The following is a 47,101-nucleotide window of genomic DNA, read 5'->3' as shown; positions in this document are numbered from 1 at the left end:
CGCGTCCAGTTCACCCGCCATCAGCGGCCCGGCGCACGCGATGCGCGCGTATTTCGCGACGCCGTGCGTGGACGCTTCGGCGCGATGCGCCGCGCCAAATGCATCATTCACATAGAGATCGCACAACGCGGCCATGTGTTGCGCGAGCGCGCCTGAATCCGCTTTTTCGCCGATATTCACGCGGCAGTTTTCCAGCAACACGACCTGGCCTGGCGAAACTTCCACGCCTTGATCAATCCAGCGCTGAATCAACGGCACTTTGACGCCAAGCAGTTCGGAAAGACGCTGTGCAATCGGTGCAAGCGAATCTGCAGCTTTCAGTTGCCCTTCGGCGGGACGACCCAAATGCGAGGCCACCATCACTGCCGCGCCCGCGTTGCGCGCCAGATCAATCGCGGCGCGCGACGCGCGGATGCGCGTGTCATCGGTGATCTGGCCGTTTGCGGCGAGCGGCACATTTAAATCGGCGCGAATCAGCACGCGCCGGCCCGTGACAGCGCCGGCAGCGATTAAATCGGTGAAGCGTAGAAATGATATTCTTTGAATTTTCATTTTTCTACTCTTTCAAGAGGTTTTTCATGCTCGCGCTAGATTATGGTCTGAGCCGTATTTTTGCTGATCTTGGAACGGCAGCGCTTCGTGTCAATCCAGATAGCGATCATCCAATGGCAATGGCACGTAGAGGAGAGCAAGATTATGCAGAAAAAATTTTCGGAAGAGGGACGCTTCCTTTAGATACTGAAGCAAAGCGCGAGGTTACAACGATCATTGGCCGTATTAATGAAAAAATGCAAAGCATAACGCAGTTGTTCCCAGATCTTTTGAAAGAAGAGTTCCAATCGGCCTGCACTCAACTCGCAGGCGATATGAATCGAAAAAGCTGGATTGGTCCTGAAGGTATACATGTAAGAGAATGGATTGCGCCCGCAGATGTATTTATTACACCGTGCAATATTTTGGGGTTTCGCTCTGCTGAGCAGGCGCTAGATAGACTCTGCGCTCTTGCAACAAGCCTCGTTTCAGACAACAAGCCCAATATTGAACAGACTCAACAGGCGCTGTCGGCAGCCATCAGACTGCTTGAGCAAAGCCTGTCTGAAAAAGACCCAGAGGTTCTAATCACATGCAGACAAATTAAGGCTGTTATTTCTAAGTTCATTGATTTCATGTCATCGCAAGACAGTTTAGCAAACGCTGACAGTCTGTCAAATTCTACCGGTTCTGGTGGATCATGCCTTGCCAATTCAGCAGATAAGCGGCCTCCCCTCAATTTTGACTGTGTGATTGTGTAAACAGACATCCAGATGCTGGCGCTCACCGTTCAGCGCTTCTGCCCTCTTACAAATTGTGACCCAATATCCGGGTCACAATTTGTATAATTCTTCGGACAAATCAGGAACGCCAAGCCGATCAGAAAATCTTATCGAAATATTGTCTACTTCAAATTTTTGATCTTTTTAAATGCTGATTTTACTCAATCAAGGAGATATTTGTGTTCAGTAACAACACTCTTGCAAATATATTGCAAGCCTTGACTCAAAACTCTAATAATGATCTGGCAAGAGCAAATAACAACGATGAAGATTATCAGGCAAGACTCACCAGACTTTTGGTGCCGCCCGCGGAACGGCACGAAGTTCAAAGCATATCCAATGAAATCAATATAAAAATGCAAGAAATAAAACAGTTATTTTCAGGGAGGGCAGGGTATGCTCAAATTGAAACTGCATGCACCGAACTTGCAGATGATATGAGCAGGCAGAAGTGGATACCGCCTGGTGAAGATATGAAAGCAACCTACGGTATTTTCGGATTCACATCCGCCAAGAATGCTGTCAATGACTTGCATGAGTATGCGCAGACGATCATTGATATCCTGAATACTCCTAACTGTGATGTACAGACGAAGCGGGAAATGTTAAATGAAATCAAACTGACTGTAGAAACAACTGTCGAGACGCTCAAAAAAAGTCTGTCTGAAAAAGACAGAAAAGTGCCACACACATGCAATACGATTGAAGAGGCTTTTTTCGCCCTTATGGATTCTGTTGCACCGATTGAACAGAGGGATCCCATTTTTGCAGAAGATGTACATCGGCTCAGTTAACCACAATGGCAAAATCTAGCCAGCCGGCCAACTGACCGGCTGGCGCGCGAACAGGGCATTGAGTCTATGGAAGACAATAAAACCCCGCCATTGATTGAAGTCGGTGCTGAAGACCTTCCTGTGTATTGTCCAGGCCCGCGCACGCCGCGCTGGAGCGCGCACCCGCGCGTCTTTATCGATGTCACACACGGCGAGGCGCGCTGCGCGTATTGCGGTACACGTTACCGGTTGCGCGCGGACACAACGCCTTTGAAACTTTGAAAGACTGATGACAAAAATTGGATAAAAAATGTTTTCTACCCACTTCCACGTTTTTCCTTCTGGTGAGTTTCAAGATACCACACCAGATATCATAAATAGTTTTAAGGGGCTTACTTCGGACTCTGGGCTTAACTGGCAAGACCCACGTATTACTCAGCGCTTTCAAGACATGGAAATATTCGATAAAATCGTTGAAAATAAAAAAGAATTGTCCACTTTATTACATCCTATGGGTGCTCAATCTCTGACTAAATATCTAGATTACCAGTTCCAAACACTTCCTATTACAAAATGCGTTGATAAAATGCTATACAATGTAATTATAAATGAACTGCACACTGATCAGCTCGAGGAAAATATCAACAGATTGAGCAAAGCCGCCGAAAAAAGTTTAGAAATAACCTATTCGCAGTCACCCTATCAGTCCTCAGCGCTGGAGCTTGTGAAGACTGAAAATAAGCAACTATTTGACCAAATTCGCCGAATCTTTGAAGACTTGATACGCACGCTGAACCCCGGCTCTTATAGAGGCAAGAGCCGCGCGGATCTCACCTAATGCTGATCCATCCACAATTTAATCCTATTGCCGTACAGATAGGCTCATTTGCAGTGCACTGGTACGGACTGATGTATTTAGTCGCTTTTGCCGGCGCGGCAATGCTGGGACGCTGGCGGCTGCGCTTGCCGCATGTCGCCGCACAGGGCTGGAATGCAAAGGCGATTGATGATTTACTGTTCTATATCGTGCTGGGCGTTGTCCTGGGCGGACGGCTCGGATATGCGCTGTTTTACCAAGCCAGTTTTTACTTCAATCATCCTCTGGAGATTTTTAAAGTCTGGCAAGGCGGTATGTCCTTTCATGGCGGGCTGATGGGCGTGACGGCTGCAATGATTTTGTACGCGCGCCGCCGTCAGCGCGCTTTGCTGCAGGTCAGCGATTTTGTCGCGCCGCTGGTCCCGTTTGGCATCGCGGCGGGCCGATTTGGCAATTTCATCAATGGCGAACTCTGGGGGCGCGTGACCCGTCCGGATGCCTTCTGGGCCATGCTGTTTCCGCAAGCGAAATTGAGCGACCTGGCATGGCTTGCAATGCACGAAGCGGACGCCGCCGCGCACGGGCTACAGCACTTTTTCGAGCGCTACCACGCACTGCCGCGGCATCCGTCGCAGCTTTACGCGATTGCGCTTGAAGGGGCGGGGCTCTTTCTCATTCTCTGGTTATTTGCCCGCAAGCCCAGGCCAACCGGCGCGGTGACCGCCCTCTTTTTGGCGGGTTATGGATGCCTGCGTTTTATCGATGAGTTCGCGCGTGAACCGGATGATTTTCTCGGCTTGCTGGCGCTCGAATTATCGATGGGACAGTGGCTGTCGCTCCCGATGGTGGCTGCCGGCGCGCTCTTGCTCATTATTTCATTTGCACCGAACCGGACACGGTGACCGAAACCAGCGCCTTTCCTCCTTCCACCGGAACCTCAGCCTGGGAAGGCGCAGGCGCTGCATAGGCGCTCATCCTCATTGAGCGGGGCTCAAACCCCGCGCCGTTATATCCGATATTCACTTTCCGGATCGTATAGCCGCTAAAACCAAAGGCTTTCGCAGCAGCGAGCGCCTGCTGGCGAAAATCCGCAATCGCATCCAGCGCCAGCTTTTGTTGCGCTGCGCGGCTCGCCTTTGGAGACAAGGAGAAACGCACATCGCCGATTTGCAGAATGGAGGTCAATTTTCCAGCCAATTTCGCCGCTGCTTCAAAATGATTGGATTCCAATACCAACTCGGTGCGTCCGCGCCAGCCTGTAATACGGCCATCGCGATTGGTCGATGGATAAACCGCCAGCGTGCCAGTGTGCACCGCGACCTGTTTTTGCGCTCTTGCCTCGCGCAGCGCCTGATCGGTCTTTTGCTTGAGCGCCGCCGTCAAAGGCGCGGCCGTATTTGCCTGCTGCTCATGAAATAAGGTGATATGCACGACATCCTGAGGCACCTGTGCACTGGCCTGCGCGCTGAGCGACATCATGCCATCCGGCGCGGAATCCGGCGCTGCGCACAAGGTCAGCGGCGCGCCCAGAAATAGTGCAGACATCATCATCCGTTTAATCATCGCGGTGGATCCCGGAAAATAATTAAAAAAAAGCAGGCCCGATAGCTTGGGTGTTCCCCGCCTTGGCCGTCTGGCCGGCATCTTGAACCGGAACATTCAAGAGTATGCAGTCCGGCAATATTTCGGGTACATCAGACTCAAGTGATGCGCGCGCCCATATTGCACATTCCGCAATTTGCCTATGGGTATCGGTTTAAGAATGGTGACCTTCGCGAACCAGGCAGGGGAGTCAATCTTACTCCACAGCGATATTATCCGCATGATCTTCCGGCGACAAAAGATCATGTGGTTCAAGCGCTGTGCCGATCTGTTGATTCAAGCGCTGTACGATCGTCTGAATTTCCTGGGCCGGAACCGCCTCTCCACACTGCACGCTGCGCTGCAATAGCAGAAGCTCGGAGGCCAGAGAAATCGCGGCCATCACCGCAATCCGGTCTGTGCCGCGGATGGCGCTATGCGAGCGCACTTTATTCATTTCAGCGTCCACGCGCGCGGCCGCTTCAAGCAGGGCCGCCTGTTTTTCAGGCGCGCACGCCAGCCGGTAAGGCTGACCAAGAATGTGCACTTCGATCTGGGCGGCGCTCATGCGTGTTCTCCATATGTATGATCTTCGGCCCGCGCTGGCGTCTCAACAGGGATGGAGGATTGCGGGAGCCTCTCAAGCAGGGTGTGCAAATGCGCGCTCGCCTCGTCTATCGTGACTGCCAGAGCATCGCGTTCAGTACGCAGCGCGGCGCATTCATGGCGCGCCTGTTCAAGCGCATTCTGAATATCATCACATCTTGCGCGCATCTGCCTCAGTTGTTGCGTTAAATCGCTCTGCGTCTGCCGATATTGGCCATTGAGGTCGATTAACCGGCCAATTTTCTGCGCAAGCGCCTCTAATTCATTCAGCATGGATTCATTCCTCGACAAGAAGCTGCATTTTAACGGGTACAGAATGTGTTTAGCTTCCAAATGCTGCAAATCCGCCTTGGTGACCACATCTGAATTCATGCGCTTTGCGCACGGCAGCGATGCAGGAAACGGCTCAACCGCTCTCAATCCCTTATAATTCAAAATCTGCCAGCTTAGCTCATCAGGTAGAGCGAATGATTTGTAATCAGAATTACAATCTATTAGACCTCTGCAACCTTCAGCGTTTTCCTCAAACTTTTTGCCTGCACGTGATCGCACGGGCGAGCCGCCGCACTCATCGAAGCGATCAAGCCGTATTCATGCAGGGCAGCCGATTGTGATATCCGCAACCCAGATTTGGGCTGGCCGCTCTGGAATCCTGTGGCGCTCTTGTAGAGCGCGAGTCACACGGCGATAGCCATAGCCTGAGCGCTCGTTCTGAATGACATCTATCTACTCTACATGGACTGAACCCCGAAAGTTGGACACCAACCTCGAGGGTGATATGGGGAAATACACGGAGCAAACAAAACTAACCGCTACCGAAGACTATTGCGGTGGCCATTCGAGCCTGAAGACAGTGGCGAGGCGCCACAGCGTCGACATCTCCTCGCTGCGCAAGTGGGTTGCCGTATACAAGATGCACGGCGCAACGGCACTGAAAACGAAAGAGAAGAAGTGTCACAGCGTAGAATTCAAGCTGTCGGTCTTGAAACGCGTGCGGGACGAAGGACTCTCGCTACGGCAGGCAGCCGCATTGTTTGATATTCCGCGATTCGACATGATCGGCCACTGGGAACGTCAGTACAGAGAAGGCGGACTTGACGCATTGTCTTGGGGTTCCCACAGCTGTCACAACAGGATGAAGAAAAACCAGAGTCCAGAGGCTACTTTTCAGTCATCAAAGAACGATGCACGCTCCCGCGAGGAACTCCTAGAGGAGTTGAACTTTTTTCGCATGGAGAACGCTGACCTAAAAAAACTCGAGGCCTTGGCTCAAACGAAGAAGCAGGCAGCGCACGAGAGCGAGCGCAAGTCGTGTTTGAGCTGAGGCAGCAATATCCACTCGCTGGCTTGCTCAAGGTGGCCAGCCTCGCACGCAGCACCTTTTACTATCCGCAAAAGGCGCTGCAGATGCCGGACGAGTCTGCGGGTCTCAAACGGAGAATGGGCGGGATTTTCGAGGTTCATAAGGGCCAGTATGGCAACCGCCGTGTCACGGCTGTGATACGTCAGGAAAGCAAGCTGATCAATCACAAAACCGTGCAACGTCTCATGGGAACACTGCAGCTGAAGTCTCGCGTCCGAGAGAAGAAGTACCGCGCCTACAGGGGCGAAGTCGGTCGCGCCGCGCCGAATATCCTCGAGCGCCAGTTCCAAGCGCACAATCCGAACCAGAAATGGGTAACGGATGTGACGGAATTCAACGTTGGCGGCAAGAAACTCTACCTGTCGCCAGTGATGAACCTATACAACGGCGAGATCGTCTCGTACGAGATTGCCAAGGGCCCCCTGTTTGATAGGGTTGCTTCAATGTTGGGAAAAGCGTTTAATCGGCTGAAACCGCGAGAGTGCCCAATCCTGCATTCCGACCCAGGCTGGCAGTATCGGTTGCCCTTATATGGCAATCTTCTCAAGCAGCACACAGTCACACCGAGCATGTCTCGCAAGGGGAATGGCCTCGACAACGCGGCGATGGAAAGCTTCTTCGCAACGCTCAAGTCAGAGTTCTATCCTCCGAACGAATTCCGCGACATCAACGAACTCAGGGAAGGACTGCACGACTACATCCGCTACTATCACTACGACCGCATCAAGATGAAGTTGAATGGGTGGAGCCCGGTCGTCTACCGTGCTCGGTTCGCTTAAGCAGCATAGATCACCGTCCAACTTTTGGGGTTCAGTCCAATCCACGCGGTCGGCGGGATGCTCGGCGATGCGCGTGAGCACAGAGTATAAATAGGGGTAGGGGTCGAAGCCGTTGAGTTTGGCGGTGCCGATTAGAGTATAGAGTGCAGCGGCGCGGTGCCCGCCGGCGTCGGAACCGGCGAATCAATCATTCTTCTGGCCCAAGGCCACGGTGCGTAATGCGCGTTCCGCCGCGTTATTGTCGATTTCAAGCGCGCCGTGATCGCAATCGCGGGTGATCGCCTCCCATCGAGTCCATGCAGAGCGAATCGCGCCCGCGAGCGCCGATTTCTGAGAGATTTTCTCAAGCGTGTGCACGAGCCAGCCGTGCAACTGCGCCAGCACAGGCACCGCTTGGCGTTGCCGTGCGTCGCGCCGAATATCGGGCGGTTGCCCACGCACGCGGATTTCGATGCCATACAGTTTCTGGATGGACTCAAGCGCTTGAGCGGCCAGAGGGGACGATTGCGCCTGATAAAGGTCATAGCACTTGCGGCGCACGTGCGCCCAGCAGGCGACAGCCTGAATGGGTTTTGTTTCGTATAAGGCATCGAAGCCGGCATAGCCCTCGGCCTGAAGTGCACCCTGGAAAGCATTCAGGTGTACCTGCGGATGTTGCGCGCGGCGGTCGGGCGAATAGGCAAACCAAACCGCAGGCGGCGTCGCATCGCCTGCGGGACGGTCGTCGCGTACATCAGTCCAAAGCCATCCTGTTTTGGTTTTACCAGCGCCGGGTTCAAGCACCGGTACCGGGATGTCGTCCGCGTGAAGTGTGTCTGCCTTCAATACATAATGACGCAGTGCTTCGACCAATGGATACAGTAAATGGCGGGCCGCTCCCACCCAATCCGCCAGCGTTGAACGGGCCAGCAGCACGCCTTCACGCGCGTAAATCCCGGACTGACGGTAGAGCGGCAGATGATCGCTCTATTTAGAGACGAGCACGTGTGCGAGCAGGCCTGGCCCCGGCAGAGCACGCATGAAGGGCCGGCGAAAGGCCGGTGTCGTCGTGATCCGCACGCAGCGGCGGCAGATGTGCTTTGGCCGGATGTGCCGGATCACTTTGAATCGGCCCGGCACGTATTCAAGTTGCTCAGAGACTTCTTCGCCGATCACATGCAACGCACCCTGGCAGTTGGGACAAATGATTGACTCCGGTGGGTCAATGACCGTCTCGCGCGGCAAATGGTCGGGCAAGGGGGTACGGCGGGGCGACTCACGCGGGTTCGGATCGGAGACCGCCTGCAAACGGGACGGCGCTCGCTTAAGCGAATCTTTCTGGCCCCGTTCAGCGCGGCGGCCAAATATCATACGTTTGAGTTGCGCGATCTGAAGTTTGAGTCCTTTGATTTCTGCGCGTTGAGAGCCTGTCAGGAATTTTGTGTGTTGAGATCATGTGAAGATATGAAGAAAAGGAACTCACATGATCGACAAGATGAAGAAAGACACACCGCGAACTCAGAGCAGCAAAATATTTTCAGATGAACGGATAGACCCATTGCTGAGCCAGGTACAGAGCAAAGATGCGGAGTCGCTGTTAGGCGAAACGGGACTGGCAGGTCAACTGAAGAAACGGTTGGCGGAGCGGATGCTGGAGGCTGAACTGAACCACCCTCTTGCTGAACAGAGCGCGCAAGGAAAAACGGGTAACCATCGTAACGGCAGCAGCGCGAAGACCGTGATCACGCCTGCGGGTGATTGACCGTTGGATATTCCGCGAGACCGGCTTTCCACGTTTGAGCCTGCGCTCATTGCCAAAGATCAACGGCGCTTGCCTGGCTTTGAGGATCATGTGATCCGCATGGATGCACGTGGGATGAGCGTGCGTGAGATTCGCGGGCATTTGCTCGAGTTGTACGGACTTGAAGTCTCGCCTGATCTCATTTCGACCCTCACCGATGAAGTGTTGGCTGAAGTGGAACAATGGCAGACGCGCCCGCTTGAAGCGATGTCTCCCATTGTCTCTTGATGCGCTGCGGCTTCAGATTCGGGAGGAAGGGAGTGTCAAAAACAAGGCCGTATCTCTTGCGTTAGGCATGGGCGCGGATGATTGCTAAGAAGTGCTGGGCCTGTGGATCGAACAGACCGAGGGCGCCAAATGCTGGCTGAAGGTCTTTAATGAGTTGCGCAATCGGGGCTTAAGCGATCTTCTCATTGCCGTCGTCGATGGGCTGCATGGCTTTCCGGACGCTACCCAACCGTCTATCCGCAGACCCAGTCAAACCTGCCGTCCATTTGATCCGCAATTCACTGTCTTTTGCCCATTGAAAAGAACGCAAAACCTGAGCCGCCGCGCTCAGGCCCATTTACCAGGCCGCCCATAGCGACGCGGCTCAAGCCGCTTTGGATGATTTTGAAAAGGGTGAATGGGGCCGAAAATTCCCGATCATCAGCCAGATGTGGCGGCGGCAATGGGAGCAGGGGATTCCTTTCTGCTTATCCGCCTGAAGTTCGGAAAATGATTTACACGACCAATGCGATTGAAAGCCTGCATATGCAACTGCGTAAAATCGTTAAAAATCGGGGGCATTTCCCCAATGATGCAGCCGCTAAAAAATTGCGCTTTCTCACTTTGCGAAACATTGAACAAAATTGGAAAATGCCTCCCTGTACATGGAGACAGGCCGCCAATCAGTTTGCAATTTTATTCGGTGAACGTTTTACGAATGCCATGAAGTCATTTTGGTGACTTGGCCTCTCACACAAAATTCCGGACACTACCAATTCCGACCCTGGACTGACAGGCGCTTCCAGACGACCGTTGGGGGCGTGTCGTCCATCCCGTTCGCGCCCATTCCATCGAACAACTGGAAGGCTGGATCATGGGCCTCCCTCCGCATTTCCAACGGCTCGTTCCGATAGGCCACCCGGAAAAATAGACCGCTGTAGCACAGATGAAAATGGGCAACCTTGAGCTTGACCCACTCTCCAGCCCACTGGATGGCTTCTTCGCTCCCCTCCAATTGAAACGGATTCACCGGCGACATGTGCCTGCGGTACGAAGGCTTTTCGAGGCTTGCCTGAGTCTGACTCGTGCGTCCACTTCTGAACACAGGCGGGGACGGGCGTATCAGCGCCTGTAAAGCCCGCTTCACCTCGTTCCTACAACTTGCGGGCCGTCCGCCTGTAGGACACAGGCGCTTTCCTGTCCGCTTCCAGTGTGCTCAACAGCCAGCCCCGGTCCGCTTCCAGCACCGGATCAACCGCTTGGCGCCGCTTATAGCGCTGGCTTGTCTCTTTCCCACGTATGCGCTTCTTGACGCTCGCCTTCGATCTCTTCAATTCCCGCCAATCGTTTTAAATCCTTTGCCCTCAATCGTTTTAAATCCTTTGCCCTCTCTGGGATACAGACGCCGATTCTTTGCAAGGGTTTCCACGATATACATCTCTTCATCACCCCCTCGCGAATGTATCAAAATCGCGAGGGTAAATACGTGATTCAGAGGGGGCTTTTTTCCACTGAAATCAACATGATCGGAGCGCAATGCGGGATTGGGACCGCCAAAGAAGACGGCCAAATCGCGGCATTCGGCCCAGGTGCGGGGGCGGAGCGTGTCGCCTAGCCAGCCTTCGACGGCCAAGTCACCGGCTTCCAGATCGAAAAACAGCGTGGACTCGGCAGGCAGCGTCCATAACTGCAAGGTCTTGCCGATGCCGCTTTTGCCGATCAGCACTCCTTTGACACCGCGCGGCTCGGCCAGCCGTTCGTCGGCGGTGATGATGGGAAAACTCATGACGCGCCTCCTGTCGTCTCTTTTTCTTCAGGGACGCTGGGGCCCGCCTCGGTAGGCGCGCAATGGCGGGTCCTCAAGCACAGCACTTGGCGCTCAAAGGCCTCGATGCCTGCTTCCCGGTAGACCACCCGGCCCGGCAGCCGGAGATACCAGGAGCCTACGCCCTTCGTGCGCCAGCGCTCCAGCGTGTTTTCCGTCACGCACAGGCGCTGGGCGACCTGTCCGGGTTTGAGATGTCGAACTTGATCAAATGGCGTGTGCATCGGCTCCTCCTTTACGAGTTGTGGGTTTATGCGCGCAGTGTGAAAAGCCGAGGGGTGAGCGTCCACGGGGCCGCTGGGCGCAAACCCCGCAAACGGCCACATTCACCCGCAGGCGGCCGGCAAAGCCCGCCACCTTCTAGCGGCCAAAAAACAACAAAATGGCGAAAGGTTGCGGAAGTCGAGGACGGGATGCGCAAATGGCTGGGTGGCTACGGACGCGTGCGGCTTTAGGCCCGCGCCTCCGCTGTCGGTAGATATGCTGAGAAGTGCCGCGGCACAGGTAACGGCGCTCGTAAGCCTCGATGTCTTCGAGGCGGTAACGCACGCGGCGGGCAGGCGAAGATAGGGCGGACCGATCCCTAGGTTGCGCCAGCGTTCCAACGTGCGTTCCTTCATGCCCAGGCGCTGGGCCACCTGAGCGGGCGTTAGATGGATCACAGAACATGGACAGCACACAAGAACCTCCCTATGCAGCTTTGGGATCAATGTGTGAAATTTCAAAAGCCTATGCAGAAGCGTCTACAGCCCCGCTGCGCGTTGCGCCGACATGCGCCCGCAACTCCCCGCACGCGCTCGCAGAAACCAGCAACTTCCGCGGGTAAAAAGGAGACAAAATGGCGGGAAATGGAGGGAATGGGAGGCCAGTTGCGCATATTCACTGACGGGTTGCCGTGCGGCGCTGGCTTCGGTGTTCGTATTTCCACCTGTCTCCTCTGTGGCGTCTTCAGAAAGCGTTCTACGTGCACAGGATGCGCATAGATGCGTCTCTGATATGCGAGACCCAGCGTATTTAGTTTCCGAGGCGTGGACCCACCTTGAAACAGCACAAAACAGACCGTTTCGCGTTTGTTGTCTGCGCGCCGATCTGCTAGAGGCGGTGGGCTTGGCGCGAAAAAGGGGGGGGTCAGGATGGGCTGAGCGAGCGGTTGGAAGGCATTTCAGGGACAGCCATCCGATGTTGGCTTTTGGCTTATTTACGTTTTGTATTTATAATTGAGTATGCTGATCCGGTTTGAGTGGGACGAAGCCAAGAGCCAGTCCAACCAGCGAAAGCACGGCGTGAGCTTTGAAGAAGCCTGCCAGGTATTTCGAGACCCGCTGCACGTATCCGTACAAGACCGCATCGAAGGCAGCGAACAAAGGTGGCAGACGCTCGGCCTGGTTCAAGATCGCCCATTGCTTCTGGTTGCGCACACGCTGCGGGATCAGGAGGGTACCGAAATTGTGCGGATCATTTCCGCCCGAAAGGCGACGCCAATAGAGAGACGACGTTATGAGCAAGAAAACGGTTAGCTATACCTTAGACACATTGCCGCCTCTAACAGCGGCGCAGAAAGCCAATCTATCCAGTCTGGCTGCCCTGCCAGACGAAGAAATCGATACGCGTGACATTCCTGAGCTGAGCGATGAACAATGGCAATCGGCCGTTCGGGGCCAATTTTGCAAGCCGACCAAGGCGCTGGTCACCGCACGTCTGGATCGGGATGTACTCGAATGGCTGAAATCGCAAGGGAGCGGTTACCAATCCCGGATGAATGCGATTCTGCGGCGCGTGATGTTGGAGGCGCAGAAACGGGGCGCGCAATAGGAAGGGAGAGTCGTTGTGATTCTAGATTTTGCGCGGCGATCCAACTGCTGAAACAACACGCCGGTTTGCAGCCACGCTTATTACCGAGATTGGAAAAGTCGGATGTTTCCATGCCTCCTTTGATTGAAGGAGGTGTACAATGACCCAGGACGCTGAGCTGGATACAAGAGGCCATCGATGAGACCGTACTCGCACTGCTGTCTCTGACGCTGCATGAGAAGGATCGGGCTTGGAAGGGGCACGATTGGGATGCCCTCAACCGGCTACATGAAAAGGGATTCATTCATAATCCCCGAAGCAATTAGAGTGAGTGTTCAGTCAGTAAAATTATTTTATCGTCTGGAGGAACCGTATGAATGCTGCTCAGATGTTGCCTGATTTAAAAAGTATCAGTTGTGGCGGCGAATTTTTATCTGATTTCGTAGAAAACTGTTTTGACGCAAGTCATGTAAGAGACGCACAGACGAGAAAACATTTAGTGGCAAACTATCGTCAGGCTGTATCTAATGGAATGAAGTCCATGGACGATTTAATTGGCGTTACTCCTCGTGAGATTTATATAGACGATGTGCTTCACAGAAAGGAGAAGCTGAATTTAGATTCAGCCATAATAAGTTCTGAACACAATAATCTGGCACGGATGGAGAAATATGAAAATCGGTGCTGGCAACGAAAAGCTCTGTCAATTTTAAGAGTCTCCACATATTTGTTAATGGCTTGATTGGTCTTGAGCATGTAAACATAACTCCCATTTCAAGCAGAGACTACAAAAGAGTCATTGCATTTCTGACTATTTTTCAGGATTTGACCCCGCAACTGCCTTTACAAAGATTGTTTGATCTCTATCGACAGTTTTTTCCGTTCTCTAAACCAAAGGCCTTTCAGCATATGTTGCGGCATCTGCAACTGGATAGCCATTTCAATCCTCTTAGTTTACCCACTTCTAAAGAGATGCAGATTTTACTTGCTATGCGCGAATCTTCTCAATGTAAAGTGCTTGCTCAACAGTTTGAGGTTTCCGTTCCAACCATGAGTAACCACATCACCCATATTCGGAACAAAATAGTCAGCCCGTTCACCCTCCGTCATGTGCTATCCAAATTGCGCACACCGAATAAAAGCTCCATGACAGAGGCTGATTTTTTATGAAAAAACTACAAAGCAAAAAATATAGATCAAAAATTTTGTACGATGGATTCAAGGGTACTTTTCATAGGCGGAGCTGCGGGTAGCATTCCTATGCTGCGCTTATGAACCATCATACTGTCTGCGTCCGGCGTATTAGAGTAGCGGCTGTCATCCTGCTGATGGCCTATAGTGGCGCATATGCGCGTGACCTGACAAAGCGCGCTTTGCCTACGAAGCCCCTCGTGTACTGTTCCGAAATCAGTCCAAGAGGGTTTGATCCTGGTACAAGCGAGGCGGGTATAGAATCTACGGTGCAGCAACGATCTTCAATCGGCTGCTGGAATACAAACCTGAAAATCCGGCAAGCATCGAACCTGGTCTCGCCGAACGCTGGGAAATTTCAGAAGATGGACGGATAGTCACATTCCACCTGCGGCGCGGCGTGAAATTCCATACCACGCCGTGGTTCAAGCCCACGCGCGACTTCAACGCTGAGGATGTCATCTTTACCTTCGAGCGGCTGCACAATCCCGACATGCCGTTTCGTAAAGCGCATCCGACTGAATTTCCCCATTTTCAGGGCTTGGAGAGAATTATTTCTAAAATTGAAGCGCCCGATCTTTACACCGCGCGTTTCACGCTGAATTCAATTCATGCACCATTTCTCTCTGTGCTTGCCGTGGACGCTGCATCGATTGTATCCGCCGAATACGCGCAGCAATTGCTGAAAGAGGGTAAGCCATCAGAGTTCAATCAAAAGCCGGTCGGGACTGGTCCGTTTATTTTCCGAAAATATGATAAAGATTCGACCATTGTTTTCGACGGCAATCTAGAATATTGGAAGCCTGAGGATGTGCGCTTGTCCAGACTGATATTTGCTATCACGCCGGATGCCGCCGTGCGGGCGCAAAAACTGATCAAGAATGAATGTCAGGTTAGCGTTGTTCCGCGTCCCTCTGATATCGTGACGCTGCGGAAAGTGCCTCACCTCCAAGTATTAAGCCGGTCAGGTTTCAGTATGGGTTATCTGGCGTACAACATGGCGCATCAGCCGCTTGACGATGTGCGGGTACGCCGGGCATTGGATATGGCGATTGATAAAAAGGCGATTATTGATGTAGTGTTCGGAGGCCGCGCGCAAAGAGCCGTTTCGCTGATGCCGCCGATGCAATGGTCTTACGATAAAACGCTGCGGGATACGCCGCGCGACTTAAAACAAGCAAAGAAATTGTTAGCGCAGGCGGGTTATCCGAACGGGTTCACCCTTGCACTCTGGACGATGTCAGCACAGCGGCCCTATAACCCGGACCCCCGCTTGATGGCTCAAATGATCCAGGTAGATTGGAAAAAGATCGGCGTGAAAGCCAAGATTGTCACGTATGAATTGGCGGAATACCTTAGACGCGTACATAAAGGCGAGCATGACGCTGTACTGATTGGATGGGTTGGCGAACGTAATGATCCTGACGAATGGCTGGAAACAGTGCGTTTCTCGCACTGGCGCAACAAAGTGTTCGATGACTTATGCCGGAAAGCACGACGAACTATTGATACTGCGAAGCGCACTCAGCTCTATCTGGAAGCGCAGAAAGTGTTTAAACGCGAGCAGCCATTTACGCCCATTGCCTATCCAAATAAATATCAAATTATCAATCGGCGTGTAACAGGCTTCAAAATCAATTTTTTCGACCCAACGATTTTTTCTGGCGTCGGACTTGTCGAGTAGAGGCGCTAAGCTGCCCTCAGCGATGGCATGGATTGACCCGGTGGCTCGGATTTAAGCGCAGGGCGGCTGGCAGCGCCAGCAGGCTGTTAGCCAGGCGCAAATATGGTCAGCCACCTCTAGCGTGGGCTTTTTCAACGGTCTGCTAAAGCCGGTTGAGTTGTATGGAGTTTAAAATCCTTTAGAATGTCAAACAGGAAACTGCTTAACAACTGGCTTGGGAACAGGAATGGAAGGCATCCAAAAGGGTTTCTCAAAAAATCAGGTAATACAACATTTACTTGATCAGGAGCAGCTGGCAGGGATAGGGAGCTGTTTTTCTGATTTTATTCGGGAATTGGAATTCCCAGTCTACCTAAAAGATGCGCAGACAGGAAAATTTATTCTCAGCAATGCGCATCATGTGTATCTCCGTAAAAATATAGGAGCACTTCAATCACCTGACGATCTCATTGGCTTAACTGCAGACGATTTACAGAACACACAGAGTTTTGTCCCTTCGAGAATATATAAAATAGCAAATGCTTTGAAAAGCGCTTTGAAAATAGATGCTAAAAGCATTGGTCGTAGTTCTATGGAAATGATGAAAAACCTGGATTCCGATGTCTTGGAAAGCTCCATGCGCAAAATCAGTGTACCATACAGTTCCATTTTGGATTCAGGCCATATTTATATACGAAGGACGGTTAAGCAACCGATCTTAAGCCTGGACAAACGCAAAATAATTGCCGTTTTGGCTTATGACTTACCCCTTCATCACAGCTTATTCAATCTGTTTCGACTCTACCAAGAATATTATTCTGATCGATTGTCTGTTGTATTATTTCTAAATTATTTGAGCATAGAGCATTGCTTTTATAGGCCGCCGACTGCCAAAGAAATGCAGATTTTTCTTATGCTGTATCAGCAGCCTAACCGTAAAAAGGCGACACAGTTACTCAATATTTCCTACAACACGCTGACTTCCTATCTTCAACATATCAAAGAGGAAATATTAATCAAGCCTAATTTGAATGAGGTGCTGGATCAATTACGCAAAATAACGCTGCTCGAAGAGGGAAGGAGCCATTTCGATGTATCGGGATGCTGTCGTTGGAAAGATCGTTTAGGACCCTCATTACAGTTGCATTGACAACAGGCGTATTGAATGCCGTCTGTGCCGCATTGCCGAACAAGCAGCTGGTTTACTGTTCCGAAGCCAGTCCGATGGGATTTGATCCGAGTCAACTGTTCAACGGCGTTGACTATGCGGCGGCAGGACGAACCCTTTATGACACGTTAATCCGCTTTGACCGCAATACGCTTGCGCTTAAGCCCAGTCTTGCAACAGACTGGCGCGTTTCGGAGGATGGACGGGTCTATACCTTCCATCTGCGACATGGCGTGAAATTTCATAACACACCCTGGTTTAAACCCACGCGCGACTTTAACGCTGAAGATGTGGTATTCACCTTTGAGCGGATGCGCAATCCGAATATGTCCTTTCGGCGTGCGTATCCGACGGAATCACCATTCTGGACCATCAGCGGTTTTAACAAGACGGTTGAAAAAATTGAAGCGCTGGATCCCTATACGGTGCGTTTCACGCTGAACACAGCCTATGCACCTTTTCTACCCTATTTAACAGCCCCCTCTGCATCGATTTTATCCGCCGAATATTCGGCGCAACTACTGAAAGCAGGCAAGCCATCGGACATCAACCAGTATCCGGTCGGAACAGGGCCATTTATTTTTCGGAAATATATCCCAGATGCAACGATTGAATTTAATGGCAATCCCAACTATTGGAACCCCGCCGACGTAAAGCTCGCCAAGCTGATTTTTTCGATTACACCCGATGCAAAGGTGCAAGTGCAAAAGCTCAAAACCAATGAATGCCACGTTATTAGCGCCGCGCCGCTGGAAGATATCCCTGCACTTGAGCGCAATCCCGACTTCAACTATTTAGCTGCGCCGGAGTTCAGTATCGGCTATCTGGCCTATAATGTGACGCACAAGCCGCTGAACGATGTGCGTGTGCGCCGCGTCCTCGATAGGGTGATCGATAAAAAAGCCATCATTGATATCGTATTCAAAGGCCGCGCGCAAGTCGCCGTCTCGCCCATGCCGCCGTTGCAATGGGGGTATGACCATATGCTGAAAGACATGCCGCGTAATTTTGAAAGAGCAAGAATGCTGCTAGCGCAAGCGGGCTACCCTAACGGCTTCTCGATGGCGTTGTGGACGCTGCCTATGCCGCGGACTTATAATCCCAATCCTCGATTGATGGCGGAGATTATTCAATCGGATTGGAAAAAGATTGGCGTTAAGGCCAAGATTGTCACGTATGAATTTGGAGAGTATCTCAAACGTGGCATGAAAGGGGAGCATGACACGATGCTCATTGGCGTGGGCGGGATCCGATGCGGCGACCCGGTTAACTTTTTTAATCCTTGGATGTGTGACGCGCTGTCCGGCACCAACTTTTCAAAGTGGTGTTTTAAGCCATTTGAGCGCTTGCTTGGACAAGCCGCGCGCACGCTGGATAGGGGGGAGCGTACCGCGCTGTATCTGAGAGCGCAGAAAATCTTCAAGCGCCAGCAGCCGGCCACCCCCATTGCCTATCCGTTTTTCTACCATATCGTGAATAAAAAGGTCACAGGCTTTAGAGTCGATCCCTTTGGGACGGTGAGTTTTGCAGGGGTTGGGTTGCGGTAAGTCATGATTGTATTGGTTACAGGCGCTTCCAGCGGATTTGGGACTGCCATCGCAAGGATTTTTATAGACGCAGGACATCGCGTAATTGCCGCCGCGCGCCGGACAGATCGGCTGCAATCACTGAGCGATGAGTTAGGTCCTATGTTGTTGCCGATCATGCTTGACCTGCGCGAGCGTGCTGCCCTTTCAAAACTGCCTGAATCCCTACCGCGTGATTTTGTCGATGTCGATGTTCTGGTGAATAACGCGGGACTCGCACTGGGGCTTGAGCCTGCTCATCGTGCGCGTCTAGATGACTGGCAAACCATGATTGACACGAATATCAGCGGCTTGGTGCATATCACGCGTGCCTTTCTGCCAGGGATGATGCAGCGTAATCGAGGCCATATCATCAATATAGGATCAACTGCAGGCCGCTATCCGTATCCAGGCGCGAATGTCTATGGCGCGAGTAAAGCATTTGTTCGGCAGTTCAGCTTAAATCTGCGTGCTGATTTGGCAGGCACTGCATTACGGGTGACGAATATTGAGCCTGGTTTGTGCGGCGGCACAGAATTCTCAACAGTGCGTTTTAAGGGAGATACAACCAAAGCCGCGGCCCTCTATCAGGATACACAGCCGCTGACCGCAGAAGATGTGGCTGAGGCAGCCTACTGGGTAGCGACCCGGCCCGCACATGTCAATATCAATACCGTTGAATTGATGCCAGTTGCACAATCATTTAGTGCTTTGTACATTCATCGACAATGCCGGAAAGATTGATGTTTTAGGGCTGCTGGGACATTGACGCGCAGTATGTCAGCTATTTAAAGGAGGATTATCGGCAGAAGGCAGATATTGTGGAAAGAATTAATACCAGACAAATGCCCCACTTTAAGAAAGGTAATTCTTTCAGAGTGACAATATGAGCTCCAAATTTTCCTCCAAAAAAAGAACCGACGCCCATAAACACTGTGCCCATTAAATAAATCTTCCCAGAGAATAAGAATACCATTAATGAAATTGCGTTCCCAATGAAATTTAAGGGCTTCGTATACATCACGGATTCTTTCGGCGGTAAATGTATGATTTCCATGAATCCAATAGACCATAGGGACCCAGTTCCAGGCCCAAAAAATCCATTGTAGAACCCTATCAGTGGAGCCATTATTTTTAGCCTGTGGAATTTACTTTGGCTTTCTGTGCGCGACTTTTTGGGAAGTAAAAAACATATTAAAGAAAATAATAAGAGCCAGGGAACGATGCTTTCAACCAGCTCGGATCGAGTCACTTGCACAAGAAGCGCCCCTACGGTAGCGCCTACAGACGTATATACAATGTAAATCGCTATTTTTCTATAGTTTACGGTTTTTGAAAAATGCAGGGTGGCGGACAGCTCGCTGATTGCGGCTTGCAGCTTATTCGTACCAAGCGCTGCTATAGGGTTTAGCCCGGTTGCTAATAGTGCAGGCACTGTGATCAAGCCGCCTCCCCCAGTGATACTATCGATTGCGCCAGACAGAAAAGCCACCAGTGTCAGTATTATTAAGGTACTTAGGGAAAGAGATTCCATTTAGGATGCACAAGCAATTAAACGTTTTTCTGGATGATGGAAATATGGACTTTCAATAATACGTTCCCCTTCGTTTTTGGCAACGTCAAGGTGGAGTTTGGTCGGTCCTGAATAATTAAAATGTTGACGTGAAATCTCTATACTTGTTGCTCTCTTTTTATCGTAAGTGGAGTCGGTACCGATAAATCGCATAGAAAATATGATTCTGCTTTCAAGATTACCTTCACCAAGCGGGATACTTCTGTGAATGACATCTTTGTGTATCCCAAGAACGTCGCCTACATTAAAGTCATCTTCCTCTGCGAAGTACTCATAGAGCTTTATAAGCGCTGGAGAATTTAGAGGGCCGTCTCTTAATTCCATAAATTCTTCTATCGTGATAGGACTTCCACTGCTGATTCTGCCTTCAAGCAGTTCAAAAACAGCCGGGTCTATATAGGCATAGGCATGGTGGCCTGAAAGCTTATTTTTGGGAACATATGCCATCCCTCCGCGTTGTTTTTGGGTATCGATATTTTCCAAGGGGACCCAGACAGTCATCGCATAATCATCCGCATGTTGATACGCAAAACTCTGCGTCTCAATGTGCCAGGGGAAGCCCTTGTTTTGATTTTTTATCAGCTCTAGACCAATCCCTTGTGTATAGAATAAATCTCTTCCAGCAAGAGAAGTTAAAGTTTCGGAAAATTTTCTATTCTCAAATAATGAAAATAACATTTGATCATTTGAGAAAACATCGTATTTCAATCGACTAAACCCCTTTTGATATTGATCAGTAGGTTCATCAATACTTTCCTTAATCTTATTTTTCAGATAAGCAGTAAATTGAGTGGAGAGAAATCTTGGCATTTTGACATACCCTTTTTCCTGAAATTCAGAGACAATGCGGCTATCAAATACAAAACTGTTATTTAGGCAATTCATCAATTATTCTCCTTGCGTATTGAGATTTTCTCCGAGCAAGTCTCGATATGCGCCTGTTTCTTCAAGCGCTTCGATTTCGGCCACTTCCAGAAAACTGCGCTTGAATTGTTCGCGTACTGCTGTTCCAAATATTGCGTCATCTGCGCCCCATACTCGATAAAGTTCTGAGATGAAATCGTCTTGCTGCCTACGGTCTTGTATGCTGTATACAAAATTGAGTATGTCTTCCAGGCTCGGATGAGCGCACTTATTCTGATAAATTTCTTGTGGCAGGGCCTTTACAGGGCTACTCACGACTGAGTTCATGGTGATTTCCATTTGAAAATACTGTGTGGTTACTGCAATAGTCTTTTCAAATTTCACTATAGAAAATCACAAAATTTTTAGGGTTTAAATTGCGAGTTTTTAAGGGTAAGGGAGCAAGGCTGATTGGAAAGGCAACTGGACCGCTCATTCCAAAGAGGACGGCTTTAACTGCCGTGTTGATTCACAATTGCGCTTATGTGGAACCGAGGCAGCGTCAGGAAACAGCCCATAGGGCCTTCCCTGCAAGGCCAGAAATAGGGGATATATCGCTGCAAGCATAGCTAAAACGCTGACGACCATGAGTCGCCTGTATCCTATAAGATCAGCGAGATAACCAGAGGCCACACAGAACAGCGGCAAGGCACACAGCGTAAGGGTATTCGTCAGAGATGCTATTTTCTGGAGATAGTTTAGAAAATAAGTCAGATAAGCAGGCATCCAAACCCCCAGTATGTAAAAGCAAACGGTTGAAAAGGCAACCAGTGCGACCGCTTGGAACAGTTGCCCTTTCGTCGCAGTCAAAACAGTCCGCATGGGCTTTCGGGTTTTCAAAAAAGGCTTCTGGGCCACGGACGCTTCCAGAATTCCTGATCGGATGTGAAAAATGTAAAGTGTGATCGGAATGCCGAGCAGAAAAGGGAGCCGCCAGGCCCACGCGAGGATGGTGTCCTGGTCAAAGCACCACACGAGTAAGGTCGCTATTAAAGAACCGCACAGGATACCCACGCTGGCGCTGACAATGACGGTGCTATACAAAATACCTCTGCGACTGGGTTCTGCGTTTTCAAATATATAGCAGCCCGTTACGGGACTTTCACTGCCGGCGCCAAATCCCTGCACCAGCCTTGACATCAAGAGACACACGGTTGCCAATCCACCGATCTGGTCGTAGGTGGGCAGCATCCCAATCAGAATCGTAGGAACAGACATCACCATCAGGGATAATTGCAAAGAACGGCGGCGGCCCGCTCGATCCGCCAGCGAACCAAAGAACAAACTGCCTAAAGGGCGGGTGAAATAGCTGGCGGCAAAGAGGGCAAAGGCTTGAATCAGCGCCAGAGTAGGATGCGTGGACTTAAAGAATAACTGGTCTAGGGTGCCGGCCAGGAAACCGTAGACGGAAAACTCGTACCATTCAAACAGGTTGGCCAGTAAGCCAATCTTCAACAGAGCACGTATTCCTGTGTGCATTTCGGATTTTGTTTAATACGGCATAAAGATCGATACTGTTTTTCAATTTCGAAGGTTGACAAGCAGCCATGCCGCGTCGTTGGGTGCTGTCTGCAGCGGAACGCGAGAGTCTGTGAGCGCTGCCTGAACATCAGGATGCCCTGATTCGGCATGACACGTTCAGCGAGTCTGATCTGTCCATCATTCGCCAGCGTCGCAAGGCTGCCACTCAGCTGGGATTTGCAGTCCAGCTGTGTGACATGCGCTCCCCAGGCAGGATGTTGGAGATAGAAGAGCCCCCTTTTTCTCCGGTGCTGAGCTTCGTGGCAGCCCAGCTTAAATGACCGTTAGACATTTGGGCTGAGTACGGGCAACGGGCAGAGACGCGCCGAGCACATCTGGTTGAACTGCAGTCTGTGTTTGGCTTGAGGCCCTTTACAGTGCGATGTCACAAATCTTCTGTGCAGGCGTTGGCACCACTGGCACAGCAGACCGATAAAGGCATCATGCTAGCCAAGGNGCTGATTGNGGCACTCCGCAGCCGTTGAATCCTGCTGCCATCGATCCTAATGATCGATAGGATTTGCGCAGAAGCCATGACACGNGGCAATCGACCCCTTTATTCCGCGCTCACAGCAGGTTTGACCCAGGCTCATCGGCAGAAGCTAGAGCATCTGCTCAACCTACATGAACACAGCAAAATCAGCCTATGAGCCTGGCTACGTCAGTCGCCCAATGCGCCGAATGCCCAGCACCTGTGAGCACATCTGGATGGGCTTAAAACGCTGGAAGCGCTGAGATTGCCAGAGGGTCTTGAGCACCGGATACATCAGAATCGGCTTTTAAAGCGCGCTCGTGAAGGCGCTCAAATGACTGCCCAACATTTGCGTGATCTGGAAAGTACACGTCGGCACGCCACGCGGGTTGCTGTCGTGCTGGAAGTTCAATCGACAATCATCGAGAGATCATTGACCTGCATGACCGCATCATGGGCCGTCTTTTCAATTGGGCTAAACACAGTCACGCGCAGCAGTTCCAGGAATCCGGCAAGACAATCCACGAAAAGATGCGTTGATACGGGAAAATCGGCACGGTCCTGCTGGCCGCCAGGACAGAGGGTACAGACGCCTTTTCAGCGATTGAAGCGCTCATTTCATGGGAAACGTTTGCAAAAATCGTGACAGCAACACAAGACCTCACCCCAAGGGAGTTTGACGACCTGCATCGCATTGGAGACGGCGATGCGCAGGTCCGTCGATATGCCCCCGCGCTTCTGGATGCCCTGCAGATGAAAGTCGCGCCTGCAGCACAGGATGTGTTGTCTGCTGTAGAGACGCTCAAAACACTCAACGCGGAGAATGCCCGAAAAGTACCACAAGACGTGCCCACCCGCTTTGTGCGAAAACGCTGGGAAAGCCTGGTCTTCAAGGCAGAGGGTGTGGATCGGCGCTTTTACGAACTGTGCACACTGTCCGCACTGAAAAATGCACTGCGTTCAGGTGATCTTTGGGTGCAAGGCTCTCGCCAGTTCAAGGATTTCGGGGATGATCTATGACCGACGGATCCATTCTCTGCGCGCAGTCTATCTCATCATTTAGCCATTGAGACAGACTGCGATGCCTATCTTCACGAACGCCTCTCCAAACTGACGCAACAACTGAACATCGTCCGTCGCCTGGCAAAGGCAGAGGCATTGCCAGAGGCCGTCATGACCCCATCCGGTCTGAAAATCACGCCGCTGAACAACAGCGTACCTGACGCAGCTGATGTGTTGATCCAGCAAGCCTACAGCCTGCTGCCGCCTATCAAAATCACTGAATGGCGGGTGGAAGTAGACAAATGGACAGACTTCACCCGCCCCTTCACGCCCCTAAAAACAGGCGATTTGGCCAAGCAAAAATCCCTGCTGCTCACCCCCCTTCTGGCAGATGCCATCCACCTGGGTTTAAGCAAGATGGCCGAATCCTGCTCTGGAACCCCCTATGCCAAGCGGGCCTGGCTACAAGCATGGCATGTTCGAGATGAAACCTATTCGGCAGCTTTGGCAGCACTGGTGAATGCGCAGTTTCGACATCCTTTTGCAGGAGACTGGGGCGATGGGTCGACCGCTTCCTCAGACGGCCAGCGCTTCAGAGTGGGCGGGCACGCGGAACGGGGCGGCAATATCCACCCCAAATAGGGCAGTGAACCCGGCATCCAATTCTACACGCATGTCTCCGATCAGGATACGCCGTTTCATACCAAGGTGATCAATGTCGGCGTTCGAGATGCGACCTATGTATTGGATGGGTGGCTGTATCACGAATCAGACTTGCGAATTAAAGCGCATGACACGGATACCGCGGGCTTTACCGATCATGTGTTTGGCCTGATGCATCTCTTAGGCTTCCGGTTTGCGCCCCGTATCCGTGATCTCGCCGATAAACGGTGGTACGTGCCGGGTAAACCGGCGGATTTCCCTGATGTGGCTGCTTTGGTGGGTGGTTCGATCAATACCAAGCATATCCGAAGCCACTGGAACGAGATTCTTCGGCTGGCGGCATCCATTCGTCAGGGGACTGGGACGGCTTCTCTGATGCTGCGCAAGCTCAGCAGCTCTCCCAGACAAAACGGACGGGCGGTAGCCCTTAGAGAACTGGGCAGGGTCGAGCGTAGTGTGTTGACCTTCGATTGGCTGCACAACGTCGAGCTGCACCGCCGCGTCAACGCGCGGCTGAACAAAGGCGAAGCCAGAAATGCGCTCACCAGAGCCGTCTTCTTTCACCGGCCGGGCGAGATGCGAGACCGTAGCTTCGAGAACCAGCGTCATCGCGCCAGCGGCCTTACGCTGGTGACAGCAGCTATCGCGTTGTGGAACTCAGTCTATCTAGAACGGGCAATCCAGGCGCTCAGGGAGCATAGCCAGTCTATTGAGGCGTACCTTCTAGTATATCTGTCACCGTTGGGCTGGGAGCATATCAATTTGACGGGGAATGATGTTTGCAGCAGGGAAAAACGCCCAGGAAAGGAACATTCAGGCCCTTGCGACCCTTCCCTCAGGCTTAGCGTACTCTGTCCTCCGTTGCGTGACGCGACCCCAACTGGCATTACAACCTCGTGATCGAGCGCTTGATCTGGCCTGCGGCAACGGTGCGTTGACGCGGACGATAGCCCGGCATGTTTGACATGTCACCGGCGTTGATTTTTCCAACACGCTCCTCAGGCACGCACACTGTAGGACGGCAGCAGAATACATAATACGACATATACTTACTCCCTTTGTCGACAGGGCATTCAAAAGGATCAAACGTATTCACCGAATGCATTTCGATGAGGCGATACTATGGCAATGCTCACCGTGCGCAATCTGCCAGACGACATGCACCGCGCGTTGCGGGTGCGGGCCGCTCAACATGGGCACAGCACTGAGACCGGAGTCCGCGAGATTCTGGCAGATGCGTGTTCGCCTAGGTGAAGCTCTCGCTGCATTGGGCCGCAAGACCGGTCTCACACACAAGGATTTTGAGATCTTCGACCGGGTGAGAGACAAAACTCCGGCTGAGCCGACGAGGTTTGAATGATCGTGCTCGATACCCACCTCGTTTCCGAGGCGGTGTAGCCCGAACCGTATCCGGCTGTGCGCGCCTGGTGAAACGATCAAACGGTCGAAGCGCTGTACCTGTCCAGCGTGACGCTGGCAGAATGGCTGTTTGGCATCGCAGCGCTCCCGTCCGGCAAGCGCAAGGACAGGCTGACACAGGCCCTTAATGGCCTGATGGGGTTGTTCAGAGGGCGAGTGTTGCCAATTCGATATCGATGCGCACGGCGCTATGCCGAGTTGGCCGTGACGGCTAAGAGCGGTGGGCGAGGATTCCCAACACCGGACGGCTATATTGCCGCGATTGCGGCTTCGCGGGGTTTCATCGTGGCCTCACGCGACACCGCCCCCTATAGGCGGTTGGTGTGTCTGCCATCCATCCGTGGAAAGTAGGGCCGAGCAGTCCGTCGCTTTGACCGATCAAATACGTGATAATGGCTATTATTACGTATTTAGGAAACATGACCTAAACAGACACGCTCCAGACATTATGGCGGCTTTCATCCAAACTACCTCTCATGTATCCACAATCCGTTGCCGAAACCACTCCGCAAGCTGCTGTTCTGAGCACGCGCCAGCCGCCACATCTTCCATGACTCTGACAGCTTCTACTGGGTCAAAATGTAATACGTGATGGTTGTCTGCTAGAAACAATCGAGCGGCTACCCAGGCTGTGCGTTTGTTGCCATCGATAAAACCATGATTCTTGGCCAGTCCATAAGCATATGCAGCGGCTAAATCGGCGATATCAGGCTGTCCGTAGGCGGCTCTGTTTTGAGGCCGCGCCAAGGCAGATGCGATAGCACCCGCATCCCGCAGCCCATCTTGTCCGCCATGCTCAGCCAGTTGTCGATCGTGGATGGCGTATACCACTTCAGGGCTGAGCCAGCGCCAAGCGTTCACTGGGCCAAGGTATGCAGAAGATCACGGTCTTGACGCATGATGGCTTCGGCCAAGCGCAGTTGGCGCTCAAAATCAGGGTTATAAGCGGTCAGACGGTAGCTGCCGTCTGGCGCCTCGGTCAGATAGACTTTATCTCCCTTCTGGACTTTCAGGCGGGCCGTGGCTTCCTTCGGCAGGATGAAACCTACGGAAGCGCCTACTGTGGTGACTTTGAGTGCAAGCATAAGATTTCCTCCGTCTATATAATAAACATTATATAGATCAATAGAGTATAGAAGCAGCCTGCCGCTCGCGTGTTTATGAATCAACCCGTAAAACCCGGTCAGTCTGCTCTGTCTCCCCTCTTCGACAGCCTCAACTTCATCCCATCCCAAACGCTGATGCCTGTCTACCAGGACTTTCCCGAAACGCAGGCAGACTTTCAGCAGGCGCGCGCCTTTCTGCTCAGCTATCAGGCAATGCGGCGACCTTTCAGGCGTATCGTCGGGAGGTGGAACGGCTGCTGCAATGGGCCTGGTTAATCGCTCAAAAGTCGGTTCGATCATTAGGACGAGCAGAGATTGAAGCCTATGTCGCCTTTTGCCAGAACCCGCCGCGTAGTTGGACCGGAATCAAAAAGGCGCCGCGCTTTCTGGATAAAGGCGGTACGCGGGTGCCGAACTCTGATTGGCGGCCTTTTGTGGCGACGGTTGCTAAAGCAGCACATGGGCGGGGCCAGCGGCCCCAGCTAGAGGATTATGCCTTGTCTCCCAAAGCGCTGGCGGGGATTTTTGCGATTACCGGCAGTTTCTACCAGTTCCTGATTCAGGAAGGCTACACGGAAGTGAATCCCTTGCTGATGATCCGCCAGAAAAGCCGGTATTTCCAGCGCATCCAGGGCAAAGGCAAAATCCGGCGCTTGTCGGAACTGCAGTGGCACTATGTTATTGAGACGGCGGAAATTATGGCGCAAGAATCGCCACAGCATGAGCGCACGCTGTTCATCATGACGGCGCTTTATGCGCTGTATTTGCGCATCTCGGAACTGGCGGCGAGTACGCGCTGGATTCCCAAGATGGGCGATTTCTATTGCGACGCCGATGGCCTGTGGTGGTTCGTCACCGTCGGGAAAGGCAACAAGGAACGGCAAATCACGGTGAGCGACACGATGCTGGCGGCACTGCGCCGTTACCGCCGCTTCCTGGACCTGCCCGCCCTGCCTTCGCCAAGAGATCAACATCCCTTGATTCCCAAACGGCTTGGGAAAGGGCCGATTACTTCAACCAGCCAGATTCGGGTGATCGTTCAAGACTGTTTTGATCGGGCCAAAGCAAGGCTTGAAGCCGATGGCTTTCAGGACGAAGCGGAGGCGCTCTCGGAGGCGACGGTACATTGGCTCCGGCACACGGGTATCTCGGAGGATGTGAAACACCGTCCGAGAGAACATGTGCGGGACGATGCGGGGCACAGTTCGAGCGCGATTACAGATCAATACATCGACATCGAGCTGCGGGCGCGGCATGCGAGTGGGCGGGGGAAGCGGGTGAAGCCTGCATAGACACACGCACTCTAAATCTACCGCAATCAATAGAATTCCGAGAATTACCAGCCAGCTGGTCGATAAATAGCAGTGCCAGGTATTTTCTCAGGCAACTGAGCATTCGCAAGATGCGTAGGACTTAAGATTTTTGACCAGTCTACATACTGCAAGAGATCCCGTGCCACCTTCCTATAATCATTTCCTGACACAGGCGCAACCAAGCCTAATCGTAGTCTGGGACTGCATCGTTTAATTGTAGCAAGGGCGGGACCTAAATCCGTGTCATTGGTGCAAAGAACCGCCTGCTCAAATACTTGCAGGAAAGCGCCTGATACAAGGTCGGAAGCCAAGCTAACATCGGTTTTTTTTCAGATAGAGAATAGACCTGAACTTTTGTGGAGCCAGTGATAGGCGGTTTGACGAGTCGAAGGTAGGGGTAGACAGTTCTAAGCGCCCTTCGATAATTACTACCTTTCTCGGAGGCATTTTTCGCAATGCCTGTAAGTATAACCGCTGCCGCTGGGGTGAGGCGGGATGATCGCATAAACGGCCCAGAACAGGCGCTGTGTAGTAACGAACCTCTATAACCTCGGCCTCTGGATTCAGAACGTGATTTTGGAAAAGCGCAAAAAGGTCCAGCCATTTGTAAGGAGATCGACGTAGAAGGCCATAATACAGGTTGTACCCGTCAATATAGACAATTGTGCGCAAAGATATAGCCTCTAGAAATGACAAAGCCGCCCAGAGGCGGCCTGCCGCCCTAAGAGCATTCGGCTAAACCGAACGGTCAAAGGGTGAGTCGTAAACTGATTATAACACCGCTTAACGCGCTTGCAACGTTTGCTCACGCCTTCTTGTGGGTGTATTGGCTGACCAGTGCCTGGCCTGAGCTGATGTTTCGCTTGTTCCCATACTGCTTTTTGCTGACTCAACCGTGTTGGTTGGGCTATCTTGGGATTGCAGACTGATGCTGACGAATCCGCGAAAGCATAAATAGAAAGCGTTCAGCTATCAATGACAGACAGGCTCGATGATAAACCGCTAAACCTATGCCGCTGACAGTCCACGCCGCTGCCCCGACAGAAACCCTCACCGGCATCATCGAGCGCATCACCTTCCATAGCGAGACCACAGGATTCTGCGTCCTGAAAGTTCAGGTCAAAGGCAAAAGAGACTTGATACCTGTAGTGGGTACCGCTTTGAACCTCAACGTCGGACAATCCATCGACGCTCATGGCCACTGGGTACGGGACAGAACCCACGGGCTGCAATTTAAGGCCGCTCATCTCCAAATCACGGCTCCCAGCTCCTTGGTCGGTATCGAGAAATATCTCGGCTCCGGTATGGTAAAGGGCATCGGTACTCACTTTGCCAAGAAGCTGATTGTCGCCTTCGGCAAGGCGGTCTTCAATGTCATCGAACAGGAACCGGAACGCCTGTTGGCACTCCCCGGCATCGGCGAGAAGCGCAAGCGGCAACTGCTCGCCAGTTGGCAGGAACAGAAGGTGATCCGTTCAATCATGGTGTTCCTTCAGGGGCATGGCATCAGCAGCACGCGAGCAGTGCGCATCTACAAGACCTACGGAGATGAGGCCGTCGCCAGGGTTCAGGAGAATCCCTACCGTTTGGCCCGCGATGTCTACGGCATCGGATTCCAAACCGCCGATGCCCTCGCCAGAAAGCTGGATATCCCCGAAGACTCGCCCCTGCGCGCGATGGCGGGTGTGGAATACGTGATGCAGAACTTCAGCAGCGAAGGCCACTGTGCGGTGCCTGCCGCGACCCTTCAAGAGAAGACGCAGGCGCTGCTGGAGATACCGGCCCCTATCGTGGAGGCCGCGATAGGGGATGCAATCTTTGAGGAACGCCTGATGCCCAGCGAAAAGGACGGGCAACCGCTCGTGTTTCTGGCGGCGTTGTATCAAGCAGAAGTCTCGGTGGCCCAGCATCTCAAGCGCTTGATGAGCGGCCCCTTGCCTTGGGTTACGCTCAAGGCCGCGCAGTGCGTCACTCAAGTTGAGCAGCAAACGGGACTGGCGCTGTCTACTTCCCAGCGTGCCGCTGGTGGAAGCGCTCAATGCTAAGGTCTTTATCCTGACAGGCGGGCCTGGGGTGGGGAAAACCACGGCTGTTAAAAGCCTGCTTGCCATCCTGAAAAAACTTCAAGGCTGCTCCTTGCGCATTGCCCTCTGTGCGCCAACGGGTCGGGCAGCGAAAAGGCTATCCGAAACCACCGGCTGGCCAGACAAAACCATCCATCGGCTGCTGGAATTCGATCCAAAGGCGTTTCGATTCAAACATGATCAGGCCAATCCTTTGCCTGCTGATCTCTTGATCGTGGATGAAGCCTCCATGCTGGATATTGTGCTGATGAACAACCTCCTGAAAGCACTGCCTTCCCAGGCAGCCTTATTACTGATTGGAGATGTCGATCAGTTGCCCTCTGTCGGGCCAGGGCGAGTGCTGGCGGATTTGATTGAGTCTGGCAAAACCCCAACAGCGCGGTTGACGGAGATTTTCCGGCAGGCGGCCTGTTCTCGCATTATTGTTAACGCGCACCGCGTGAACCAGGGTCAGATGCCGCTGCCGACGCCGGAAGATTCGGAATTGTCAGATTTTTACTTTGTAGAAGCAGACTCACCGGAAGCGATCCATGACAAAATCCTGTACCTGGTTACAGAGCGTATTCCAAAGCGATTCGGGCTGCATCCGGTACGGGACATCCAGGTGCTCACTCCCATGCACCGAGGCGGGGTGGGGCGCAGGCGCTGAATGGTGCTCTACAAGCCAAGCTGAACGCGCAAGGTGCACCGAGCATCAGCCGTTTCGGTTCTACCTTTGCGCCCGGCGATAAAGTCATTCAGCAAGTGAATAACTATGACAAGGAAGTGTTCAATGGCGATGTGGGGCATATTGTCGCCATCGATCTGGAAGAAGGCAGCCTGCAGGTGGATTTCGAGGGGCGGTCGGTAGGGTACGAATTGAGAGAGCTGGATGAACTCTCTCTGGCTTATGCCATGAGTATTCACAAGAGTCAGGGTAGCGAGTATCCGGCCGTCGTCATACCTGTTGCGATGTCGCACTACCGGATGCTGGCACGGAATTTGCTGTATACGGGGATTACACGGGGCAAGCGCTTGGTGGTGTTGGTGGGTCAGAAGAAGGCATTGCGGATTGCGGTGCGGACGGGTCAGAGTCATCAGCGCTTGACGCTGTTACGCGAGCGGCTGGAAATGTGTTTGGGGAAACGCATTTAGAAGGAGCCCATGCGCATTCTTACCCTCAAGTCGGAGAGATGCGCAAAGACTCATGGTAAAGTTAAGTGCGTTACGGGAGTGCCCTGAACGAGGTGTTGATCGACAATCGCGTCAATATCCTCTATCGTCCGGCAGCGATACCAAACATTATCGGGAAAGATCACGACAGTAGGGCCTTGAGCGCAATGCGAAAGACAACCGCTTGGGTTCACTTTCACGCGCCGTCCGGGCTGAAAATCTGCCTGCCTTGCAAGAATGGCCTGCCTAAAATAGTCCAGCATCCTGTCTCTATCACGGGCATTGCCACAGGCGAGTTTGTTTTCTCGCACATTGCAGCACATGAAAACGTAAGTGTCCTGTGTCGGACGGGAGGTTAAGTCCATCGGGGTACTGGAAGCTGTAGTCAGGCGCACTTCTTTTGATAAGAGCATCCAAAATGCTTCTGGAAGAGCCGTTCGGACTCGCGCAATCCTTCTTCGGTCAGCACGACAGATTTGGCCTTGCTGACGGGATTTTCAATGAAACCCTTTTGTACAATCGATCCAGAGCATCCCAATCATGGCCCTTCCAGGCGCGGTCACCATCGTGCAGGGTCAACTGCAGCAATGCGAGCACGGTTTCGTCAACCGCCTCTGTATTGAAATTACTGCTTTCGTTGTCTGCAGACAAGTCGCTCATAGCGTGCGGGGTTGCTTTTAATTCACTGTTTCCGCGTCTTTTCGACCAAACAAGACGCGAAGTTGTGCTTTGGCCTGTTGCAGGATAGCTTTTTGCTCAGTTGAGAGATGCTTGCCTGCTCGATTGATGTAGAAGTTTAGCATCGACATTGCAGCTTGTAAGGGTGTGCCTTTGCGTCGCTGGCTGGTTTCTGCCGAACGTTTCAGAGAAGCTGCAATAGTGGTTGGGTCACGCGATTTAAAAATACCTGGTTCAAGGTCCAGCGCATGGCTGTGTTGCGTCACTTTCTTCGACCATTTCATCTCACTTCAATCAATTCTATTCAGCCTCGCTCAATTCCATACGACCCAATAGGAGGTCTGCTTGCAGGAGAGCGGCTACCTTACGGAAGCTCTCCAAAACACCGGCCTCTGTCTTGATCAGAGGATGGCTCGCCGGTAGGAATCGGCTCATTTCTGCTCTGTACGGCGTCAAGCGCTCAGGTAATGCCAGTTGTGCGACCCGTTCCTTTAATCCAGCTTGCCAGGTCGCTTTATCTAATCCATAGTCGCTCAACTTGCGCAGCACCCAGTCAGCCAGCGTTAGTGTGACCCGAATCCCCGCATCGTACAAAAAAGCCACATCCCACACATCCCGCCACTTAAGATAAGGACGCGCGCCTAATGCCACAATCTTGTCCGCCATGATCTCAGACTCCGATTCAACGGATAGATAAAGGGACCTAGCATCGCCAGCGGGTAAATCAGGGTACTGGGCGCGAATCAGACGCCAGGTGGAGTCGTAACTGGGAACGGCCATCACCTCGACCGAGACAAACTGACTCTGAGGCATGCTGGGATTCTGCGCTGCATCCGGTAAATAGATGCGCACCTTCCAGCGCATCAGGTTCTTTTGACGTGGCGGCCTTTCAATCTTGAGTCTGAGGTCATAGGCCTGTTCAAAACGGCGGGTCAACTGGATAGCAAAAGCATCCAGCGCCGTACTGTCCAGCGCCTCAGGGCCACAGACAAAATCCAGGTCTTCCGAAAGGCGCAGGCCGCCATAGCACAAGCGAATGGCTGTACCCCCCTGAAAGACTAATCGAGACGCTACTGCGCATCCCGTCAAAACGGACAAAATGTCATAGTGCATCAGCTCCTTGAGCACTTGATCTCGCAGTAGGCCGTTCGTCCTTGCGATCCGGTGAGCAGTATCCAGCAGACGGTTCATGGATGCTCCACTAAATTCAGGTTTCGCCCTACCCGATGTAGATCACGCAAGGCCCGCTCCGATGTCGCCACCCAGATGCCGCGCGCGGGGTTCCATTGAATGTCGGCGGTGTTGAGAACCCCAGTTCTTTTCGTATGCACGAGTTCCAGGCTACCGAGCGGCGTATCAAAGCGCGCTTCACGGCCAGTTGTCATATAAGTCTCTACGGTTGGCACTTGGGGTATCCAACCGTTACGCGACAGTTCGGCTTCAAGGCTGGCATAGGTGATACACGGTCTGCGCACTTCGAGCGCAAACTGATCCAACGGTGTTGGAGGCAAACTTCTTGCACGGGGAAAATAGAGCCATCCGCGTGCAAGTTCCACCACGATGTGAGCCTGACGGGCGCGGTGCAAGGTTAAGTAAAGTTGAGCGCCCTCTTCACCTGTCAGTGCGACCATCTCAGAGACACGAAATAGCCATTGCTCTGCCTCATCGCGCTGGTACAGCCGTTCCAGTAGATAGGATAATTTCACATCTATACTTAAACATATCAATATTGATAATTTGTAGTATACATGTTTAAGGATGATCGCCCCATCTCTCTTCAGAACGTGATTTTGGAAAAGCGAAAAAAGGTCCAGCCATTTGTAAGGAGATCGACGTAGAAGGCCATATATAGACAATTGTGCGCAAAGATATAGCCTCTAAAAAGGCAAAGCCGCCCAGAGGCGGCCTGCCGCCCTAAGAGCATTCGGCTAAATCGAACGGTCAAAGGGTAAGTCATAAACTGATTACAACACCGCTCAACGCGCTTGCAACGTTTGCTCATGCCTTCTTGTAGGTGTGGTGGCTGCATCGACATTGCAGATTCGGGTGATTGTTCAGGGCTGTTTTGATCGGGCTAAAGCGCGGCTTCAAGCCGATGGCTTTCTGGATGAGGCAGAAGCGCTTTCAGAAGTAACCGTGCATTGGCTCCGGCACACGGGCATCTCGGACGATGTGAAACGGCGAGACCCAGAGAGCATGTTCGGGATGATGCAGGGCACAGTTCAAGTGCAATCACGGACAAATACATCGACATCGAGCTGCGGGAACGGCATGCAAGCGGGAGACGGAAGCTAGTGAAGCCTGCTTAGACACAAACATAGACGAGTAGCATTCTTCTGTGCTTCTATTTATACTACTCTATATTCCCACATAGCGGGGTACATTGAGAGGAACATAAGGAGGATACATGCAAGCAATCAATATCCGTCAACTTAAGCACAATCCGTCTGCTGCACTACGCTCAGCCAAAGAGGATGATTTTGTGGTCATCATGAATCGGGACGAACCCCAAGCGCTGCTGATCGATTTGAAGCGCTTAGGGGTACCCGATGTGAACCGTGTGCGAGTTGCGTTGGCTGTCGCCTTGTTCAAACAGAACACGATCTCTCTAGGCTATGCGGCGCGAATAGCAGATAAGACACTGCCAGACATGATGACAATGCTGGTGAAGCTGGGTATTCCGGTCGTTGCGGTAAGCCAGGAGGATATCGAGCATGATCTTCAGGTCGCCGATGAGGTATGGGCCTAGATCAACACTTTGTGGTCGCCGACGCAGAACCGCTGATTGCACTTTCACGGCTGGGGGAACTGGAGCTGCTCCAGCAGTTGCTGGGAGAAGTCTGGATCACGTCCGTCGTGCGGCAAGAGCTATTGGACGCAGGCTCCTTTCAGGGGCAGACAGAAATTATGTACCCGGAGCATGGCTGCATGAAACGAGTGTCGAGATAACAGGTTGGCGCGCCCTCCATCCCGGCATCGATCCAGGCGAAGCCAGCAGTATTTGCTTGGCCGAGCAGCATCCCAAAAGCCTTCTCATTATCGATGATAGAGCGGGACGGCTGGAGGCCAAAGCGCGGGGAGTGCGCTACATTGGGCTGCTTGGCTTAATCGTTCAAGCCAGACGTATGGGGAAATTGGACGAGGCGCGTCCGCTCTTGGATGCCTTGCAGCAAGTAGGTTACTGTATGAGTGATGCGCGCATGTCCGACTGCTTCAACCGGCTGGGGAACCTTTAGATTTTTGATGATGAAAAAACTGGGCCGATTTCTTCTATTCCCTCTCTTTATTTCCATCACGTATGCTGCGTTTACAGCCGAGGCAGTTACTTTTGCTGACCTCGCAAGCCAATTATCCTACCGTACAGCCTGGCGAAATCTTTTTAAAGGCGAAAAACATGTTCCAGCTTGGGTACGTCTGGCAAGGGGTAAGAGTTCTCCATATAGCAGCGTTCTCATCGCTGGGAAAAATTATGTCAGTGGCGAGATGTGCAAACCACATCATTGCGGCAGCCATCGTTTTTACGGCATCTTCAGCGAAGATCAAAAGCAGGCTTGGGGACTTCTGGTAACGATCAAAAATACAGTTGATGCCATTCAGAATCCAAGCAGATACGCGACTTATCGCTGGTTCGGAAAACCTGATGATTCTATCAAGGCCCACCTGATGGGGCAGCTCAGGGCAGATCCCAATTGGAAATAACGGATTAACACATTGCCATTAGGAACAACGCGCCCTAGACCAATCTTTATGGCCACGGTAGCAAGAGAAATCTTCCTTTACTGTGTTGATCTGCCAGCGTCTTTGAGGATTTAAGCGTAATTGTAGACGCCAGCGGATATCCTGAATACTATCGTCTAATAAACCCTTTTGGATGACGATCAGATGAACCTGATCAGACATTTCCCGCCGCTTACTGTGCTGCACGATAGTCAGCGTTTTATAGTCAACAAAATGATCTGCTCCACTCAGACGGCTTTTGAGAAACTGGGTTACGACTTCGACCGGCAATTGTCCAGGCCGACCTATGTAAGGTAGTCGGTCTTGATCCGTGTCAGCACATGCTGGCATCGTCAGAAAGGCAAGAAAATACGCAGAAATAAGATAAAACCAGTTTGAATGGGACATCTCTGTTGTACCCTGTCTTTCGGCCAGTGTTGCATCCATAAGATACTTAATCTATGGGCTTCCCGACAATGCGGTGCGCACAACCTTCGCATCCAGGGCCGCTGCGGTAACACGAATCTGCTTGTATCGGCTGCTATGGCCGGTCTCCAGATGCACCGCATGATTCGGCACGCTCAAGCGTTCAGCCAGCCAGGCGCATAGCGCTTTTATTCGCCTTGCCGTCCACCGGCGGCGCGTTCAGGCGTATTTTCAGCGCGCCATTGAATTCACCCGCAGCTTCTGTTGTCTTCGCGTTGGGCTGCATATAGACCCGAAGCTGTACACCATCGACCACATTCTGGCACCAGCAGACTGATTGCGAAAAAAGGTTTGATTGCGCCGCTTTCATGCGTTCAGGTTCTACGGTTTGCCGATTAAGGCAATCGCCTTTGCCCGAACTTCGGCCAGTTCGACAGAAGACACTTTACCCTTGTAGACCGCCTTACGCACGACCCAATCCAAGCTTTTCACCTGGTCGGCCAGTACCGCGCTTGGGCGGTCGTCGTCAATTGAGACCTCGAATGGATAGCCCTTGATCTGCGTCGTCAGGGGACAGCACAGCATTAGGCTGATTTTACCATTATACGCTGCTGGACTGAGCACCAGCGCGGGCCGATGTCCGGCTTGCTCATGACCGGCTTGCGGGTCGAATTGCAGCCATACCCTATCGCCGGCTTCAGGCACATAGCGACGCGCCATTAGAACGCTTCTTCTCCGACGGCCGTACCCAAATCAACCTCAGCATGCAAATTCTCCGCCGTAATGCCCGCCAATAATTGCGCCAAGTCGTATTCGTTCGCGCGCGCGGGCTCAATGATGATGCGCCCGTTTTCTTCACTCACGTCTACCGCTTCGTCCAAACTCAGATGCGCGGCTTCCATAATGGTGGCAGGAATGCGCACTGCTGCGCTGTTGCCCCACTTCTTGACAGTCACTCGCATATGAACCCCACATGTATCTTCAATGTTGATACTATACCTGGTCAGATAGCAGGAGACAATGCGCCGCTTTCAGCCGGTTGCAGGCTACCCACGCGGAGCGTTATTCGTCCAAACCCGCCGCTGATCGAATCAGTTCAACCTTCGCGTCCGTCTCAAGCCGTAACCAGGCCGCGTCAGCTGTTAGAATAGGCCAACCCTGTACGATGCCAGCTGCTAGGCAAATGCGATCCCCCAACGAAAGTCCACTCCTAGGCCAACGTGCGTGCAATTCAGCGCTCTGGATGGCGATCTCGCGTGAGACGCTGACAATTTCAATCGGCAGTTGATCGACGGTACGCAGGGTCTCAGAGATGGGCATGCCTGCACGCGTTGCCAATACGCTTAATACCTCAGCCAGATTTGCAGTTGTCAGCGCGCTCCGGCCGCTGCTTAATGCGGCAGCCACACGCTCCCCGCCCGGCTCTCGCCGCAAGGCCGCCAGCAGTGCCGAGCTATCCAGCAGGATCATGCACTGCTTCGCGGGCTGCTTCGGCGCGGCGTTCCTCTATTAAAGCGTCCACCAGTGAACCACCATCGCCCTTGAGTCGTTCGCTGAAGGCATTAAGGATGCTATCAATCTTTCGACGGCGGTCATGCAGCTCGATAATGCTGTCACGAACAACGACCTCAAGCGGTGTGCCCTCTGATAATGCGAGCTGCTCACGAACAGATACGGGAATGACTACCCGGCCCGCCTTCCCCATCACGACATTCATCAATCACCCTCTCTATTCATTTGCCATTTATTATAAGTGCCATTATAAGTCACATGGCTTAGAATTTATAGTGCCATCATTTATAACATGACATAAAAGGAGGGTGGTCTGGCTGTCCCTTTCAGAGCGTGAAAACGCCTGTTGCGGGATCCAATCGGATTGTCATGAAGGAGGGCAAAAAAGCCCGCTTCCAGCCTGTTGCATTGCACTAACGCGGAGCACTAGCATCAGAAGGCGTGGCGATGAGCCGCCGCAGAATGGGCGTCAAACCCACCCTGCGACAACCGCACCCAAGGTACCGCAAATACCTTGACTGCTAAACAGACCAACTAACAGGAGTTGATCATGGCTTTCGATAGCTTAGGGCACGGTGTGCCCGCACGACAACTTGCGCCCGTAACACGGGCCGCTCATCAAAAAAGGCCGCCCTGCACAGGCCGACCGGCTGCTTGGCTGGCCAGTTCTATCTGCTTTTTCAAAGCGCTGGAATCTCCAAAGACTCACACGGTTGCCTATAGCGATCCGTCGTGAGGGTTGCTTGCAGGACTTCATCCATGCGGAAAGCGCCCTCACACCAGAAACGGGCAAGACCCATCCCGCACGCCACTCATCCCTCTAGTTTGGCAAAAACAATCCGAGAATCGTTGGAAAGCCCCCAATTTTCAGATGAAGAGAAAGAACAGTTTATCGACAAACTGCTGTTCAGCTATCTCATGCCGGTCGAGCTGATACTGTCTCCTGAGTTAACGCAGCGGGAACAGGAATGCTTCCGGCTGGCCGAGTTGAATCTAAACTCGGCTGAAATCGGGGAACGCTTAGGCATCAAAAAAACCACCGTCATTTCACGCCTGAAAGCCGCCAAAAGAAAACTGGGCTGTCACAGTCTGCTGGAGGCGATTTGCCAGGCGATGAAGCAGCGCTATCTCAAAGGAACAATAGAGAATCCTAGATATCCTCCTCATGGATGAGGAGCCTGAATCACGACGCAAACCCTTTGAAACGCAGTGTTTTAAAGACAGGCAAGCCGCTTGCTCAAAAATACTTGTTTTTATTAGAGCAAAAAAACAACATCGAACAATCAAACGCTCCTCACGCAAGAGGATACCTGTTTCTTTTGCCCTATTGCACGCTGATCTCTTTAGGCATAGCCATCACCTAAAGAGGCAATCGTCATGGAAAACCAGGGTTTTGGAACGGGTAGCGCTAGAGGTGCTATAAAGTGCTGCTCGTCGAGGACAATTCAACACTTCAGATGATCCAGAAGACCTTTCTAGAAATGGCGGGCTGTGAGGTCGAAATCACGGACAAGGGCCGAGAAGCGCTCACCTTGACACAAGCGAGTACGTATGATTGCGTGTTTCTGGACTTGGGCCTCCCAGACGTGGCAGCACGGCGAGGAAATATTACAGGACTGTCTCAACAAGGGCGCGGATGCTGCCCTAATGAAACCCGCACATCCAGATCAGTGGGAGGCGCTCGTCCAGCAATTCTGCAAACGCGAAGATCGGTAGGCGACGCGCACAGGGCTGGAAAATATCCATTAGGCAATGCCATAGAAGAGGATGATAGCGCTTTCAATCTTGATCATCGTCTTCCGGTCCAGCGCGCCAATCACATCGCGGATGCGTTCTTTGCGAACCGGCATTATTTTGTCCACCATCGCTTGCGACAGCTTGGAAATTCCACTGCGTCCGGTCGGTTCGATCACAACGCGAAAAACGGGCGCATCTTCAAGGTCGCTGGTCAGAGGCAAAACAGAAACGCTTTCCAGGGCGTTAAAAGAGATCCGATTGAATGATAATCGCCGGACGCGGTTTACTGCCGTAATCGCCTTCGCCCCCTGCGATGGTGATACATCGCCTCGTTTCAAGCATCCCACCCGGTGATATCTGAAACCGATTCAGCCCAATCCATCACCCGGCGTTCGCGGGTCGCATGCGCGGCGACATTGCGCGCTTGTCTGCGGCATTCCTCGGCAAATTCTGGCCGCCTGGTATCCGACACCCAAGCATCTGTGTTGCAAGTCAAGTGGTTGGCGCTGGATTTTCCTGCCAGGGGGAGCGGCGCTGGACGAGGCTGTTCAGGATAGAGAGCAGCTTACGCAACACAGCGATCAGAGCTTTTATGGGTTTTCCAGCGGCTCGTAAGCGTTCGTAGAACGTTTTCATATCCTCGTTGCAACGAGCCGCCGATAAAGCCGCCATGTAGAGCACGCGCCGCACGCGCGCCCTTCCCCCCTGCATAAAGCGCTCGCCTTGATGCTTACCACTATCGTGATTGAAAGGCGCGCCCCCTACCAAGGCTGCCAGAGACTGATGAGCACAACGACCTAACTCCGGTAGAAAAGCTTCCAGATGCCAGGCAGTAAGATTTCCAACACCCGGCACAGAAGTTAACAAGGCATGCGTTTCCTGCATCTCTGCGGTTTTGGGTTGCTTTTCGATGGCTGTCTCAACGTTGCCTATCTCCTTGTCCAGCCAACGAATATGGGCTTTGAGCGAACGCTTGATCACCGTGTCCGTACAATGCTCCAAGTGATTTTTATCTCTTTGTAGGTCCTTAACCCGCTGTTCACGTCGCTTGATCAGCCGCCCTCATTGCGCCTGCTCTGCCGATAGAAGATGCTCGTCCCCTTGGACTTTCATCGCTCCCCGTATTCACAGATCCACTGGGCGTCTATCCTGTCTGTTTTGGCGAGATACCCCTTGCTCTTGGCAAAGGCTCGAACGCGCTTGGCATTGGCGAGATGGATAGGGAACCCAGCCTTGCGCACGGTCAACATTCAATCCCTTTCATAGCCACCGCTGGCTTCACAGACCACCGTACTGACTGGATTCCCTGATTGAATAAATTTCTCTAGTGCCCGGATGAATTTCTTCAGTCCTTTGGCTGTGTTTTCTACTTGGAAATAATGAGCACCCATTTGTGCATCCAGCACGTGTTTACTGACATCTACCCCTATATAAGCTGCCATTGGATTGCATCCTCCTCTAGCTGTATGCTTGAAAAGTTGGCTCTCCCCATACTTGCCGATTGGATGCGAGGCTTGAGCCTCTCCCATCTGTCCGGAGCTTGACCAACATAAAAAGCAGAGAGCATCCTGTCTTTCTCCCAGTACTTCATTAACCTGTTTGCACGCGATTCCTCTCTGCCACCTCATAAAGTGATCAGCTTTATGGGGCCAATCCAATATACAACAAGGTTTGCCACGAGGGCTGCGAAGCCCCACTTGATTGAAGCGCGCAACGATCTGCGAGTCGGACAAATGCTGCGACAGTTCGCGGACTTGCTCGACGATAGTCACCGGATAGCGCATTGCGTCGGCGATGGGCTTGGGCAAATTGACGGTGATATCGTTACAGGTGCCGCCTTGCCAACGGATATGCAGAATGATTTGCCGCTGGCCGGACAATTTCTTCACCGTGATGCCTCGGATAAGGAGCCGTAGCATACGCTTGCGATCCTTCGCTTGTGTCGTCGGAGCATGCCACAGGCGTGGTAGATCGCGGGCCAATGCGAGGATTTGGGCCTCTTGCTCAGGCGTGACGATACGCGCCTTCTGGCTTTGAAATTGGGCAGCCTCGGTCTTACTCGATTCGAGGCGAAGCAACGCGTCGTTCCAACGCCGCTCAAGGGTTCCGGCGACCAATCGGTTAGCGGGATCGCACTCTTGATAGCGTTGCTCGGCGAGCGCGGCCTCATATTGAGCACGTTCAATGCGCATTTGCCATTGACGCATGATGGTTTGATCGCGTTGCTCAAGTTCCTTCAGCGCTGTTACGGCCAGTTCGAGTTCGGCCGGTTGTAGCCTCTTGAGCACCGCTTCGCTGATCGCGTCGTCGAGTAGGCTGCTGCGCACGCTCATGCAATCTTTGGTCGCTAAACTTTCGCGACGCTGCCAACTGCACAGGTAGACTGGGTAGATGCCACCGTGACCTTGATAGCGTATCGTGATTGCCCGGCCGCAGCGACCGCATACCAGTAGCCCCTGAAGCAGCGCGAGGCCTTCACGAGCCGGGCCGCTCAACAGGGTTTCTTCGCTGTTGGTCCGATTGTGCGCCATGTGGGCTTGGTTCTGCTCAAACTCATCCAGGGTGATATATCCCTTATGGTGTTCTGGCAGGTGAACACGCCAGCCCGCCCTCGGGACTCGCTGCACGCGCTGGCGCACGTCTCCCTGGCGAGTGATATGCTTGCGGTACTGGTAACGTCCAAAGACATACACGCCCGCATACGAAGGATTCTTAATCTGTCCTAGTTCACGTCTTTTGTTCAGCCGCCCCCAGATGAGTTGGCCCGCCCAGGCTCCGCCGTAGGCGCGCTTGGGAAAACGTAAGCCGCTTTGCGTGAAGCGCTTGACGACCGCATAGGCACTACCAGTTTTCTGAAAGAGGCGAAACACCCACTGTACAGCACCGCGAACCTCGTCATTGGGATCAAGGACAATGCGACCTTCATCGTCATAACACAGGCCAACTGGCAGGGGAAACCGCAATTCCCCCTTCTGTGCTTTGTTAAGCTTACCGCCCTGGAGGCGCCCGCGCAAAAAGTGTAGTTTGGCCTGCGCCATTGTCCCTTTCAGACCTAACAACAGCCCGTCGTTGAAGTCCCCTGGATCGTAACAGCCATCGGCATCGATAACCAACGTATGGGTGAGTGCGCATAACTCCAACAACCGATGCCAGTCCAGGTTCGAGCGCGCCAGACGCGAGACCTCCAAAGCAAACACCGCGCCCACTTGCCCCATCGAGACATCTGCCACCAGTGTCTTGAAGTCCTCGCGTCCCTTCATCCGTGCACCCGACTGACCCAGATCCCGATCCAACGTGCGGATGGCCGTCTCTGGCCAGCCCAGTGCCAACGCTTTGTCCCGCAGCGCATACTGGCGTTCGGTACTCTCCTGATGATGCCGTACCTGGGCCGGAGTCGACTGACGGATATAGATGTACGCCGGTTTGCTGTAGTGCTGTTCGGTGATCTTGGTGATCATTCATAGCCTCCTCGGTCGCTTCTAGTCGCGGGGGCCGCCGTGAGCCAAGCTTCGAGCATGTTGGCGATCAGCACGCCAGCAAATTGCGCATCGACGGAGGGAGTGAGCAATGGCAACGGCTGGTGGCTCATCAGGTCCCCTTAAAACGCTTCTCGGCGACGTAACAATTCGCGGTTGATCTCGCAGATCGCTTCGATGATCTCGCGAACCCGATGATAGTTTGCCAGGCGCTTGGTAACGTCGACGTAATGGGCTTGTGGCACGTAGTCCATTTGCGGTCGACGGCCGGAAAAACTCACCGATAGGTAGTACTTGGGACCGTGACCGGGAGTATGGGCGCACTTGCAGCCAGGTTTGCCACAACGCTTGTAGCGCTCGACCAGTGAACCCCGCAAAAGGGTCTCCAACACTGGCATTTGCCGTACCAACTGGGTGCGGCGTCTGCGCAAAGTGGACGATGGAGTATCCTGCATTATCAGACCAGTTAAATGTATGGTCTGATAATAGATCGACAATGTTCACTGATCAAGCCCTTTCCTAAATGACTCCTTGGAGGGGAACGTGGTGAGGCGCTCGACCAAAGCGATCAGCTCCAGCAGCATGTCAAGATCAAAGTAACATGCCGAGGCTTCACGATTGCCTTCGGCAGGCAGCGCGCCCCAGTCAGTCCATTCACGGTTAAGGCTGAAGCTGCCACGCTCCGAGTGCGCTAGGATCAGCGTGTCGATACCTGAAACTCGTCGCGTCTTCAGGACTGGAAATCGTTGACCTTTGAGCGGATGAAATGGATGTCAGATCTCCACCCAACCCAAAGGCTCTTTGGATGTATGTGCAGTTCGCACTGACCATCGCAACGGTAGAAGATCGCATTGTGCAAACGGCAATGAAACGGGTCATGGAGCCCATATTTGAAGTGGAATTTCAGGAATGCTCCTATGTATATAGGCTGAGATGAAACGCCAAGCAAGCCAGTGAGGGGATTAGACAAGATTTATATCAACAGGCATGGAGCGTTGTGGAAATGGATTTCCAGGCTTACTTCACCAGTATTCCGCACAATAAGCTCCTAGAGGTGATCAGTCGCAGGATATCGGATGCAAGCCTGGTGAAATTAATCAAACAAACGCTCAAGATTGGCATCAGCCACAAAGGGAGTGTGCAACCAACGAAAATTGGAGTGCCGCAAGGCTCCCCGACTTCCCCGTTGTACAGCAACATTTACCTGAACGTCATCGACCGAAAGTGGCAGGAAGAAAAGTGCCCAGAGAAACTGGGCGCAACCTTGCACCGCTACGCGGATGATGCCGTGCTGGTCTGCCGAAAGAGCGCCCAGACTGCGCTACAAGCATTCTCTGAAATGGCAAGGGAGATGAGACTTACGCTAAATAGCAAGAAGACGCGGATAACGAAGCTGACTCAAGGGTTTGATTTCCTGGGTATCCACTTTATCAAGCAAAAGAGTCTCAAAGGCGGCAGGAATACCATCTATCTGCACCCCTCCAAACAGGCGCAACAAAGCATACGCAACAGACTGAAATCTTGGACATCACGAAATGCGCCTATTAATCCTGAAACATTTGTCGAGCAGATCAAACCGATTGTGTGGGGGTGGGTCAACTATTTCAAGCACACGAATGCCAGCAAAGCCTTTAAGGGATTACAGCGTTTTATCAACATCCGGTTCCGAAGATACTTAACCCATAGAAGGAAAGGCCACGGGTTTGGATGGAAGAAATATCCAAACAGCAGGTTGTACGCAATGGGGATGCCCTATATTGCGGGCGGCGTGCTTGAGCATCAAGGAACCCTTGCGCATGGTTCACGATGAAGACTGTCGGACCGCCGTATTCGGGAAAACTGAACGTACGGTGGGATGAGAAGGGGATGATGAACCAGACACGACAAAGCTAATGAGGCACTGCACGGAGAAATCCGCAGAAACAGATAGGCTAAGTCTAACGCTGCTGAGTCATTCCTTTACTCTAGAGTAATTTCTAGCGTTCTTATCTGTGAAGTTTCGCCGAGTAGGAACCCGATGTCACCATCAGGCCCGCCTCTCAGAACTGCGCGTGCAAGTTTCCCTGCACGCAGCTCAAGCCCTCATCAAAGTATCGCTTTTTTTCGATACTTCAAGCTTTCGGATCGCTCGTTTTGCAGCATGTATTGACCGATGGCAGTTTGGGTGCATGAGTATCAGGTTGTTGTACCGATGCGTGCCCCCGTTGGCTTGATGTTGGATATGGTGGATGTTGGAGAGCATAAGGATTTGTGTGGCGTTCACGCGGCGGCCTTGAGGTTATTGGATTTATAGATACCGTGGGGCATTTCGGGCTACCAGCCCTGAAAGGTTGATCGAAGGGTTCCGTCGAGAGTTCTAGTCCTGCAAAAGGGGGTAGACCCAACAGTCGTGTCACCAGCCGCCACTTGATATTGTCGAATTTGACAATATCTTTGTATGTTGGCATGATTGTCAATATGAAAGCGGAATTACTTTTGCGGGAGAGAATAGAACTGCCTTCAGGTGCATGAGTGGAAATGGTGATCTGGCGTATACCGGAACCTGTCCAAGGCAGTTCCCATCACTATAAATACCGTTTGTTCTATGGACGAGGTGGAAAACGGATCGTCGGGTATGACAATGAGAGGCCGAAGGGAGATCATCGGCATATAGAGGGACAAGGAGAGCACGTGCAATTCAACACGCTCGATACCTTAATTGAAGAGTTTTTGGCGGAGGTTAAAGCGCGGGAGGAAGTATGAAAACGGCAACGATCAGGATTCGGAAAGATACAAATGCGGTTTTGCGCGAGGCTGCACAACGGTTCAAGCAAGTTTGGAAAACAGGCCAGCCACAGGGTGCGTGTTTCACTTTTTCCACTGCTGAGCAACTTTTTCGGACGGTGACTCCGAAGCGATGGGCCTTGCTTGAGAAATTACAGGCCATCGGGCCAATCAGCTTGCGGGGATTAGCGCGAGAACTGGAGCGAGATGTTAAACGTGTACATGAAGATACCACAGTGTTACAGGAGGTCGGGTTAATAGAGCGCGATGAGAGGAGAAAATTGATTGTGCCGTATCGCGTTATTCACATTGATTTTGATCTTGAAGTCGCAGCATAGACTTTTCTGCCAAGGGCTTCTGAGATCAATTTGCTACAGAAAAATCAAACACCAACTTTCTCGGACTGATGCGGCCTGGCTCAAACAGTGAGCTTTGCGGCTAATACCATTTCCACTCCTTAAGTCGATTGATTGTTCCGCTGCTTCCAGAATCCATTTCCAGATGGCAGCTGATGACATGACTGTTGGGCCTACCAAAGTAAGCGTTCCAATAAAGCGGCCTTCGAAAAGGACAATTGGAAATCAATCTAGCAATGACTAGAAGACATGCTCTGCTAGCAATAGCCAGAATTCGTGGCTATGTTAGAGAAAACCACAAACTCAAAGGGTCATAAAACAGCCATCGCTTTTGGTCATGTGTTGCGCGAGTTACGTTTAAAACGCAAGCTTACGCAAGAACAGCTTTCATTCAAATGTGGAGTCGCTCGCGCCTATATTTCTCAGCTGGAGCTAGGAAATCAATTGCCTTCTCTTGACACAATGCTAGCGCTTTCCCGTGGCTTAGAGGTTCCTATTGGATATCTCACCGTTTTACTCGATGAAAAATTGAAAGAAATATCAGTTAAACAATAATAATTTTTGATTGCGGAAGCTTAACAGGGTTGAAAGAGTAATTAATACTAAGATGTCTGATATTAATAGCTATCAGGCAGGGTTTAGCAGCCCTCCTATCCTCCAAGACTGGCGTCACTTCTATGGCGGCCAGGTAGGGGAGCTAATGCGTAAGCAAAGGCTCGCCGATGCTTGGAGGTCGGTCTGCTAACCCTACTTTGGTCCGCCACCTTTTTAGCAGGGGGAGCGGGAAATAAACCATCTCCAAGAAA

Annotated in this window: 59 protein-coding genes and 9 pseudogenes; 35 read left to right on the top strand and 33 right to left on the bottom strand. The window is 52.3% G+C overall.

Annotated features, from left to right (window positions below; genetic code table 11):
* Nucleotides 1–552 (bottom strand): phosphoglycerate kinase (pgk, locus tag CAGGBEG34_RS05525; protein WP_081463761.1); only part of this gene is annotated, 552 nt, incomplete at its 3' end.
* A gap of 26 nt (nucleotides 553–578) precedes the next feature.
* On the opposite strand from pgk, the gene CAGGBEG34_RS05520 reads away from it, so the two are divergent.
* From CAGGBEG34_RS05520 to lgt, 5 genes are all read left to right on the top strand, one after another.
* On the top strand, nucleotides 579–1,292 hold the full coding sequence (locus CAGGBEG34_RS05520) for a hypothetical protein (RefSeq protein WP_006682816.1): 714 nt from the start codon (nucleotides 579–581) through the stop codon (nucleotides 1,290–1,292).
* A gap of 200 nt (nucleotides 1,293–1,492) precedes the next feature.
* Nucleotides 1,493–2,107 carry a hypothetical protein gene (locus CAGGBEG34_RS05515; protein ID WP_006682815.1) on the top strand — a complete coding sequence of 205 codons (615 nt, stop codon included), beginning with the start codon at nucleotides 1,493–1,495 and terminating at the stop codon, nucleotides 2,105–2,107.
* A 66-nt stretch (nucleotides 2,108–2,173) separates the two neighbouring features.
* Nucleotides 2,174–2,368 (top strand): zinc-finger domain-containing protein, encoded by a 195-nt coding sequence (locus CAGGBEG34_RS05510; RefSeq protein WP_006682814.1) that lies wholly within the window; start codon nucleotides 2,174–2,176, stop codon nucleotides 2,366–2,368.
* Nucleotides 2,369–2,396: 28 nt separating this feature from the next.
* On the top strand, nucleotides 2,397–2,924 hold the full coding sequence (locus CAGGBEG34_RS05505; RefSeq protein WP_006682813.1) for a hypothetical protein: 528 nt from the start codon (nucleotides 2,397–2,399) through the stop codon (nucleotides 2,922–2,924).
* Nucleotides 2,924–3,805 (top strand): prolipoprotein diacylglyceryl transferase, encoded by an 882-nt coding sequence (lgt, locus tag CAGGBEG34_RS05500; protein ID WP_006682812.1) that lies wholly within the window; start codon nucleotides 2,924–2,926, stop codon nucleotides 3,803–3,805. The genes CAGGBEG34_RS05505 and lgt overlap by 1 nt, the downstream gene beginning before the upstream one ends.
* On the opposite strand, the gene CAGGBEG34_RS05495 is transcribed toward lgt, so the two are convergent.
* From CAGGBEG34_RS05495 to CAGGBEG34_RS05485, 3 genes are all read right to left on the bottom strand, one after another.
* Entirely contained in the window at nucleotides 3,774–4,466 is a 693-nt protein-coding gene (locus tag CAGGBEG34_RS05495) for an SIMPL domain-containing protein (RefSeq protein WP_081463760.1), read from the bottom strand. The genes lgt and CAGGBEG34_RS05495 overlap by 32 nt on opposite strands.
* A 235-nt stretch (nucleotides 4,467–4,701) precedes the next feature.
* Nucleotides 4,702–5,052, bottom strand: a complete 351-nt coding sequence (locus CAGGBEG34_RS05490; RefSeq protein ID WP_006682810.1) for a cell division protein ZapA — start codon at nucleotides 5,050–5,052, stop codon at nucleotides 4,702–4,704.
* Nucleotides 5,049–5,363 (bottom strand): hypothetical protein, encoded by a 315-nt coding sequence (locus CAGGBEG34_RS05485; protein WP_006682809.1) that lies wholly within the window; start codon nucleotides 5,361–5,363, stop codon nucleotides 5,049–5,051. The genes CAGGBEG34_RS05490 and CAGGBEG34_RS05485 overlap by 4 nt, the downstream gene beginning before the upstream one ends.
* 505 nt (nucleotides 5,364–5,868) lie before the next feature.
* Here CAGGBEG34_RS05485 and CAGGBEG34_RS10170 point away from each other — a divergent pair.
* A protein-coding gene (locus tag CAGGBEG34_RS10170; RefSeq protein WP_102033283.1) for an IS3 family transposase occupies nucleotides 5,869–7,232 on the top strand; the annotation gives its coding sequence in 2 pieces (ribosomal slippage) (nucleotides 5,869–6,346 and nucleotides 6,346–7,232; 1,365 coding nt in all).
* A gap of 39 nt (nucleotides 7,233–7,271) precedes the next feature.
* On the opposite strand, the pseudogene tnpC reads toward CAGGBEG34_RS10170, so the two are convergent.
* Nucleotides 7,272–8,645 (bottom strand): annotated as a pseudogene (tnpC, locus tag CAGGBEG34_RS05470) (IS66 family transposase); the annotation flags it as partial.
* A gap of 49 nt (nucleotides 8,646–8,694) precedes the next feature.
* Between tnpC and CAGGBEG34_RS05465 the strand changes: the two are divergent.
* Nucleotides 8,695–9,960, top strand: a pseudogene (locus tag CAGGBEG34_RS05465) (IS256 family transposase).
* A 28-nt stretch (nucleotides 9,961–9,988) separates the two neighbouring features.
* Here the strand turns inward: CAGGBEG34_RS05465 and CAGGBEG34_RS05460 are convergent.
* The 4 genes from CAGGBEG34_RS05460 to CAGGBEG34_RS05445 are packed head-to-tail and all read right to left on the bottom strand — an operon-like array spanning nucleotide 9,989 to nucleotide 11,268.
* Nucleotides 9,989–10,366: a hypothetical protein gene (locus CAGGBEG34_RS05460; RefSeq protein WP_158641807.1), complete on the bottom strand. Its 378-nt coding sequence runs from the start codon at nucleotides 10,364–10,366 to the stop codon at nucleotides 9,989–9,991.
* 7 nt (nucleotides 10,367–10,373) lie between these two features.
* A complete protein-coding gene (locus CAGGBEG34_RS05455; protein WP_042688180.1) occupies nucleotides 10,374–10,553 on the bottom strand; it encodes a hypothetical protein in 180 nt (59 codons plus the stop codon).
* Nucleotides 10,550–11,005, bottom strand: coding sequence for an AAA family ATPase (locus CAGGBEG34_RS11035; RefSeq protein WP_042688179.1), 456 nt, complete (start codon nucleotides 11,003–11,005; stop codon nucleotides 10,550–10,552). The genes CAGGBEG34_RS05455 and CAGGBEG34_RS11035 overlap by 4 nt, the downstream gene beginning before the upstream one ends.
* Complete coding sequence (locus CAGGBEG34_RS05445) at nucleotides 11,002–11,268, bottom strand: hypothetical protein (RefSeq protein WP_006682806.1); 267 nt, start codon at nucleotides 11,266–11,268, stop codon at nucleotides 11,002–11,004. Before CAGGBEG34_RS05445 ends, CAGGBEG34_RS11035 begins: the two co-directional genes overlap by 4 nt.
* A 999-nt stretch (nucleotides 11,269–12,267) precedes the next feature.
* Here CAGGBEG34_RS05445 and CAGGBEG34_RS05440 point away from each other — a divergent pair.
* The 9 genes and pseudogenes from CAGGBEG34_RS05440 to CAGGBEG34_RS05405 all read left to right on the top strand — a co-directional run bounded on the left by CAGGBEG34_RS05440 (nucleotide 12,268) and on the right by CAGGBEG34_RS05405 (nucleotide 19,166).
* Entirely contained in the window at nucleotides 12,268–12,561 is a 294-nt protein-coding gene (locus CAGGBEG34_RS05440) for a BrnT family toxin (RefSeq protein ID WP_006682805.1), read from the top strand.
* Nucleotides 12,542–12,856, top strand: coding sequence for a BrnA antitoxin family protein (locus tag CAGGBEG34_RS05435; protein ID WP_042688178.1), 315 nt, complete (start codon nucleotides 12,542–12,544; stop codon nucleotides 12,854–12,856). Before CAGGBEG34_RS05440 ends, CAGGBEG34_RS05435 begins: the two co-directional genes overlap by 20 nt.
* 152 nt (nucleotides 12,857–13,008) lie before the next feature.
* Nucleotides 13,009–13,149: pseudogene (locus CAGGBEG34_RS11730) on the top strand (DUF6429 family protein); the annotation flags it as partial.
* A gap of 59 nt (nucleotides 13,150–13,208) precedes the next feature.
* Complete coding sequence (locus CAGGBEG34_RS11725; protein ID WP_006682803.1) at nucleotides 13,209–13,577, top strand: hypothetical protein; 369 nt, start codon at nucleotides 13,209–13,211, stop codon at nucleotides 13,575–13,577.
* Nucleotides 13,578–13,660: 83 nt separating this feature from the next.
* Nucleotides 13,661–14,005, top strand: coding sequence for a hypothetical protein (locus CAGGBEG34_RS11720; RefSeq protein WP_238984988.1), 345 nt, complete (start codon nucleotides 13,661–13,663; stop codon nucleotides 14,003–14,005).
* 283 nt (nucleotides 14,006–14,288) lie between these two features.
* A complete protein-coding gene (locus tag CAGGBEG34_RS05420; RefSeq protein ID WP_320408619.1) occupies nucleotides 14,289–15,710 on the top strand; it encodes an ABC transporter substrate-binding protein in 1,422 nt (473 codons plus the stop codon).
* A 226-nt stretch (nucleotides 15,711–15,936) separates the two neighbouring features.
* Nucleotides 15,937–16,839, top strand: a complete 903-nt coding sequence (locus CAGGBEG34_RS05415) for a hypothetical protein (RefSeq protein WP_006682801.1) — start codon at nucleotides 15,937–15,939, stop codon at nucleotides 16,837–16,839.
* Nucleotides 16,791–18,404: an ABC transporter substrate-binding protein gene (locus CAGGBEG34_RS05410; protein ID WP_042688176.1), complete on the top strand. Its 1,614-nt coding sequence runs from the start codon at nucleotides 16,791–16,793 to the stop codon at nucleotides 18,402–18,404. Before CAGGBEG34_RS05415 ends, CAGGBEG34_RS05410 begins: the two co-directional genes overlap by 49 nt.
* Nucleotides 18,405–18,407: 3 nt before the next feature.
* Nucleotides 18,408–19,166, top strand: coding sequence for an SDR family NAD(P)-dependent oxidoreductase (locus CAGGBEG34_RS05405; protein ID WP_006682799.1), 759 nt, complete (start codon nucleotides 18,408–18,410; stop codon nucleotides 19,164–19,166).
* 55 nt (nucleotides 19,167–19,221) lie between these two features.
* Here the strand turns inward: CAGGBEG34_RS05405 and CAGGBEG34_RS05400 are convergent, their stop codons facing one another.
* From CAGGBEG34_RS05400 to CAGGBEG34_RS05385, 4 genes are all read right to left on the bottom strand, one after another.
* Nucleotides 19,222–19,956, bottom strand: a complete 735-nt coding sequence (locus CAGGBEG34_RS05400; protein ID WP_006682798.1) for a TSUP family transporter — start codon at nucleotides 19,954–19,956, stop codon at nucleotides 19,222–19,224.
* Nucleotides 19,957–20,880, bottom strand: coding sequence for a phytanoyl-CoA dioxygenase family protein (locus CAGGBEG34_RS05395; protein ID WP_006682797.1), 924 nt, complete (start codon nucleotides 20,878–20,880; stop codon nucleotides 19,957–19,959). It abuts the gene before it with no gap.
* 3 nt (nucleotides 20,881–20,883) lie between these two features.
* Nucleotides 20,884–21,243, bottom strand: coding sequence for a hypothetical protein (locus tag CAGGBEG34_RS05390; protein ID WP_006682796.1), 360 nt, complete (start codon nucleotides 21,241–21,243; stop codon nucleotides 20,884–20,886).
* Nucleotides 21,244–21,330: 87 nt separating this feature from the next.
* Nucleotides 21,331–22,377, bottom strand: coding sequence for an MFS transporter (locus CAGGBEG34_RS05385; protein WP_006682795.1), 1,047 nt, complete (start codon nucleotides 22,375–22,377; stop codon nucleotides 21,331–21,333).
* Between the two features lie 119 nt (nucleotides 22,378–22,496).
* On the opposite strand from CAGGBEG34_RS05385, the pseudogene CAGGBEG34_RS05380 reads away from it, so the two are divergent.
* The 3 pseudogenes from CAGGBEG34_RS05380 to CAGGBEG34_RS10145 all read left to right on the top strand — a co-directional run bounded on the left by CAGGBEG34_RS05380 (nucleotide 22,497) and on the right by CAGGBEG34_RS10145 (nucleotide 26,349).
* Nucleotides 22,497–25,401 (top strand): annotated as a pseudogene (locus CAGGBEG34_RS05380) (Tn3 family transposase).
* Nucleotides 25,402–25,678: 277 nt separating this feature from the next.
* Nucleotides 25,679–25,916 (top strand): annotated as a pseudogene (locus CAGGBEG34_RS11715) (FitA-like ribbon-helix-helix domain-containing protein).
* Between the two features lie 56 nt (nucleotides 25,917–25,972).
* Nucleotides 25,973–26,349: pseudogene (locus CAGGBEG34_RS10145) on the top strand (PIN domain-containing protein).
* 100 nt (nucleotides 26,350–26,449) lie between these two features.
* Here CAGGBEG34_RS10145 and CAGGBEG34_RS05370 read toward each other — a convergent pair.
* Together CAGGBEG34_RS05370 and CAGGBEG34_RS05365 are read right to left on the bottom strand one after the other, a co-directional pair.
* Nucleotides 26,450–26,836, bottom strand: a complete 387-nt coding sequence (locus CAGGBEG34_RS05370) for a type II toxin-antitoxin system death-on-curing family toxin (protein WP_042688175.1) — start codon at nucleotides 26,834–26,836, stop codon at nucleotides 26,450–26,452.
* Nucleotides 26,833–27,060 carry an AbrB/MazE/SpoVT family DNA-binding domain-containing protein gene (locus CAGGBEG34_RS05365; RefSeq protein ID WP_006682794.1) on the bottom strand — a complete coding sequence of 76 codons (228 nt, stop codon included), beginning with the start codon at nucleotides 27,058–27,060 and terminating at the stop codon, nucleotides 26,833–26,835. The genes CAGGBEG34_RS05370 and CAGGBEG34_RS05365 overlap by 4 nt, the downstream gene beginning before the upstream one ends.
* Nucleotides 27,061–27,135: 75 nt before the next feature.
* Between CAGGBEG34_RS05365 and CAGGBEG34_RS11030 the strand changes: the two genes are divergently transcribed.
* The 5 genes from CAGGBEG34_RS11030 (at nucleotide 27,136) to CAGGBEG34_RS11700 (ending at nucleotide 31,612) form a co-directional block, all read left to right on the top strand.
* Nucleotides 27,136–27,357, top strand: a complete 222-nt coding sequence (locus CAGGBEG34_RS11030) for a hypothetical protein (protein WP_158641806.1) — start codon at nucleotides 27,136–27,138, stop codon at nucleotides 27,355–27,357.
* Nucleotides 27,327–28,373, top strand: coding sequence for a tyrosine-type recombinase/integrase (locus tag CAGGBEG34_RS05360; RefSeq protein WP_158641805.1), 1,047 nt, complete (start codon nucleotides 27,327–27,329; stop codon nucleotides 28,371–28,373). The genes CAGGBEG34_RS11030 and CAGGBEG34_RS05360 overlap by 31 nt, the downstream gene beginning before the upstream one ends.
* A gap of 1,031 nt (nucleotides 28,374–29,404) precedes the next feature.
* Nucleotides 29,405–30,439 (top strand): helix-hairpin-helix domain-containing protein, encoded by a 1,035-nt coding sequence (locus CAGGBEG34_RS11710; protein WP_238984987.1) that lies wholly within the window; start codon nucleotides 29,405–29,407, stop codon nucleotides 30,437–30,439.
* Nucleotides 30,372–31,127 carry an ATP-dependent DNA helicase gene (locus CAGGBEG34_RS11705; protein ID WP_238984986.1) on the top strand — a complete coding sequence of 252 codons (756 nt, stop codon included), beginning with the start codon at nucleotides 30,372–30,374 and terminating at the stop codon, nucleotides 31,125–31,127. The genes CAGGBEG34_RS11710 and CAGGBEG34_RS11705 overlap by 68 nt, the downstream gene beginning before the upstream one ends.
* On the top strand, nucleotides 31,052–31,612 hold the full coding sequence (locus CAGGBEG34_RS11700; RefSeq protein ID WP_320408618.1) for an ATP-dependent DNA helicase: 561 nt from the start codon (nucleotides 31,052–31,054) through the stop codon (nucleotides 31,610–31,612). Before CAGGBEG34_RS11705 ends, CAGGBEG34_RS11700 begins: the two co-directional genes overlap by 76 nt.
* A 50-nt stretch (nucleotides 31,613–31,662) precedes the next feature.
* Here the strand turns inward: CAGGBEG34_RS11700 and CAGGBEG34_RS11025 are convergent, their stop codons facing one another.
* From CAGGBEG34_RS11025 to CAGGBEG34_RS09665, 5 genes and pseudogenes are all read right to left on the bottom strand, one after another.
* The gene (locus CAGGBEG34_RS11025; RefSeq protein ID WP_158641804.1) at nucleotides 31,663–31,893 is read right to left on the bottom strand and encodes a (2Fe-2S) ferredoxin domain-containing protein; all 231 of its coding nucleotides are present in this window, start codon (nucleotides 31,891–31,893) and stop codon (nucleotides 31,663–31,665) included.
* A gap of 122 nt (nucleotides 31,894–32,015) precedes the next feature.
* A pseudogene (locus CAGGBEG34_RS05350) lies at nucleotides 32,016–32,290 on the bottom strand (DUF6429 family protein).
* Between the two features lie 17 nt (nucleotides 32,291–32,307).
* Nucleotides 32,308–32,592, bottom strand: a complete 285-nt coding sequence (locus CAGGBEG34_RS05345) for a DUF3175 domain-containing protein (RefSeq protein WP_006682791.1) — start codon at nucleotides 32,590–32,592, stop codon at nucleotides 32,308–32,310.
* A gap of 16 nt (nucleotides 32,593–32,608) precedes the next feature.
* Nucleotides 32,609–33,499 (bottom strand): nucleotidyl transferase AbiEii/AbiGii toxin family protein, encoded by an 891-nt coding sequence (locus CAGGBEG34_RS05340; RefSeq protein WP_006682790.1) that lies wholly within the window; start codon nucleotides 33,497–33,499, stop codon nucleotides 32,609–32,611.
* Nucleotides 33,496–34,014, bottom strand: coding sequence for a hypothetical protein (locus CAGGBEG34_RS09665; protein WP_050009329.1), 519 nt, complete (start codon nucleotides 34,012–34,014; stop codon nucleotides 33,496–33,498). Before CAGGBEG34_RS09665 ends, CAGGBEG34_RS05340 begins: the two co-directional genes overlap by 4 nt.
* 313 nt (nucleotides 34,015–34,327) lie before the next feature.
* Between CAGGBEG34_RS09665 and CAGGBEG34_RS05330 the strand changes: the two genes are divergently transcribed.
* From CAGGBEG34_RS05330 to CAGGBEG34_RS05315, 5 genes are all read left to right on the top strand, one after another.
* Nucleotides 34,328–34,603 (top strand): hypothetical protein, encoded by a 276-nt coding sequence (locus CAGGBEG34_RS05330; RefSeq protein ID WP_203224838.1) that lies wholly within the window; start codon nucleotides 34,328–34,330, stop codon nucleotides 34,601–34,603.
* 112 nt (nucleotides 34,604–34,715) lie between these two features.
* A complete protein-coding gene (locus CAGGBEG34_RS05325; RefSeq protein WP_006682788.1) occupies nucleotides 34,716–35,057 on the top strand; it encodes a UPF0175 family protein in 342 nt (113 codons plus the stop codon).
* Entirely contained in the window at nucleotides 35,048–35,257 is a 210-nt protein-coding gene (locus CAGGBEG34_RS09660; RefSeq protein ID WP_050009328.1) for a PIN domain-containing protein, read from the top strand. Before CAGGBEG34_RS05325 ends, CAGGBEG34_RS09660 begins: the two co-directional genes overlap by 10 nt.
* Nucleotides 35,179–35,544, top strand: a complete 366-nt coding sequence (locus CAGGBEG34_RS12325) for a PIN domain-containing protein (RefSeq protein ID WP_478210142.1) — start codon at nucleotides 35,179–35,181, stop codon at nucleotides 35,542–35,544. The genes CAGGBEG34_RS09660 and CAGGBEG34_RS12325 overlap by 79 nt, the downstream gene beginning before the upstream one ends.
* A gap of 7 nt (nucleotides 35,545–35,551) precedes the next feature.
* A complete protein-coding gene (locus tag CAGGBEG34_RS05315; protein ID WP_158641803.1) occupies nucleotides 35,552–36,007 on the top strand; it encodes an inhibitor of vertebrate lysozyme family protein in 456 nt (151 codons plus the stop codon).
* Nucleotides 36,008–36,025: 18 nt separating this feature from the next.
* Here the strand turns inward: CAGGBEG34_RS05315 and CAGGBEG34_RS05310 are convergent, their stop codons facing one another.
* The 6 genes from CAGGBEG34_RS05310 to CAGGBEG34_RS05285 all read right to left on the bottom strand — a co-directional run bounded on the left by CAGGBEG34_RS05310 (nucleotide 36,026) and on the right by CAGGBEG34_RS05285 (nucleotide 38,168).
* Nucleotides 36,026–36,472: a hypothetical protein gene (locus tag CAGGBEG34_RS05310; protein WP_006682784.1), complete on the bottom strand. Its 447-nt coding sequence runs from the start codon at nucleotides 36,470–36,472 to the stop codon at nucleotides 36,026–36,028.
* Between the two features lie 142 nt (nucleotides 36,473–36,614).
* Nucleotides 36,615–36,821, bottom strand: a complete 207-nt coding sequence (locus tag CAGGBEG34_RS11695) for a DUF167 domain-containing protein (protein WP_238984985.1) — start codon at nucleotides 36,819–36,821, stop codon at nucleotides 36,615–36,617.
* A gap of 11 nt (nucleotides 36,822–36,832) precedes the next feature.
* Nucleotides 36,833–37,171, bottom strand: coding sequence for an endoribonuclease MazF (gene mazF / locus CAGGBEG34_RS05300; protein ID WP_006682783.1), 339 nt, complete (start codon nucleotides 37,169–37,171; stop codon nucleotides 36,833–36,835).
* Complete coding sequence (locus tag CAGGBEG34_RS05295; protein ID WP_006682782.1) at nucleotides 37,171–37,413, bottom strand: AbrB/MazE/SpoVT family DNA-binding domain-containing protein; 243 nt, start codon at nucleotides 37,411–37,413, stop codon at nucleotides 37,171–37,173. The genes mazF and CAGGBEG34_RS05295 overlap by 1 nt, the downstream gene beginning before the upstream one ends.
* A gap of 100 nt (nucleotides 37,414–37,513) precedes the next feature.
* Entirely contained in the window at nucleotides 37,514–37,921 is a 408-nt protein-coding gene (locus CAGGBEG34_RS05290) for a type II toxin-antitoxin system VapC family toxin (protein ID WP_006682781.1), read from the bottom strand.
* Nucleotides 37,905–38,168, bottom strand: coding sequence for an AbrB/MazE/SpoVT family DNA-binding domain-containing protein (locus CAGGBEG34_RS05285; protein WP_006682780.1), 264 nt, complete (start codon nucleotides 38,166–38,168; stop codon nucleotides 37,905–37,907). Before CAGGBEG34_RS05285 ends, CAGGBEG34_RS05290 begins: the two co-directional genes overlap by 17 nt.
* Before the next feature lie 644 nt (nucleotides 38,169–38,812).
* On the opposite strand from CAGGBEG34_RS05285, the gene CAGGBEG34_RS05280 reads away from it, so the two are divergent.
* Together CAGGBEG34_RS05280 and CAGGBEG34_RS12170 are read left to right on the top strand one after the other, a co-directional pair.
* Nucleotides 38,813–39,136 (top strand): helix-turn-helix transcriptional regulator, encoded by a 324-nt coding sequence (locus tag CAGGBEG34_RS05280; protein WP_050009327.1) that lies wholly within the window; start codon nucleotides 38,813–38,815, stop codon nucleotides 39,134–39,136.
* A 251-nt stretch (nucleotides 39,137–39,387) separates the two neighbouring features.
* Nucleotides 39,388–39,540, top strand: a pseudogene (locus CAGGBEG34_RS12170) (response regulator); the annotation flags it as partial.
* A gap of 168 nt (nucleotides 39,541–39,708) precedes the next feature.
* On the opposite strand, the gene CAGGBEG34_RS05275 reads toward CAGGBEG34_RS12170, so the two are convergent.
* From CAGGBEG34_RS05275 to CAGGBEG34_RS10130, 6 genes and pseudogenes are all read right to left on the bottom strand, one after another.
* Nucleotides 39,709–40,047: a type II toxin-antitoxin system PemK/MazF family toxin gene (locus tag CAGGBEG34_RS05275; RefSeq protein ID WP_420885888.1), complete on the bottom strand. Its 339-nt coding sequence runs from the start codon at nucleotides 40,045–40,047 to the stop codon at nucleotides 39,709–39,711.
* On the bottom strand, nucleotides 40,035–40,196 hold the full coding sequence (locus CAGGBEG34_RS10135) for an antitoxin MazE-like protein (RefSeq protein WP_102033281.1): 162 nt from the start codon (nucleotides 40,194–40,196) through the stop codon (nucleotides 40,035–40,037). Before CAGGBEG34_RS10135 ends, CAGGBEG34_RS05275 begins: the two co-directional genes overlap by 13 nt.
* Nucleotides 40,193–40,681, bottom strand: a complete 489-nt coding sequence (locus tag CAGGBEG34_RS05265) for an IS110 family transposase (protein ID WP_050009316.1) — start codon at nucleotides 40,679–40,681, stop codon at nucleotides 40,193–40,195. Before CAGGBEG34_RS05265 ends, CAGGBEG34_RS10135 begins: the two co-directional genes overlap by 4 nt.
* Before the next feature lie 269 nt (nucleotides 40,682–40,950).
* Complete coding sequence (locus CAGGBEG34_RS05260; RefSeq protein ID WP_006682778.1) at nucleotides 40,951–43,158, bottom strand: recombinase family protein; 2,208 nt, start codon at nucleotides 43,156–43,158, stop codon at nucleotides 40,951–40,953.
* A 140-nt stretch (nucleotides 43,159–43,298) separates the two neighbouring features.
* Nucleotides 43,299–43,631: a DUF6788 family protein gene (locus CAGGBEG34_RS05255; RefSeq protein ID WP_042688098.1), complete on the bottom strand. Its 333-nt coding sequence runs from the start codon at nucleotides 43,629–43,631 to the stop codon at nucleotides 43,299–43,301.
* Between the two features lie 45 nt (nucleotides 43,632–43,676).
* Nucleotides 43,677–43,937: pseudogene (locus CAGGBEG34_RS10130) on the bottom strand (DUF5372 family protein); the annotation flags it as partial.
* Between the two features lie 200 nt (nucleotides 43,938–44,137).
* Between CAGGBEG34_RS10130 and CAGGBEG34_RS05250 the strand changes: the two are divergent.
* Nucleotides 44,138–44,986, top strand: a complete 849-nt coding sequence (locus tag CAGGBEG34_RS05250; RefSeq protein ID WP_275226146.1) for a reverse transcriptase domain-containing protein — start codon at nucleotides 44,138–44,140, stop codon at nucleotides 44,984–44,986.
* A gap of 264 nt (nucleotides 44,987–45,250) precedes the next feature.
* Here CAGGBEG34_RS05250 and CAGGBEG34_RS12165 read toward each other — a convergent pair whose 3' ends face one another.
* On the bottom strand, nucleotides 45,251–45,418 hold the full coding sequence (locus CAGGBEG34_RS12165; protein ID WP_081463757.1) for an HNH endonuclease: 168 nt from the start codon (nucleotides 45,416–45,418) through the stop codon (nucleotides 45,251–45,253).
* A 275-nt stretch (nucleotides 45,419–45,693) separates the two neighbouring features.
* Here CAGGBEG34_RS12165 and CAGGBEG34_RS11690 point away from each other — a divergent pair, with 275 nt between their 5' ends.
* The 3 genes from CAGGBEG34_RS11690 to CAGGBEG34_RS05235 all read left to right on the top strand — a co-directional run bounded on the left by CAGGBEG34_RS11690 (nucleotide 45,694) and on the right by CAGGBEG34_RS05235 (nucleotide 46,850).
* Nucleotides 45,694–45,918 carry a toxin-antitoxin system TumE family protein gene (locus CAGGBEG34_RS11690; RefSeq protein WP_042688182.1) on the top strand — a complete coding sequence of 75 codons (225 nt, stop codon included), beginning with the start codon at nucleotides 45,694–45,696 and terminating at the stop codon, nucleotides 45,916–45,918.
* Nucleotides 45,915–46,277: an HVO_A0114 family putative DNA-binding protein gene (locus tag CAGGBEG34_RS05240; protein ID WP_006682776.1), complete on the top strand. Its 363-nt coding sequence runs from the start codon at nucleotides 45,915–45,917 to the stop codon at nucleotides 46,275–46,277. The genes CAGGBEG34_RS11690 and CAGGBEG34_RS05240 overlap by 4 nt, the downstream gene beginning before the upstream one ends.
* Nucleotides 46,278–46,577: 300 nt before the next feature.
* Entirely contained in the window at nucleotides 46,578–46,850 is a 273-nt protein-coding gene (locus tag CAGGBEG34_RS05235; protein ID WP_006682775.1) for a helix-turn-helix domain-containing protein, read from the top strand.
* Nucleotides 46,851–47,101: the final 251 nt, after the last annotated feature.

The organism is Candidatus Glomeribacter gigasporarum BEG34 (assembly GCF_000227585.1).
Lineage (GTDB): Bacteria > Pseudomonadota > Gammaproteobacteria > Burkholderiales > Burkholderiaceae > Glomeribacter > Glomeribacter gigasporarum_B.
This window is presented reverse-complemented; position numbering and strand designations above follow the sequence as displayed.

What these genes read in the sequence shown, in the direction of transcription:
- CAGGBEG34_RS05520 (WP_006682816.1), top strand. Translation starts at nt 579, where the DNA reads ATGCTCGCGCTAGATTATGGTCTGAGCCGTATTTTTGCTGATCTTGGA.
- CAGGBEG34_RS05510 (WP_006682814.1), top strand. Translation starts at nt 2,174, where the DNA reads ATGGAAGACAATAAAACCCCGCCATTGATTGAAGTCGGTGCTGAAGAC.
- CAGGBEG34_RS05505 (WP_006682813.1), top strand. Translation starts at nt 2,397, where the DNA reads ATGTTTTCTACCCACTTCCACGTTTTTCCTTCTGGTGAGTTTCAAGAT.
- lgt (WP_006682812.1), top strand. Translation starts at nt 2,924, where the DNA reads ATGCTGATCCATCCACAATTTAATCCTATTGCCGTACAGATAGGCTCA.
- CAGGBEG34_RS05495 (WP_081463760.1), bottom strand. Translation starts at nt 4,466, where the DNA reads ATGATTAAACGGATGATGATGTCTGCACTATTTCTGGGCGCGCCGCTG.
- CAGGBEG34_RS05490 (WP_006682810.1), bottom strand. Translation starts at nt 5,052, where the DNA reads ATGAGCGCCGCCCAGATCGAAGTGCACATTCTTGGTCAGCCTTACCGG.
- CAGGBEG34_RS05485 (WP_006682809.1), bottom strand. Translation starts at nt 5,363, where the DNA reads ATGCTGAATGAATTAGAGGCGCTTGCGCAGAAAATTGGCCGGTTAATC.
- CAGGBEG34_RS11035 (WP_042688179.1), bottom strand. Translation starts at nt 11,005, where the DNA reads ATGAGTTTTCCCATCATCACCGCCGACGAACGGCTGGCCGAGCCGCGC.
- CAGGBEG34_RS05445 (WP_006682806.1), bottom strand. Translation starts at nt 11,268, where the DNA reads ATGCACACGCCATTTGATCAAGTTCGACATCTCAAACCCGGACAGGTC.
- CAGGBEG34_RS05440 (WP_006682805.1), top strand. Translation starts at nt 12,268, where the DNA reads ATGCTGATCCGGTTTGAGTGGGACGAAGCCAAGAGCCAGTCCAACCAG.
- CAGGBEG34_RS05435 (WP_042688178.1), top strand. Translation starts at nt 12,542, where the DNA reads ATGAGCAAGAAAACGGTTAGCTATACCTTAGACACATTGCCGCCTCTA.
- CAGGBEG34_RS11725 (WP_006682803.1), top strand. Translation starts at nt 13,209, where the DNA reads ATGAATGCTGCTCAGATGTTGCCTGATTTAAAAAGTATCAGTTGTGGC.
- CAGGBEG34_RS05415 (WP_006682801.1), top strand. Translation starts at nt 15,937, where the DNA reads ATGGAAGGCATCCAAAAGGGTTTCTCAAAAAATCAGGTAATACAACAT.
- CAGGBEG34_RS05410 (WP_042688176.1), top strand. Translation starts at nt 16,791, where the DNA reads ATGCTGTCGTTGGAAAGATCGTTTAGGACCCTCATTACAGTTGCATTG.
- CAGGBEG34_RS05405 (WP_006682799.1), top strand. Translation starts at nt 18,408, where the DNA reads ATGATTGTATTGGTTACAGGCGCTTCCAGCGGATTTGGGACTGCCATC.
- CAGGBEG34_RS05400 (WP_006682798.1), bottom strand. Translation starts at nt 19,956, where the DNA reads ATGGAATCTCTTTCCCTAAGTACCTTAATAATACTGACACTGGTGGCT.
- CAGGBEG34_RS05395 (WP_006682797.1), bottom strand. Translation starts at nt 20,880, where the DNA reads ATGAATTGCCTAAATAACAGTTTTGTATTTGATAGCCGCATTGTCTCT.
- CAGGBEG34_RS05385 (WP_006682795.1), bottom strand. Translation starts at nt 22,377, where the DNA reads ATGCACACAGGAATACGTGCTCTGTTGAAGATTGGCTTACTGGCCAAC.
- CAGGBEG34_RS05365 (WP_006682794.1), bottom strand. Translation starts at nt 27,060, where the DNA reads ATGCTTGCACTCAAAGTCACCACAGTAGGCGCTTCCGTAGGTTTCATC.
- CAGGBEG34_RS11030 (WP_158641806.1), top strand. Translation starts at nt 27,136, where the DNA reads ATGAATCAACCCGTAAAACCCGGTCAGTCTGCTCTGTCTCCCCTCTTC.
- CAGGBEG34_RS11710 (WP_238984987.1), top strand. Translation starts at nt 29,405, where the DNA reads ATGCCGCTGACAGTCCACGCCGCTGCCCCGACAGAAACCCTCACCGGC.
- CAGGBEG34_RS11025 (WP_158641804.1), bottom strand. Translation starts at nt 31,893, where the DNA reads ATGCTGGACTATTTTAGGCAGGCCATTCTTGCAAGGCAGGCAGATTTT.
- CAGGBEG34_RS05345 (WP_006682791.1), bottom strand. Translation starts at nt 32,592, where the DNA reads ATGAAATGGTCGAAGAAAGTGACGCAACACAGCCATGCGCTGGACCTT.
- CAGGBEG34_RS05340 (WP_006682790.1), bottom strand. Translation starts at nt 33,499, where the DNA reads ATGAACCGTCTGCTGGATACTGCTCACCGGATCGCAAGGACGAACGGC.
- CAGGBEG34_RS05325 (WP_006682788.1), top strand. Translation starts at nt 34,716, where the DNA reads ATGCAAGCAATCAATATCCGTCAACTTAAGCACAATCCGTCTGCTGCA.
- CAGGBEG34_RS09660 (WP_050009328.1), top strand. Translation starts at nt 35,048, where the DNA reads ATGGGCCTAGATCAACACTTTGTGGTCGCCGACGCAGAACCGCTGATT.
- CAGGBEG34_RS05315 (WP_158641803.1), top strand. Translation starts at nt 35,552, where the DNA reads ATGATGAAAAAACTGGGCCGATTTCTTCTATTCCCTCTCTTTATTTCC.
- CAGGBEG34_RS05310 (WP_006682784.1), bottom strand. Translation starts at nt 36,472, where the DNA reads ATGGATGCAACACTGGCCGAAAGACAGGGTACAACAGAGATGTCCCAT.
- CAGGBEG34_RS11695 (WP_238984985.1), bottom strand. Translation starts at nt 36,821, where the DNA reads ATGAAAGCGGCGCAATCAAACCTTTTTTCGCAATCAGTCTGCTGGTGC.
- mazF (WP_006682783.1), bottom strand. Translation starts at nt 37,171, where the DNA reads ATGGCGCGTCGCTATGTGCCTGAAGCCGGCGATAGGGTATGGCTGCAA.
- CAGGBEG34_RS05295 (WP_006682782.1), bottom strand. Translation starts at nt 37,413, where the DNA reads ATGCGAGTGACTGTCAAGAAGTGGGGCAACAGCGCAGCAGTGCGCATT.
- CAGGBEG34_RS05290 (WP_006682781.1), bottom strand. Translation starts at nt 37,921, where the DNA reads ATGATCCTGCTGGATAGCTCGGCACTGCTGGCGGCCTTGCGGCGAGAG.
- CAGGBEG34_RS05285 (WP_006682780.1), bottom strand. Translation starts at nt 38,168, where the DNA reads ATGAATGTCGTGATGGGGAAGGCGGGCCGGGTAGTCATTCCCGTATCT.
- CAGGBEG34_RS05260 (WP_006682778.1), bottom strand. Translation starts at nt 43,158, where the DNA reads ATGATCACCAAGATCACCGAACAGCACTACAGCAAACCGGCGTACATC.
- CAGGBEG34_RS05255 (WP_042688098.1), bottom strand. Translation starts at nt 43,631, where the DNA reads ATGCAGGATACTCCATCGTCCACTTTGCGCAGACGCCGCACCCAGTTG.
- CAGGBEG34_RS12165 (WP_081463757.1), bottom strand. Translation starts at nt 45,418, where the DNA reads ATGCTCTCCAACATCCACCATATCCAACATCAAGCCAACGGGGGCACG.
- CAGGBEG34_RS11690 (WP_042688182.1), top strand. Translation starts at nt 45,694, where the DNA reads ATGGTGATCTGGCGTATACCGGAACCTGTCCAAGGCAGTTCCCATCAC.
- CAGGBEG34_RS05240 (WP_006682776.1), top strand. Translation starts at nt 45,915, where the DNA reads ATGAAAACGGCAACGATCAGGATTCGGAAAGATACAAATGCGGTTTTG.
- CAGGBEG34_RS05235 (WP_006682775.1), top strand. Translation starts at nt 46,578, where the DNA reads ATGTTAGAGAAAACCACAAACTCAAAGGGTCATAAAACAGCCATCGCT.